This window comes from Marmoricola sp. URHB0036, from assembly GCF_000426045.1.
In the GTDB taxonomy this organism is placed as follows: Bacteria; Actinomycetota; Actinomycetes; order Propionibacteriales; family Nocardioidaceae; genus Marmoricola.
Genome location: NZ_AUEP01000009.1, coordinates 55,437 through 111,965, shown reverse-complemented (window position 1 = coordinate 111,965; position 56,529 = coordinate 55,437). Strand labels below are relative to the sequence as shown.

At 70.5% G+C, this 56,529-nt stretch carries 52 protein-coding genes (2 of these 52 running past the window's edge); 18 read left to right on the top strand and 34 right to left on the bottom strand.

Translation table 11 applies throughout. The features are described from left to right. Positions 1–16, bottom strand: the start of a protein-coding gene (locus tag H976_RS0111390) for a DUF4446 family protein (RefSeq protein WP_027861654.1). The gene continues 386 nt to the left of window position 1, outside the view; the window shows 16 of its 402 coding nt (coding positions 1–16); the start codon lies at positions 14–16; the stop codon falls past the left edge of the window. Between the two features lie 80 nt (positions 17–96). Between H976_RS0111390 and H976_RS0111385 the strand changes: the two genes are divergently transcribed. From H976_RS0111385 to H976_RS0111355, 7 genes are all read left to right on the top strand, one after another. After that, positions 97–945: a prephenate dehydratase gene (locus H976_RS0111385; protein ID WP_027861653.1), complete on the top strand. Its 849-nt coding sequence runs from the start codon at positions 97–99 to the stop codon at positions 943–945. 116 nt (positions 946–1,061) lie between these two features. Then, positions 1,062–1,517, top strand: a complete 456-nt coding sequence (locus H976_RS0111380) for a hypothetical protein (RefSeq protein ID WP_027861652.1) — start codon at positions 1,062–1,064, stop codon at positions 1,515–1,517. After that, positions 1,514–3,001 (top strand): multicopper oxidase family protein, encoded by a 1,488-nt coding sequence (locus H976_RS0111375; protein WP_027861651.1) that lies wholly within the window; start codon positions 1,514–1,516, stop codon positions 2,999–3,001. The genes H976_RS0111380 and H976_RS0111375 overlap by 4 nt, the downstream gene beginning before the upstream one ends. Positions 3,002–3,022: 21 nt before the next feature. After that, positions 3,023–3,721, top strand: coding sequence for a nickel pincer cofactor biosynthesis protein LarB (larB, locus tag H976_RS0111370; RefSeq protein ID WP_027861650.1), 699 nt, complete (start codon positions 3,023–3,025; stop codon positions 3,719–3,721). Continuing rightward, positions 3,714–4,907, top strand: coding sequence for a nickel pincer cofactor biosynthesis protein LarC (larC, locus tag H976_RS0111365; protein ID WP_027861649.1), 1,194 nt, complete (start codon positions 3,714–3,716; stop codon positions 4,905–4,907). The genes larB and larC overlap by 8 nt, the downstream gene beginning before the upstream one ends. After that, positions 4,907–5,509 carry a TMEM165/GDT1 family protein gene (locus H976_RS0111360; RefSeq protein WP_027861648.1) on the top strand — a complete coding sequence of 201 codons (603 nt, stop codon included), beginning with the start codon at positions 4,907–4,909 and terminating at the stop codon, positions 5,507–5,509. Before larC ends, H976_RS0111360 begins: the two co-directional genes overlap by 1 nt. Positions 5,510–5,642: 133 nt before the next feature. Then, on the top strand, positions 5,643–6,851 hold the full coding sequence (locus H976_RS0111355; RefSeq protein WP_027861647.1) for an arginine deiminase: 1,209 nt from the start codon (positions 5,643–5,645) through the stop codon (positions 6,849–6,851). A 146-nt stretch (positions 6,852–6,997) separates the two neighbouring features. On the opposite strand, the gene H976_RS0111350 is transcribed toward H976_RS0111355, so the two are convergent. The 5 genes from H976_RS0111350 to H976_RS0111330 form a co-directional block, all read right to left on the bottom strand. After that, entirely contained in the window at positions 6,998–7,945 is a 948-nt protein-coding gene (locus tag H976_RS0111350) for a DUF5926 family protein (protein WP_027861646.1), read from the bottom strand. Between the two features lie 34 nt (positions 7,946–7,979). Further along, positions 7,980–8,399, bottom strand: coding sequence for an ATP-binding protein (locus H976_RS25825; RefSeq protein ID WP_036226033.1), 420 nt, complete (start codon positions 8,397–8,399; stop codon positions 7,980–7,982). An 82-nt stretch (positions 8,400–8,481) separates the two neighbouring features. Further along, on the bottom strand, positions 8,482–9,279 hold the full coding sequence (locus H976_RS0111340) for a glycerophosphodiester phosphodiesterase family protein (RefSeq protein WP_027861645.1): 798 nt from the start codon (positions 9,277–9,279) through the stop codon (positions 8,482–8,484). 52 nt (positions 9,280–9,331) lie between these two features. Next, positions 9,332–10,462, bottom strand: coding sequence for a winged helix DNA-binding domain-containing protein (locus tag H976_RS0111335; RefSeq protein ID WP_027861644.1), 1,131 nt, complete (start codon positions 10,460–10,462; stop codon positions 9,332–9,334). A gap of 38 nt (positions 10,463–10,500) precedes the next feature. Beyond that, a complete protein-coding gene (locus H976_RS0111330) occupies positions 10,501–11,025 on the bottom strand; it encodes a hypothetical protein (protein ID WP_027861643.1) in 525 nt (174 codons plus the stop codon). Positions 11,026–11,255: 230 nt separating this feature from the next. Between H976_RS0111330 and H976_RS0111325 the strand changes: the two genes are divergently transcribed. Beyond that, on the top strand, positions 11,256–12,119 hold the full coding sequence (locus H976_RS0111325; protein WP_155918172.1) for a hypothetical protein: 864 nt from the start codon (positions 11,256–11,258) through the stop codon (positions 12,117–12,119). A gap of 20 nt (positions 12,120–12,139) precedes the next feature. On the opposite strand, the gene H976_RS0111320 is transcribed toward H976_RS0111325, so the two are convergent. From H976_RS0111320 to H976_RS25815, 3 genes are all read right to left on the bottom strand, one after another. Next, positions 12,140–13,342 (bottom strand): ATP-binding protein, encoded by a 1,203-nt coding sequence (locus H976_RS0111320; protein ID WP_027861641.1) that lies wholly within the window; start codon positions 13,340–13,342, stop codon positions 12,140–12,142. A 180-nt stretch (positions 13,343–13,522) separates the two neighbouring features. Then, on the bottom strand, positions 13,523–13,753 hold the full coding sequence (locus H976_RS25820; protein WP_051276707.1) for a hypothetical protein: 231 nt from the start codon (positions 13,751–13,753) through the stop codon (positions 13,523–13,525). Positions 13,754–13,791: 38 nt separating this feature from the next. Next, positions 13,792–15,333, bottom strand: a complete 1,542-nt coding sequence (locus H976_RS25815; RefSeq protein WP_081682835.1) for an alpha/beta hydrolase — start codon at positions 15,331–15,333, stop codon at positions 13,792–13,794. 51 nt (positions 15,334–15,384) lie between these two features. Between H976_RS25815 and H976_RS0111305 the strand changes: the two genes are divergently transcribed. Next, positions 15,385–16,251 (top strand): Fpg/Nei family DNA glycosylase, encoded by an 867-nt coding sequence (locus tag H976_RS0111305; protein WP_027861640.1) that lies wholly within the window; start codon positions 15,385–15,387, stop codon positions 16,249–16,251. A 9-nt stretch (positions 16,252–16,260) separates the two neighbouring features. After that, positions 16,261–16,599, top strand: coding sequence for a rhodanese-like domain-containing protein (locus H976_RS0111300; RefSeq protein ID WP_027861639.1), 339 nt, complete (start codon positions 16,261–16,263; stop codon positions 16,597–16,599). Positions 16,600–16,603: 4 nt separating this feature from the next. Here H976_RS0111300 and aat read toward each other — a convergent pair whose 3' ends face one another. Further along, positions 16,604–17,284 (bottom strand): leucyl/phenylalanyl-tRNA--protein transferase, encoded by a 681-nt coding sequence (aat, locus tag H976_RS0111295; protein ID WP_027861638.1) that lies wholly within the window; start codon positions 17,282–17,284, stop codon positions 16,604–16,606. A 40-nt stretch (positions 17,285–17,324) separates the two neighbouring features. On the opposite strand from aat, the gene H976_RS0111290 reads away from it, so the two are divergent. After that, positions 17,325–18,005: an EcsC family protein gene (locus tag H976_RS0111290; RefSeq protein WP_027861637.1), complete on the top strand. Its 681-nt coding sequence runs from the start codon at positions 17,325–17,327 to the stop codon at positions 18,003–18,005. On the opposite strand, the gene H976_RS0111285 is transcribed toward H976_RS0111290, so the two are convergent. From H976_RS0111285 to H976_RS0111255, 7 genes are all read right to left on the bottom strand, one after another. Further along, positions 17,966–19,168 (bottom strand): hypothetical protein, encoded by a 1,203-nt coding sequence (locus tag H976_RS0111285; protein WP_027861636.1) that lies wholly within the window; start codon positions 19,166–19,168, stop codon positions 17,966–17,968. The genes H976_RS0111290 and H976_RS0111285 overlap by 40 nt on opposite strands. Then, positions 19,165–20,313 carry a hypothetical protein gene (locus tag H976_RS0111280; RefSeq protein WP_027861635.1) on the bottom strand — a complete coding sequence of 383 codons (1,149 nt, stop codon included), beginning with the start codon at positions 20,311–20,313 and terminating at the stop codon, positions 19,165–19,167. The genes H976_RS0111285 and H976_RS0111280 overlap by 4 nt, the downstream gene beginning before the upstream one ends. Continuing rightward, on the bottom strand, positions 20,313–21,404 hold the full coding sequence (locus H976_RS25810; RefSeq protein WP_051276705.1) for a hypothetical protein: 1,092 nt from the start codon (positions 21,402–21,404) through the stop codon (positions 20,313–20,315). Before H976_RS25810 ends, H976_RS0111280 begins: the two co-directional genes overlap by 1 nt. A gap of 128 nt (positions 21,405–21,532) precedes the next feature. After that, entirely contained in the window at positions 21,533–22,435 is a 903-nt protein-coding gene (locus tag H976_RS0111270) for a hydroxymethylglutaryl-CoA lyase (RefSeq protein WP_027861634.1), read from the bottom strand. After that, positions 22,428–24,299: a biotin carboxylase N-terminal domain-containing protein gene (locus H976_RS0111265; RefSeq protein WP_051276704.1), complete on the bottom strand. Its 1,872-nt coding sequence runs from the start codon at positions 24,297–24,299 to the stop codon at positions 22,428–22,430. Before H976_RS0111265 ends, H976_RS0111270 begins: the two co-directional genes overlap by 8 nt. Continuing rightward, positions 24,299–25,867: a carboxyl transferase domain-containing protein gene (locus H976_RS0111260; RefSeq protein ID WP_027861632.1), complete on the bottom strand. Its 1,569-nt coding sequence runs from the start codon at positions 25,865–25,867 to the stop codon at positions 24,299–24,301. The genes H976_RS0111265 and H976_RS0111260 overlap by 1 nt, the downstream gene beginning before the upstream one ends. Positions 25,868–25,992: 125 nt before the next feature. Then, positions 25,993–27,270 carry an MFS transporter gene (locus tag H976_RS0111255; protein ID WP_027861631.1) on the bottom strand — a complete coding sequence of 426 codons (1,278 nt, stop codon included), beginning with the start codon at positions 27,268–27,270 and terminating at the stop codon, positions 25,993–25,995. Positions 27,271–27,393: 123 nt separating this feature from the next. Between H976_RS0111255 and H976_RS0111250 the strand changes: the two genes are divergently transcribed. Next, a complete protein-coding gene (locus H976_RS0111250; protein ID WP_027861630.1) occupies positions 27,394–27,942 on the top strand; it encodes a TetR/AcrR family transcriptional regulator in 549 nt (182 codons plus the stop codon). On the opposite strand, the gene H976_RS0111245 is transcribed toward H976_RS0111250, so the two are convergent. Beyond that, entirely contained in the window at positions 27,929–28,363 is a 435-nt protein-coding gene (locus tag H976_RS0111245) for an EVE domain-containing protein (RefSeq protein ID WP_027861629.1), read from the bottom strand. The genes H976_RS0111250 and H976_RS0111245 overlap by 14 nt on opposite strands. A gap of 37 nt (positions 28,364–28,400) precedes the next feature. Beyond that, positions 28,401–29,420 (bottom strand): NAD(P)-dependent alcohol dehydrogenase, encoded by a 1,020-nt coding sequence (locus tag H976_RS0111240; RefSeq protein ID WP_196804040.1) that lies wholly within the window; start codon positions 29,418–29,420, stop codon positions 28,401–28,403. 94 nt (positions 29,421–29,514) lie between these two features. Here H976_RS0111240 and H976_RS0111235 point away from each other — a divergent pair, with 94 nt between their 5' ends. Then, a complete protein-coding gene (locus tag H976_RS0111235) occupies positions 29,515–30,189 on the top strand; it encodes a TetR/AcrR family transcriptional regulator (protein ID WP_027861627.1) in 675 nt (224 codons plus the stop codon). On the opposite strand, the gene H976_RS25805 is transcribed toward H976_RS0111235, so the two are convergent. Genes H976_RS25805 through H976_RS0111220 form a run of 3 tightly spaced genes read right to left on the bottom strand, consistent with a single transcriptional unit; the run spans position 30,173 to position 34,656 of the window. After that, positions 30,173–30,886, bottom strand: coding sequence for a hypothetical protein (locus H976_RS25805; RefSeq protein ID WP_051276703.1), 714 nt, complete (start codon positions 30,884–30,886; stop codon positions 30,173–30,175). The genes H976_RS0111235 and H976_RS25805 overlap by 17 nt on opposite strands. Continuing rightward, the gene (locus H976_RS25800) at positions 30,879–32,012 is read right to left on the bottom strand and encodes an FAD-dependent oxidoreductase (RefSeq protein WP_051276737.1); all 1,134 of its coding nucleotides are present in this window, start codon (positions 32,010–32,012) and stop codon (positions 30,879–30,881) included. The genes H976_RS25805 and H976_RS25800 overlap by 8 nt, the downstream gene beginning before the upstream one ends. Next, on the bottom strand, positions 32,002–34,656 hold the full coding sequence (locus H976_RS0111220; protein WP_027861626.1) for a DEAD/DEAH box helicase: 2,655 nt from the start codon (positions 34,654–34,656) through the stop codon (positions 32,002–32,004). Before H976_RS0111220 ends, H976_RS25800 begins: the two co-directional genes overlap by 11 nt. A 57-nt stretch (positions 34,657–34,713) precedes the next feature. Between H976_RS0111220 and H976_RS25795 the strand changes: the two genes are divergently transcribed. Then, complete coding sequence (locus H976_RS25795; RefSeq protein WP_036225943.1) at positions 34,714–35,682, top strand: alpha/beta fold hydrolase; 969 nt, start codon at positions 34,714–34,716, stop codon at positions 35,680–35,682. Here the strand turns inward: H976_RS25795 and H976_RS0111210 are convergent, their stop codons facing one another. Continuing rightward, on the bottom strand, positions 35,683–37,083 hold the full coding sequence (locus H976_RS0111210) for an NAD-dependent malic enzyme (RefSeq protein ID WP_027861625.1): 1,401 nt from the start codon (positions 37,081–37,083) through the stop codon (positions 35,683–35,685). Positions 37,084–37,199: 116 nt separating this feature from the next. Beyond that, positions 37,200–39,302 carry a DEAD/DEAH box helicase gene (locus tag H976_RS0111205; RefSeq protein ID WP_027861624.1) on the bottom strand — a complete coding sequence of 701 codons (2,103 nt, stop codon included), beginning with the start codon at positions 39,300–39,302 and terminating at the stop codon, positions 37,200–37,202. 109 nt (positions 39,303–39,411) lie between these two features. Between H976_RS0111205 and phoA the strand changes: the two genes are divergently transcribed. Next, positions 39,412–40,842 carry an alkaline phosphatase gene (gene phoA / locus H976_RS0111200; protein ID WP_027861623.1) on the top strand — a complete coding sequence of 477 codons (1,431 nt, stop codon included), beginning with the start codon at positions 39,412–39,414 and terminating at the stop codon, positions 40,840–40,842. 25 nt (positions 40,843–40,867) lie between these two features. Here the strand turns inward: phoA and H976_RS0111195 are convergent, their stop codons facing one another. Then, the gene (locus H976_RS0111195) at positions 40,868–42,196 is read right to left on the bottom strand and encodes a PQQ-binding-like beta-propeller repeat protein (protein WP_155918170.1); all 1,329 of its coding nucleotides are present in this window, start codon (positions 42,194–42,196) and stop codon (positions 40,868–40,870) included. Between the two features lie 149 nt (positions 42,197–42,345). Between H976_RS0111195 and H976_RS0111190 the strand changes: the two genes are divergently transcribed. Then, positions 42,346–42,897: a hypothetical protein gene (locus H976_RS0111190; protein WP_027861621.1), complete on the top strand. Its 552-nt coding sequence runs from the start codon at positions 42,346–42,348 to the stop codon at positions 42,895–42,897. Here the strand turns inward: H976_RS0111190 and H976_RS0111185 are convergent. The 9 genes from H976_RS0111185 to H976_RS0111145 form a co-directional block, all read right to left on the bottom strand. Further along, on the bottom strand, positions 42,878–43,855 hold the full coding sequence (locus tag H976_RS0111185) for an electron transfer flavoprotein subunit alpha/FixB family protein (RefSeq protein WP_027861620.1): 978 nt from the start codon (positions 43,853–43,855) through the stop codon (positions 42,878–42,880). The two genes, H976_RS0111190 and H976_RS0111185, sit on opposite strands and share 20 nt — an antisense overlap. Continuing rightward, positions 43,852–44,607 carry an electron transfer flavoprotein subunit alpha gene (locus H976_RS0111180; protein WP_027861619.1) on the bottom strand — a complete coding sequence of 252 codons (756 nt, stop codon included), beginning with the start codon at positions 44,605–44,607 and terminating at the stop codon, positions 43,852–43,854. The genes H976_RS0111185 and H976_RS0111180 overlap by 4 nt, the downstream gene beginning before the upstream one ends. A 4-nt stretch (positions 44,608–44,611) precedes the next feature. Next, positions 44,612–47,143, bottom strand: a complete 2,532-nt coding sequence (locus H976_RS0111175; protein ID WP_027861618.1) for an FAD-dependent oxidoreductase — start codon at positions 47,141–47,143, stop codon at positions 44,612–44,614. A 220-nt stretch (positions 47,144–47,363) separates the two neighbouring features. After that, positions 47,364–48,329: an ABC transporter substrate-binding protein gene (locus H976_RS0111170; RefSeq protein ID WP_027861617.1), complete on the bottom strand. Its 966-nt coding sequence runs from the start codon at positions 48,327–48,329 to the stop codon at positions 47,364–47,366. Between the two features lie 49 nt (positions 48,330–48,378). Then, a complete protein-coding gene (locus H976_RS25790; RefSeq protein ID WP_051276702.1) occupies positions 48,379–50,520 on the bottom strand; it encodes a proline/glycine betaine ABC transporter permease in 2,142 nt (713 codons plus the stop codon). After that, a complete protein-coding gene (locus H976_RS0111160) occupies positions 50,520–51,587 on the bottom strand; it encodes a glycine betaine/L-proline ABC transporter ATP-binding protein (protein WP_027861616.1) in 1,068 nt (355 codons plus the stop codon). The genes H976_RS25790 and H976_RS0111160 overlap by 1 nt, the downstream gene beginning before the upstream one ends. Then, entirely contained in the window at positions 51,584–53,314 is a 1,731-nt protein-coding gene (gene betA, locus H976_RS25785) for a choline dehydrogenase (RefSeq protein ID WP_036225940.1), read from the bottom strand. The genes H976_RS0111160 and betA overlap by 4 nt, the downstream gene beginning before the upstream one ends. Then, complete coding sequence (locus H976_RS0111150) at positions 53,311–54,789, bottom strand: aldehyde dehydrogenase family protein (protein WP_027861615.1); 1,479 nt, start codon at positions 54,787–54,789, stop codon at positions 53,311–53,313. Before H976_RS0111150 ends, betA begins: the two co-directional genes overlap by 4 nt. A 147-nt stretch (positions 54,790–54,936) precedes the next feature. Further along, a complete protein-coding gene (locus tag H976_RS0111145; protein WP_027861614.1) occupies positions 54,937–55,713 on the bottom strand; it encodes an IclR family transcriptional regulator in 777 nt (258 codons plus the stop codon). Between the two features lie 118 nt (positions 55,714–55,831). Between H976_RS0111145 and H976_RS0111140 the strand changes: the two genes are divergently transcribed. Both H976_RS0111140 and H976_RS0111135 read left to right on the top strand, forming a co-directional pair. Then, complete coding sequence (locus H976_RS0111140) at positions 55,832–56,257, top strand: ribonuclease H (protein WP_027861613.1); 426 nt, start codon at positions 55,832–55,834, stop codon at positions 56,255–56,257. A 125-nt stretch (positions 56,258–56,382) separates the two neighbouring features. Further along, positions 56,383–56,529: the 5' portion of an alpha/beta hydrolase gene (locus H976_RS0111135; RefSeq protein ID WP_027861612.1), read on the top strand. It continues 1,470 nt past the right edge of the window; only the first 147 of its 1,617 coding nucleotides appear in the window; its start codon is at positions 56,383–56,385; its stop codon lies off the right edge, out of view.

Genomic DNA, 56,529 nt, shown 5'->3' with positions numbered 1-56,529 from the left:
CGAGGAAGGTGTCCACGTCAGTGAGGGTAGAGCCAGGACCGTTCGCCTCGTGGAGACTCGCGGGAGGCGCAGGTACCTCGTGGGAAACTCGGTCCCGTGACCTCGACCGAGCGACGCCGGATCGCCTACCAGGGCGAGCCGGGAGCCAACTCCCACATCGTCTGCAAGCAGCACTACCCCGACTGGGAGCCGGTGCCGTGCGCGTCGTTCGAGGACGTCTTCGCCGCCGTCGAGGGCGGTGATGCCGAGCTGGCGATGATCCCGATCGACAACTCGGTCGCCGGCCGCGTCGCGGACATCCACCACTTCCTGCCCGACTCCGACCTGCACATCATCGGGGAGCACTTCCTGCGCGTGCAGTTCGCGCTGATGGCTCTTCCGGGCGCCTCGCTCGACACCATCAAGACCGTGCACAGCCACGTGCACGCGCTCGGCCAGTGCCGCAAGGTGATCCGCGAGCACGGCCTGCGTCCGGTCATCTCCGGCGACACCGCCGGTGCGGCCCGCGAGGTCGCGGAGGCCGGTGACCTCACCATGGCCGCGATCTCCCCGCCCCTGGCCGCGGAGACATACGGACTGGAGATCCTGGCGGCCGACGTCGAGGACGAGGACCACAACACCACCCGGTTCGTGGTGCTCTCCCGGGAGTACGTCGAGGCCCCCCGCGGCAACGGTCCGGTCGTGACCAGCTTCATCTTCAACGTGCGCAACCTCCCCGCCGCGCTCTACAAGGCACTCGGCGGGTTCGCCACCAACGGCGTCAACATGACCAAGCTGGAGAGCTACATGGTCGGCGGCCACTTCACCGCGACCCAGTTCCTCGCGGAGGTCGACGGCCACCCCCAGGACCTGCCGCTGAAGCGAGCCCTGGAGGAGCTGACCTTCTTCACCACGGACGTGAAGATCCTCGGCGTCTACCCGGCAGACGCGTTCCGATCTGAGTGAATCTGCGGGAGTTCGTCCGGGATTCCGGACTAGTCCGACGCCCTGAAATCCCCTCATCCCGCCCGTCGTCCGTGCAGGATGTTCGGCGTCGAGCCGTACTCGTGGGAGGTCTTCAGATGCGGGCTACCTTCAAGGCCCTGTGCCACACCATCGCCGGCCTGGTCGTCGTCCAGGCCGCCGCCATCGCGTTCGCCATGTTCGGAGTGCTGCACTTCGTCGACGGCGGCGACTCGCTGAACAAGTCGCTCGCCGAGGACCGCAGCGGCTTCGACGGCGCCGCCGGGTGGGTCGTGCACAGCTTCGGCGCGATCCTGATCAGCGTGATCGCGATCGTCCTGCTGATCCTGTCGCTGTTCGCCAAGATCCCCGGTGGCACCAAGTGGGCCGGCATCCTCTTCGGGGTGGTGCTGCTGCAGTGGGTCCTCGCGATCGTGGCCTTCGGTGCGCCCGTCGTCGGTGCGCTGCACGCCATCAACGCCTTCGCGATCGCGGGAGTCGCTGAGCGAGCGGCCAAACAGGCGGGCGCTGTCGCTCCGGGAGCGCCGACAGCAGAGGCCGCCGCGGTCACGTGACCCGTCGCGACCGGGTTCGGGTCCTGGTCGCGGTCGTCGTCACGCTCGCGATCGTCGTACCGCTGGGCTGGATGTGGTGGAACAGCCGGCTGCCCTCGTCGTACTCCGTGATGGACATGGGCTACCCGGACTACGGCGGTGGCGCCAGACCAGCCGGCGCCCATGAGCAGATGGCGGGCATGGAGCACGCCCCCGGAGGGACCAGCGTCACCGCCCTGGACACCCCGAAGGGCCGACGGCCCGACGTCGCGGTCGACCTGACCGCCCGGCAGGGAAAGGTGCACCTGGCCGACGGCCGCACGATCGACGGCTACACCGTCAACGGCACCTCACCGGGACCGACCATCACCGCGACCGAGGGCCAGCTCGTCGAGGTGCACGTGCGCAACGCCGACGTCACCGGCGGCATCGCGATCCACTGGCACGGCGTGGACGTCCCCAACGCCGAGGACGGCGTCGCCGGGGTGACCCAGAACGCGATCAAGCCCGGCCACGAGCACACCTACCGCTGGGTGGCACCGCACGCCGGCACCTTCTGGTACCACTCCCACCAGATGTCCCACGAGCAGGTCGCGGGCGGCCTGCTCGGCCCGATCGTGATCGAGCCGAAGACCCCCGAGCAGGGCGTGCAGGAGGCCCTCGCGGTGCTGCACCTGTACGACGGCAAGGAGACCGTCAACGGACGCACCGGGTTCGAGCCGGTGGAGGCGGCGCCGGGCCAGCGGGTGCGGGTGCGTGCCGTCAACACCGACAACGGCCCCCAGGCGATGTGGACGAGTACGCCGTACCGGCTGGCCGCCAGCGACGGGTACGACGTGCACCAGCCCACCGAGGTCGACGGGAAGTCGGTCGTCGTGCCCGCAGGTGGCCGGGTCGACCTCGAGGTGACGGTGCCCGAGGACGGCTCGGGAGTCCGGGTCTCCCTGGGCAACACCGGGCTCGTGCTCGGCCCGTCGGGAGCCAAGGCACCTGCTTCCCCGCAGCCCACCAAGCACCTCGACCTCCTTCACTACGGCAGCCCGACGGAGGTGCCCTTCGACACCGAGCAGGCCGACCGCCGGTTCACGTACTCGATCGGCCGCAAGCCCGGCTTCATCGACGGGAAGCCGGGCTACTGGTGGAGCATCAACGGACACCTCTACCCGGACATGCCGATGATGACGGTCCGCGAGGGCGACGTCGTGCACATGACGATCTCCAACCACAGCGGCCAGGTGCATCCGATGCACCTGCACGGCCACCATGCCGTCGTACTCACCCGTGACGGCAAGCCGGTCACCGGCAGTCCGTGGTGGTTCGACTCGCTGGACGTGCAGAACGGGGAGTCCTTCGAGGTCGCCTTCGTCGCGAACAACCCCGGCATCTGGATGGACCACTGCCACAACCTCAAGCACGCTGCGCAGGGAATGGTCACCCATCTCATGTACGAAGGCGTGACCACGCCGTACGAGCTGGGCTCGGACTCCGGCAACGAGCCCGAGTGATCGCGGCGATACCTTGAGGGCGTGACCGAGAGCCCTGATCCGCGGACTGCCGACCTCGGCTACGCCCGGGTCGACCTGGACCGGGCGGCCCGGACCGGCGACCCCGAGGTCGTCTACGGCGAGGGCAAGACCCCGGAGCAGGTCGTCGGGATCTTGCGCACGCTGCACGAGCGCCATCCCGACCGCGCGGTGCTGGCCACCCGGCTGTCGGCAGAGACGCTCGACGTCGTCGGCGCCGAGCTGCCCGACGCGTACCTCGACGAGGTCGCGCGTGCCGCGACGCTCGGCCCCGTCCCCACGGCCCGCGGGCTGGTCGCCGTGGTCAGCGCCGGCACCTCCGACGCGCCGGTCGCCGCCGAGGCAGCATTCACCGCGTCGGTGCACGGCGCGGGCGTCGTACGCATCGAGGACGTCGGGGTGGCCGGCCTGCACCGGCTGCTGGAGGCACGTGAGCAGTTCGCGGGAGCCGACTGCCTCGTCGTCGTGGCGGGCATGGAGGGTGCGCTGCCCAGCGTGGTGGGCGGCCTGGTCGGCGTACCGCTGGTGGCGGTGCCGACGAGCGTCGGGTACGGCGCCTCCTTCGGCGGCGTGGCCGCCCTGCTCGCGATGCTGAACTCGTGCGCGCCCGGGGTCAGCGTGGTCAACATCGACAACGGCTACGGCGCCGGCGTCTTCGCCGCACGAGTGGCTCGCAACGCCCACCGGGACGACCGTGGCTGAGCGCCACCGTGATCGTCTCGCGTGGGTCGACGCCTCCTCGGGTGCCAGCGGCGACATGCTGCTCGGCGCGTTGGTCGGCGCCGGCGTACCCATCGGGGTGCTGGTCGAGGCGGTCGACAAGGTCGCCCCCGGACAGGTGGGCCTCGAGGTCACCGAGGTACGCCGCGGCGGGTTCGCCGCCACCCAGTGCCGGGTCGAGCTCGCCGACACCACCGAGCGCCGTACCTGGCGCGATGTCGAGGCGCTGATCAACGGGGCGGGTCTCCACGAGGACGTCCGTTCGCTCGCGCACGACGTGTTCTCGCGACTGGCGGAGGCGGAGGGCCGGGTGCACGGCCAGCCCGCCGAGCAGGTGCACTTCCACGAGGTCGGAGCCCTGGACGCGATCGCCGACGTGGTCGGCACCTGCGCAGGGTTCGTGCACCTCGGCGTCGACCGGGTCGTGGTCTCCGAAGTGTCGGTGGGGGGTGGCACGGTTGCCTCCGAGCACGGCCGCCTGCCGGTTCCGCCGCCGGCGGTGGTCGAGCTTCTCCGTGGCGTGCCGAGCGCCGGGGGTCCCGTCGACGTCGAGCTGTGCACGCCGACCGGGGCCGCCCTGCTCACCACGCTGGCCGACGGCTGGGGGCCGCAGCCGGCCATGGCGGTCGACGCCGTGGGCATCGGCGCGGGGGGTCGTGATCCCGAGGGGCACGCCAACGTGCTGCGGCTCCTGCTGGGTGAGGCGCCCGTGCAGGAGCGAGGTCGCGAGACGACCGCGGTGCTGCTCGAGGCCAACGTCGACGACCTCGACCCACGGCTGTGGCCGGGGGTGCTGGGGGCGCTGCTCGACGCGGGGGCCAGCGATGCCTGGCTGACCCCGATCCTGATGAAGAAGGGTCGCCCGGCGCACACGCTCAGCGTGCTGGTGGCGGCCGACCGTGCTGACGGCGTACGCCGCGAGGTCTACCGCCAGACCTCGACCATCGGCCTGCGCGAGCAGCGCATCGCCAAGCACGAGCTCGACCGGTCAATGGCTGGCGTCGAGCTCGAGGGACACACGATCGGGGTCAAGCTGGCCCGACTCGACGGAGAGGTGGTCAACGTGCAACCGGAGTTCGAGGACGTCGCCGCCGTGGCACGCGCACTGGGGCGACCGGTGAAGACGGTGATGGCCGAGGCGGTTGCCGCGGCCCGCGGGCTGGTCTGATGGACCTCGCCGTCGTCGCGATCGTCTTCGGTGCGATCTTCCTGGTCGAGCTGCCCGACAAGACCTTCATCGCCGCCCTGGTGCTCTCGACCCGCTACAAGCCGTTCGCGGTGTGGGTGGGTGTCGGTCTCGCGTTCTTCGTGCAGACGCTGATCGCGGTGATCGCCGGACACCTCGCCACCCTGCTGCCCGACAACCTGATCAAGTCGGTGGCGCTCGCCATCTTCCTGATCGGGGGCATCATCTTGATCCGGTCGGCGCCGGGCGCTGATGCGGAGGAGAAGCAGACCGAGGAGGAGTACGCCGCCAAGGCCGTCGACAGCCGCACCGGCCTGAAGGCGGTCGGTGCCTCGTTCCTGGTGCTGTTCGCTGCGGAGTGGGGCGACCTCTCCCAGCTGCTGACGATCAGCATGATCGCGAAGTACGGCCACCCGCTCAGCGTGTTCGTCGGCGCCTGGGCGGCCTTGCTCACCGTGTCCGGGCTGGCCGTGCTCTCCGGCCGGGTGCTGCTGCGCTACGTGAAGCTCTCGGTCGTGCACTACATCGGCGGTGCCGTCTGCCTGCTGCTCGCGGTGATCACGGCGGTGGAGCTGTTGGCGTGAGGGGGACGGTTTCCCCGGGCGCCCGGGGAAACTGCACCCGGACAGCCGATACTTCCCCCGTCCGCCTCCAGTACTGCCCGCCCACCCCGCCCGATTCGTCCGAGCGAGCGGGTACGGCGATAGCCTGCCTCGCATGACCGACGCAGATCAGCGCCAGCCTGGTGTCTCCTCCGAAGTGGGTCGGCTGCGCACGGTGCTGCTGCACCGGCCCGGTCCCGAGCTGCAGCGGCTGACCCCGCGCAACAACGACAAGCTGCTCTTCGACGGCATCCCGTGGGTGACCCGGGCGCAGGAGGAGCACGACGCCTTCGCCGAGGCGCTGCGTGCTCGCGGCGTCGAGGTGCTCTACCTGACCGAGCTGCTCGTCGAGACCCTGGCGAGCGCGGCGGCGCGCGACCACGCCATCCAGGGGGTGACCGCCTCGCTCCGGCTCGGTGACACGATGCGCGACTACCTGCGCCAGGCGCTCACCGAGATGTCGCCAGCCGAGCTGAAGGACGTGCTCACCGCCGGGCTCCGCAACGACGAGGTGCGCGGTGGCTTCGGACTGGTCACCAGCCTGCTGCACAACGACGACTTCCTGATCGACCCGTTGCCCAACCTGTTGTTCACCCGCGACTCGAGCGTGTGGATCCGCGACAAGGCGGCCGTCACCTCGCTCGCGATGCCGGCGCGCGAGCGCGAGAGCCAGCTGACCGAGCTCATCTACACCCGTCACCCGCGCTTCGCGGCGTCACCGAAGATCCACGGCTGGCACCGCGAGCACGTCGAGGGGGGCGACGTACTCCTGCTGGCGCCGGACGTGATCGCCGTCGGCGTCGGGGAGCGTACGACGCCCGCAGGTGTCGAGCGCCTGGCCCGCCAGGTGTTCGCGGCCGGGGATGCCCACACCGTGCTCGCCGTACCGATCGCCCAGGAGCGCGCCACGATGCACCTCGACACCGTCTGCACGATGGTCGACGTCGACAAGATCGTGATGTACCCCAACGTCGCCGACCACCTGACTGCCCACGCCGTCACCGATGCCGGCGACGGCACCCTGCTCGTCGCGGAGGCCGAGCCGTTCCTGGTCGCGGCCGCGAAGGCGATGGAGATCGACACGCTGCACCAGATCGACACCGGCCTCGACCCGGTCACCGCCGAGCGCGAGCAGTGGGACGACGGCAACAACACCCTCGCCGTCGCACCCCGCGTGGCCGTCGCCTACGAGCGCAACATCGAGACCAACAGCCGGCTCGAGGAGGCCGGTATCGAGGTCATCGCCATCGCCGGCTCGGAGCTCGGTTCAGGTCGCGGCGGGCCGCGGTGCATGTCCTGCCCGATCACCCGCGACGAGATCTGAACGGTCCCTCGGTTGCGGACTCACCGGTCCGGAAAAGCAAGATGCCCGACCGGTGTTGACGGGGGGGACAACATCGGTCGGGCAATACGAATGTACGGCATGGTCTCACCGGCCCACAACTACTGGGTATACCAGGGTTAGCCGTGTCATCGGATGGTGAGCTGACGGCTCGCCAGACCGGCCCGCGCAGAGCGTTCCCCCGCGGTCAGCGGCGCTGTGGAGTCCATGGCCTCCCGGAGTGCCTCGTGCACCCGCGCGGCCGGCTCCTCGAGCGCCTCGGCACCCGTCCCCAGCGGCAGGTCCCACACCGGCGCGACGAGCCCGTGTGCGCGGAACATGCCGATCAGGCGATCTCCCTCGACCAGCTGTTCGCCGCCGGCGGCGTGCAGGCGTGCGAAGCCGTCGAGCACCCGGTCCTCGTCGTCGGGGAGCACCCACCGGAGGTACTCGCGGGTGCCGATCGAGGTCCAGTACGCCGAGGGCACCGAGGTCAGCCGGTCGGTCGGCGCCGCTGCCTCGTTGGCCTGTTCCAGGGCACCGGCCATGGTGCCGTCCTCGTCGTCGATTTCGGCCACCCAGAAGTCGAAGCCGTGGTGCACGGTGACGGTGAACGGCTCGTCGCGGACGAGGTCCTGCAGTCGTGGCCCGTCGCCCGGGGCCTCGGTCAGGCCGACCATGCTGCCGGGTTCGGCATCGAGTGCGCGGGTGAGCACGGCGGTCAGGTCGCGGCTCGGATCGCCGTACCCGTGCTGCACCTGGAGCCCGAGCCAGATGGTGCCGTCCTCTCGGACCAGGGCCGGCGCCGCCCCCGGCAGCAGCGAGCACAGCAGCACCGTGCGGTCGCTGTCGGTGAGGGCCAGCGGTGCGCTGGCCGAGGGGACGAACTCGCGCATCGCCACGATGTCGGTCTCCCCCGGCAGGCCCTCGAAGGGGCGAGCGACGAACGCGGGCGGCGCACCTGCGGCACTGCCGTGGCAGGCCTTGTAGCGACGGCCGGACCCGCACGGACAGGGTTGCCGCGGGCCGACGGCTCCCTCGGGCGTCTCGGACGGGGCGGCGTCGGTGCGGGTGCGCTGGCGAGACTTCTTTCCCATGCCGCGAAGACTAGGCCGCCGCCGTTCGACCCGGTCAGGCGAGGGCGAGCAGGGCGTGCACGGTGGTGCGGGAGCGGGTGCTCTCCACCCACCAGCGGGCGGCGAGCGTCTCGACGATCGAGAGGCCGCGTCCGGCGAGGTCGGAGACACCGGCCTCGACCCGCTCGGGCGTGGTCAGGGCGCCACCGTCGGTGACGGCGATGTCGACGCTGCAGTCGCGGGACTTCCAGGCGATGTGCATGGTGCCGTCGGCGAGCGGCCGGGCATGGCGTACGGCATTGCCCACCAGCTCGCTGACCACGAGCCGGGCGTCGTCGCTGGCCTCGTCGGCGGCGCCGAGGACGCGCATCCACTCGACGAGACGGTGCCTGGCCACGCCAGCGCTCTCGGGGCTGAACGGCAGGTCGAAGGCCATCGGGTCGACCGTGGAGATCTCCCTGCTGGTTCCCGCCATGTGATCCTCCGAGGGGTGAGGTCCCGCACTCACGCTCGTGTTACTGGTGAGTCGATGTTGCCCATGTGGGGCAGCCCCAAACTCATCCCTGCAACTTTGTCAGGTACGTCACGGCCGACGCGGGTCGATCCGTGATCAGCGCCTCGATGCCGAGGGCGAGGCAGGCGTCGATGTCCTCCTCGGAGTTGACCACCCAGCAGTGCACCCGGCGTCCTGACTCGCGGATCTTGGCGATCACGTCCGGGTGGTGCCGGACCATCTCCATCCCCGGACCGGCGATCCAGTCGTTGTCGATGAACGGCTTGGCCCGGAACCACTGGGTGCGGGTCTCCGCGAGCATCACCAGCTCGATGTCGGGGGCCATCCGGCGGATCCGGCGCAGGGCCACCCACGAGAACGACATCACCCGCACCGGGGCGTCACGGCCGGCCCAGCCGAACTCGTCGAGCAGCTGCACCAGTCGACGCTCGACCAGCCCCGCATAGCGGGTCGGGTGCTTGGTCTCGATCGCCAGCTCGACGCGGCGGGGGTACTCCGCGGCCGTCTCCAGCAGTCGGCGCATGGTCAGCACCTTGCCGAGCTCGGGGTCGGTGTCGGGGGCCTCGTCGTCGAGCTCGGCCCAGGGGTTCTTCCACGAGGAGAAGTCGAGGTCCTCGAGGTCGGCGAGCTCCATGGCGGAGACCACGCGGTTCTGCTGCGCCGTACGACGCAGGTTGCGGTCGTGCACGCAGACGAGGTGTCCGTCGGCGGTCAGGCGGACGTCGCACTCCAGGGCGTCGGCTCCCTCGTCGAGGGCCGTCACGTAGGCACCGAGGGTGTGCTCGGCGCGTTCGGCGCTGGCTCCCCGGTGGGCAACCACCTGGGGCCACTCCTCGACCATGCCGCCATTCTGCCCGCCCGGCCGTCCAGTGCGTGGGACCCCGGGCGCACGGTCAGCCGCGGGTCACGGAGAGCTCCGTCACGGTCACGCCGTACGCCGTCTCGAGCGCGGTCACCGGGTCGGCCAGCTCGGCCTTCGTGGGCCGACGCGTCCCGGAGAAGCAGATGACCTCGCAGCGGCGTCGGGTGCCACTGCCCGGGAGTCGCCACTGTCCGGTGATCCGGCCGTCGACGAGGAGCAGGGCCGGGATCATCCCGTTGCTCGAGATCCAGAGGCGGTCGTGGTGCTCGGGCGTGACGAACCGGGCGCGCGCCCGGGGCTGGTAGCCGCAGAACAAGGCGTCGAACTCGGGGAGCAGCCGCACCCCCTCTGGCACGCGGACCGGCGGTGCGGCGGGGAGATCGTGGTACGTCCGACCGTCAGGGCCGGTCTCGGAGTCGAGGTCGTCTGCGAGCCGATCGAGCGCGGCGTCGACGACACGGAGACCGACGCCGGCCCACCAGGCCAGGTCCTGCCGGCTCGAGGGACCGTGGCAGGAGAGGTGTCGGCGGACCAACGCGTCGATGGATCCCTCAGGATCGGCGAGCGCCGCGCTGCGGTCGCCGATCACCGCCGATGCTGCGCGGTAGCCCGGCGCCCCCTGGGACTGCCAGCCGCCCGAGAGCGGCCGTCGGACCAGTCCGCCGTGGCCGAAGCCGAAGTAGCGTCCGGCCTGGTTGTCGAGGGTCGCGCCGGCACGCGGGTCGTGCTGCTCGAGCCAGGTGCTCAGGTGGGTGCTCAGCTCGGCCGGAGTCCGCCACTGCTCACGGGCGAAGTCCTCGATGCCCGACCAGACGTCCTCCAGGGAGGTTCGGTCGAGCTTGAGGCTGCGTTGCCAGAGGGCTCGCTGGCCGACTCGGGTGGCCACCTCGAGGAGCGCGTTGTCCTCAGGCGTCGAGGTGTGCACGGTGCCGCGGATGTTGCTGCCGCGGACGATCCGGTGTTCGTCGTACGCCGCGGAGACGGTCTCGAGGGTGACGCCGGGCATCCGGGCTGCGAGGGCGAGGAACGGTGCCCGGGCCGTCTGCGCCTGGATGGGGCCGATCAGGTGCAACGCCTGCGCGACGGAACTGACGTCGCGCCCTGCCACGTCGGGGAACTGACGTGCCAGGGCGCGACCCGCCAGGTCGTCCCAGGTGTGCATGGCGGGACTCTAGGGCGGAGGTGTGACGAGACGTGCGTTCAGCCGCGACGCAGGCGGGCGCCGAGTGCGTGTGCTGCGACGACCAGGCCGGCGGCCGCCAGGACGAGGTCCTTGAAGACGTACTGGCCGGTGAGGGTCGGGCCGTTGCCGCTCCACATCTGGTCAGGGAACAGCACCAGCGGGGACAGGATCCCGACCAGTGCCATCGCCATCACGGCCAGGCCGACCTTGACGAATCGACCGGTCAGCAAGGTGATGCCGATGACGGTCTCGGTGAGAGCGGTGAGCAGCAACGCCGAGTGTCCGTTGACCATCCCGAGGGTCAGCTTGTCGACGGTGGCGACGGCGAGATCCTCTGCCGGGCTGGCCCCGGAGACGAACTTGAAGGAGGCGAAGACCAGGAAGACGATCCCGAGACTGATCCGGAGCACGGCGATGCTGTGCGCGGTCAGGACCTCGGAGATGCGGTCGATGGTGGCATCGATGATCTTGCGGGGCGAGGCCTTGGTGGCCGGCGTGGAGACGTTCCGGGTCACCGGTGGGCGGGCGGCGATGGTGGACATGAGCGGGTTCCTCTCGGGGGCAATCGGTGTGCTGGTTGATGAGCACTACGTTCGCCGCCAGATACCTCGTCGCGAATCCGCCGTAGGACCGAACTAGCGGTACGCCGGATGGATGGGACGGCCTACGCCGCAAGGCGGAGAGGGTGGAGGCGCGTGCCTGCCCTCTGGTTTGTCGGGCCGCGTTGGTGGGCATCACGTGGGTCCATGACGTGAGGCGACGGGGGACGGACATGCGAGCGATGCGGCACGGATGTCGAAGAGCCGGTGCTGTGGTGCTGGCCGGGATCTTGGCCGGTGCACTGGCTGGCTGCGGGGCTGGTGGGGACTCATCGACCGGTGACAGCACGTCGTCCGCGAAGCCGGACTACCGGGCGGCCAGCCAGGCGATCACGAAGCTGAGCGACGCCTACGGTCAGGTGGCCCAGGCCGATGTGGCGGCCCAGCAGGCAGCGGTCACCTTCCTCCGGGCGCACCCCGACGGTTCGCTGGACGACGACGCCATCACCAGCTCGCAGGACCAGCTGACCAAGGCGTTCGCCAAGCGCGATGAGCAGCGCGACGCGTTGGCGGACCTGTCGGCGCTCGAGGATCCGGAGGTGAAGAAGGCCTACGACGCGTTCATCGCCCAGGCGGTGGAGCAGGACACCTTCAACGACGGCTACTACACCGCGTTCCCCGCCTACCGCGCCTCGCTCGAGCGCTGCCTCGACGTGTTCCAGGTCGTGTCCGACTCGCCGCCCACCACGAGCTCGGCGACGGCCTACGCCAAGCAGCTGATGCGACGCCACGACGCGGCGGCGAAGGACTGCGTCGAGGTGCTGACCGAGCTCTCCGGATCGAAGAACACCATGATGGCGGCGTACGCGAAGGGCAGCCTCACCGCGGTCGAGCAGCGCCGCTCGGTGCTCGCGGCCATGGCAGCCGGTGACCTGGGAGTCGGCGCCGCCACCGATCGCTTCGTGGCGACCACCAAGGCCTTCAACACGAACCTGGACCGCAACACGCAGTTCACCGAGGAGCTCAACCGGCTCAGCGCCCGGGAGGAGTTCGCCGCACTCCAGAAGGTCGTCGCGTCCAAGCAGCAGGCCGGCTGACCGCTGTCCGGGCGCCGTGGTCAGCGCTGGTTGCGCAGGAACTTGCCGAAGTGGGGGACCGTGAACGCGACGGTGCCGCGCTCGCCCGAGAACACCAGCCCCTTCTTGATGAGGCCGTCGCGCGCGGGGGAGAGGGACTGCGGCTTGCGGCCCAGCAGCCTGGCCACGTCGGCCGTGCTGACGGCCAGGTCGTCGGTGCCCTCGCCGAGATCGGCCATCGCCGTCATGTACTCGCGCTCGGCCGGAGTGGCCCGGTCGTAGCGGGCACCGAAGAAGCCGACGGCGAGCTCGGCCTCCGCCTCGGGGGCAGCCTGCATCACGTCGGCCCAGGTGATCGGCGACTCGACGGCGACGTCCCAGGTGACCTTGCCGTAGGCCTGCACGAAGTACGGGTAACCGTCCGTCAGGCGGTAGAGCTCCTCGAGCGCCTTCGGTTCGAAGGTGGTGTCCTCACTCGCGGCCGGCAGGGTCCAGGCCCGTTCGGCCATCTCGCGGGGGAGTCGGTCGACGACGACGTAGCGGAACAGCCGTTCGGCGTACGACTTCGAGGAGGCGAGTGCGACCGGGAGGTGCGGCAGTCCGGCGCCGACCACGATCAGGGGAGCGCCCTGCTGGCTCATCTCGTGGCAGGCGCCACAGACGGCGGACAGCTCGGCCAGGGGGATGTCCTGCATCTCGTCGACGAACAGCGCGATGCCGACGCCGAGGTCGCCGGCCAGCGAGGCGACGTCGGTGAACAGCTCGATGAGGTCGAGCTCGAGGTCGCCGGAGTCGGCGCGGCCCTTGGCGGCGAGCACGTCGATCGGGGGCTGCCACCTGCTCTGCCCGCTGCTGGCCTTGCGGTCCTTGAGCTCGGTGCGCAGCGCGAAGGCCTTGAGCACGCCGGCGACCTGGTCGACCTTGTCGGGATCGCGGTGCCGGTGGGCGACCTCGCGGACCGCGGCGTGCACCGCCTGCGCCAGCGGCAGCCGCAGGGACTGGTCAGGGCGGGCCTCGATCTTGCCGGTGCCCCACGCCCGCTTCACCGCCAGGCTGCGCAACGCGTTGAGCAGCACCGTCTTGCCGACCCCGCGGAGGCCGGAGAGCACCATGCTGCGGTCGGGTCGTCCGGCCGCCACCCGCTCGAGGGTCACCTCGAACTGCTTGAGCTCACGGTCGCGGCCGGCCAGCTCGGGCGGCCGCTGCCCGGCGCCCGGAGCGTAGGGGTTCCTGATCGGGTCCACGATCGGACGATATCGGGATGTCTAGGGGATTCCGTAGATTTCGCTAGCGAGTCGTAGCGATGGGGTCGGCGGTTTCCCCGGGCGCCCGGGGAAACCGCCACCGGAAGGGGGATACTTCGGCCGCCCGGCTACAGAATTGCCCGCCCGCCCTGTCCGTTTCGTGTCCTCGGGCGACGGAGGTCAGGAGCGCGTTTCCTCGTACGCCGTGTCCAGGCCCGCGCGCAAGGACTCGATCAGGATCGGCACCTCGTCGATGGTCAGGCGGAAGGTGCCGGTGCACTCGCGGCCTCGCCAGAGCGAGAGCACCACCAGTCCCTCCTCGCGGTGCCAGCGGACTCGCAGGGAGCGCGCGCCGCCGCGGGCATCGAGGAAGAACTCGGCTCCCAGAGGGGCTGGCGCCACGGCGGTCATGCCCGATTCTCCCTCGCGCCGGCGAATCAGACCAGAGGTCAGGCGCCGCAGCCGCCCACGTGCGCGATGTCGCCGTTGCTCAGCACCTTCGAACCGGAGTGGAAGCCGTAGGCCGAGCAGTAGTAGAAGCTCAGCAGCGAGGCGCGGTGCAGGGTCACCGGCGCCCACACGCCGTTGCCGGCCGGTTCGAGGTAGCGGAAGGTGTCCCCGGTCAGGGCGGCGTCGTTGCTGCGGTGCTTGAGGTAGCGGTCGAGCCAAGCCTGCACGTAGTGGCTGGACAGGTCCTGGCCGTAGCGGCTGGCCGGGAGCACGAGCGGGATGTCGGTGTAGTCGAGATGGGTCGACGCCCGGGGTACGACGACCATGCTGTCGACCCCGGCCTTGCGCCAGGCGTCGTACCCGGTCGCCCGCTCGCGCTTCGGGTCGGGACCGTTGGGCGAGGGCTCGGGGGTGAGCGAGGAGCTCCCGCTGGTGAGGTACGGCGAGACGGTGAAGCCGTACTCCGACTGCATCCCGAGCCCGGGGACCACCGGCTTGTTGCCGCTGCCGTCGAGGGGGCCCGAGGAGCCGGGACCGGTGAGCTTGTCGAGCGCCACGACTGCCTCGACCCGCTTGTCGGTGCCCTGCACCTTGGAGACGGCCGCCGCGCCCATCGAGTGGCCGATGATCGCGATCCTCGTGGTCCGCCCGGGGGTCACGGTGCGGGTGTCGACGGAGCGGTCGAACTGCTGCCAGTAGGGGTTGAACGCGCTCACCTGTGCGCCCTCCGACCGCGGGTTGGCGTAGTGCTGGGAGGGGGTCGAGGTGAAGAACGACAGCGCGTCCTCGGTGCCGACGACGAAGTTGGACAGCTGCTGGGCCGGCGTACCCGGGCAGCCGAACTGCTCACCGTCCTGCGGCGTCGCGAACGGGTTGCAGAACGGCAGCGCGTTGCTCTCGCCCCCGGGCACCGGCGCGTGAGGGAGCGTCTCGCCGCCCCCCTGGCCCTGCACGTCGTAGGTGAGTACGACGTAGCCGCGCTCGGCGAGGTCCTGGGCGAGCCAGCGGTACATCCCCTCGCTGCCCTGCACCGAGCCCTCGGTGATCACCACACCCGGGAAGGGACCCCGCAGCACCTCGCCGGTGTAGGGGTCGCGGGCGCCGGGCTTCGGCCGGTAGACGGTGCCGTTGAGCAGGGCGCCGTAGCGGTTGGTGAAGGAGATGCGCTCGCTCTGCCCACGAGTGCCGTTCCAGCCGGCGCGCAGCGGGTTGCCGACGTTCCAGCCGGGCACCACGCGTCCAGGCGTCACGGCGATCCGCGTCGGGGAGGCGGCCTGCTCCAGCAGCTGGGAGGTCTGGTCGGCGGTCCCGGCAGCCGCGAGCGAGGCGAGGTACGCCGGGTTCTGCAGCTGGCCGCCCGGGCCGGTGATCCGACCGTAGGCGTCCTGCATGTTCTGCAGGTCGCGGGCGACGTACGCGGGACTGCCGGGCGCGGGAGCCGACGGCGACGCTTCCTGGGCGCCGTACGACGTCGAGGGGAGCAGCACGGCCGTCATCGCGGTTGCCAGCGCCAGCATCGATCGGGTCCGGAGAGCACGCATGTGGGGTCAAACGAGGGTCGAGGGTGTGGGTTACCGCAGTAACGTGTCTGCGTGCCCGAGCTGCCCGAGGTCGAAGCGCTGGTCGACGACCTGTCCCGCCGACTCGACGGCCGCGCCGTCGTACGCGTCGACATCGCTGCGTTCAGCTGCCTGAAGACCTACGACCCGCCGATCACGGCGCTGGCCGGCGGCATGGTCGACGGGGTCACCCGGCACGGCAAGTTCCTCGACATCGACGTCTCCGGCACCCACCTGGTGCTGCACCTCGCGCGTGCCGGCTGGGTGCGCTGGAAGGACGAGGTGCCCCAGCTCCCGGCGCGCCCCAACAGCAAGTCGCCGCTCGCCGCCCGGATCGTGCTCGACAACGGTGCCGGTCTCGACATCACCGAGGCGGGCACCCGCAAGAGCCTGGCGCTGTACGTCGTGCGCGACCCCTCCGAGATCGAGGGCATCGCCCGGCTCGGTCCAGATCCGCTGGCCGACGACTTCACCATCGACGTCCTCCGCTCCATCCTCGACAAGGCGGGGCGGGCGCAGATCAAGGGCGTGCTGCGCCACCAGAGCAACATCGCCGGCATCGGCAACGCCTACTCCGACGAGCTGCTGCACGCCGCAAAGATGTCGCCCTTCAAGCCCTCCAACAGCCTCGACGACGAGGAGATGCAGACCCTGTACGACGCCATCCGCAACGTGCTCGGCGACGCGGTGAAGCGCTCCGAGGGACTGGCCGCCAGTGAGCTCAAGGGGGAGAAGAAGAGCAACATGGCGGTGCACGGCCGCACCGGTCAGAAGTGCCCGGTGTGCGGAGACGTGGTGCGTGAGGTGAGCTTCGCCGACTCCAGCCTGCAGTACTGCCCGACCTGCCAGACCGGCGGCAAGCCGTTGGCCGACCGACGCATGTCCAAGCTGCTGAAGTAGCCTGCGGCCATGATCGAAGTCCCCACGATCGAGGTCGCCCAGGTCCCCGATCCGATCCCTGAGGGGGTCACCGTCCTCGACGTGCGCGAGCCCGTCGAGTGGCAGTACGGCCGCATCGAGGGTGCGGTCCACATTCCGCTCACCGAGATCCCGGCCCGCGCCGAGGAGCTCCCCGTCGACCAGCAGCTGCTGGTCGTGTGCAAGGTCGGTGGTCGTTCGGCCCAGGCCACCGCGTTCCTGCGCGAGAAGGGCTTCGAGGCGATCAACCTCGCTGGCGGGATGATCGACTGGGCCGAGGCCGGTCGCCCGATGGTCGGCGACTCCGGCGGCGACCCGCTCGTCGTCTAGCTGGTCAGGCGAATGGTGCGGGCGGTGGGAGCGGCAGGGCCCGCTCGAGACGGGTGAGGTAGTCCCGTCGCGGGATCTCGACGACACCGAGGGTGGCGAGGTGCGGGGTCTGCCACTGCGTGTCGAGCAGGCGTACGGCGGCGTACTCGTCGCCGAGGAGGTCGACCAGCCCCATCAGCGCGACCTTCGAGGCGTCGCGCACGCGCGTGAACATGGACTCGCCGGCGAACAGACCGCCGATGGCGACGCCGTACAGACCACCCGCGAGCTCGCCGTCTCGCCAGGCCTCGACCGAGTGGGCCCAGCCGAGGCGGTGCAGCTCGGTGTACGCCGTGGCGATCTCCTCGTCGATCCAGCCGCCGGTCCGTCGCGGGTCGGCACAGCCGGCGACCACCTCGGCGAAAGCCGTGTCGACACGCACCTCGAAGTGGCGGGCCGACTGGCGCATCGAACGGCTCACCCGCAGCCCGGCGAGGGGGAGCACTCCTCGCGGATCGGGTGACCACCAGGCCATCTCCGAGGAGCCGCGCCTGCCCGGGAAGTCGACGGCCATCGGGAACAGCCCACAGCGGTAGGCAGCCAGCACCGTCCCGGGGGCGAGGTCGGCGCCGACGGCCACGAGATCGGCCTCACCCGAGTCGGCCGGCGGGAACGTCCACGGGCTGGCAGGAGGTTCGACGGGCACGCGTCCATGGTGGCAGCCGGGTGGTTTGTACCCTGAAGGCATGAGCATGGCCAAGCGCGTCGGGAAGTCGCTCGCGCCGAAGGTGACCCTGGTGGCCCCGCAGATCACTGCCGGGTTCGTCCACCAGGCGCTGGAGCGCGCCATCCGGGGCGTCGGCCCGCTGGACGGCGCAGCGGTGCTGGCCGAGAAGGAGCGCGCGGAGCACCAGGGCGATGACGCCGCTGCGATCAAGGACATCATCGAGACCCACGTGCGCCTCGCGGGTGCGCAGGGGTTCCTGACCAACATCGGCGGGCTGGTGACGGTGCCGGTCGCCGTGCCGGCCAACATCGCCGGGCTGGCGCTGATCCAGTGCCGGATGGTGGCCGCGATCGCGCACCTGCGCGGCTACGACCTCGCGGACAAGCGGGTCCGCAACGGCATCCTGGCCAGCCTGCTGGGCGAGGAGCGGATGCTCTCCCTGATCAAGAAGAAGAAGCTCCCCGGGACGCCGATGGCGGTGGCGACCGCTCCCGTCTACGACGAGCACCTGAGCACGGTGATGGCCAACGAGGTCGCCGGCGAGATCATCACCCGGATGGCCGGCAAGCGGATCGCCTTCACGGTGGGACGTCGGGTGCCGGTGGTCGGCGGGATCATCGGCGCCGGCACCGACGGGTTCGCGACCTGGCAGGTCGGCCGCTACGTGGACCGCGAGTTCCTGCCGCGCAACCGTCGGTAGGTCGCGAGCCCGGCTCGCGCGAACGGGTTGGTCGACGACATCGCGACCAGCCGCTCCTTGGCCTTGTAGCTGCGGGTGGAGTGGAACCGGTCGAGCTGGCCCATCAGGTCGTCGATCACCCCGTGCAGCTCGATCTCCACGTCGCGGAGCCGTGCGGTCTCCCGCGTCATGATCGCGAGCGCGTCCAGGGCGGCATCGCCCACCTGCTCCTCGTCGCCGTGGTCGGGATCGACGAAGGGCAGTGGATCGCCGGGCACCAGGTCGTCGAGGGTGCCGACGACGTCGTACCCCCGCAACGCGAGCTCGCTGACCCAGGAGCGGGCGAGGTCGCTCGCCCAGCGGTAGGTGTCCTCGGGCAGCGACAGTCGCGGCGATCCGGGCCGGCCGGAGAGGTTGCGGTGCACCAGCAGCTCACGCACGAAGGTGCGGTAGTGGTGGTTGGGCAGGGTGTCGTTGAGCCGCATGTTCAGGCGCCGGACCATCGTCGACTCGGGTACGCCGAGCGAGGCGTTGGCCTTGCCCTCGGGAGTGAACTCGATCGGGTCGATGCCGAACACGCCGGCGAAGCGCTCCCACAGCAGCGTCGGGCTCGCACCGGGCCGCGGGACCGTGACGAGGTGGACCTGGTCGCGCGGCAGCGACTCGCCCCACCGGTCCAGCACGTCCGGGATCTCCTGCACGCCCCAGAACCACTGGGCCACCTCGGCGCTGCGCTCGGGGTCCTGCAGGTTCTCCAGGAATCGGCCGTAGGTCTTGGTACGCCGGTGCTTGACGTTCTCCTGCCACTCCGCGGGGATCTGGCGCACCAGGTCACGGGCCGAGAAGACGACGTGGATCTCGCTGTCGTCGCCGAGTGACTCCAGGGCACGCGCCACCTGCACGCGCGACGCCGTACCGAAGATCTCGTGGCTGATGATCGCGGTCCCGGGCCACGCGCGGACCTCGGCCGCCAGCCGGTCCCAGGCGCCGACCGCCTCTCGTTCCAGACCGCCCCAGGGAAGCTCCATCAGGTCGAGGGCGGCGAGGAAGTGGGCGTCGTGCCGGTCGGCGGCGTACAGGATGCCGCGCTCCCGCAGGGCCGCCCGGTTGGTGAAGAGGATGTCCTGGACGAAGGAGGTGCCGGTCTTGGGGGCGCCGACGTGCAGGAGTACGCGTCGGGTCACGGTGTTCCTCCCTGCAGGCGCCAGGTCTGGAGGCAGGCCGCAAGGGCCAGCTCGAGGGTGCGGGTCCGGTCGACGGTCCCGGGCTGCCCGTGGTCCGACGGAGCCAGATCACCGGGATTGCCGTGCACAGCGTAGCCATCTCCCTCGAGGTGCCTGGCCGTGCTGTCCGCCTGTTCGCGGGCCCACCCGAGTGCGGCGCGCGGGACCGACGGGGGTTGTGGGCGGTCCGCGAGCGGGACCTGGTCGAGTGCTGCTGCGAGCCGGGCGGCCAGCTCGCGCACCCGGTCCGGGCCGGTCGTGAGCGCCGTCAACCGGTTCACCCGGCGCAGCAGGTCGGTGTGGGCGAGGCCGCCGGTGCCGGCCACCGCGAACGGCCGGGCCCGGAGCACGCGAGCGGTCGCCTCCGCTGCTTCCTGCGCATCGCGGGAGACCACCACGTGCACGGGCTCGCGGCGTCGCCCGGTCAGCTGACGGGTGAGGGCAGGGATGTCGATCGAGGGTGGGAGGCGACCGGCCGCCACCCGGCGACGCCACATCGTCGTCCACTTGAGGCTGCCACCGGCCAGGGTGCGGGCCGCCCACAGCTCGGCCATCATCACCTCGACCGGCCGCGCGAGCACGACGTGGGTGGGTCGCCAGTCGGTCTCCACCAGGCCTTGCCGCAGGAGACCGTGGCGGACGGCGTCGGCCGTGCCGGGCGCCCCGTGCAGCAGGAAGCGGCGCCGCCACGGCGCCGGCCAACGGGAGGCCGCTTCTTCGCCACGAGACGTCGGTACGCCGGGCAGCAGATGGGCGAGCACGCCCACCGCCAGCCGGATCAGCTCCTCCTCGGGAAGCAGCTCGGGATCGGTGGCGGGACTGCCGTAGCCACGGTTCCCCTCCGGCCAGGTCAGGGGCACGTCGACGAGCCCACGTCCCGGCGAGGCGGTGGCCAGCACGCGATCAGCCAGCCCCTCGACCGGACCTCCGGCCGCCTCGTTGAGCCGGCGGACCAGCTCGAGGTGGACGGCGTCGGGGAGTGGTCGGGGTGGGGCGACCGTGTCGGGGGCCGGGTCGCGACCGAGCCAGGCCGACCAGGTCGTCGTACCTCCGGAGCGGAGGTGGGCAGCCCAGCCGGCTACCGCCTCGTCGTACGACGTGAGCATCAGCCGCGCAGCATCCGGGTCAGGCGAGCCACGGCTCCGGAGTCGTCGTCGGCGACCGGAGTGCGGCCGACGCGGGCGAGCACGTGCGCCAGTGCCTCGATCGCGGCGTCGGCGACGACGGCAGGATCGGCGCGGTCGGGGTCGGACCAGTGGCCCTCGTCGTCGGGCCAGACGGACTCGAGGTCGGCCAGGTCGCCGACGACATCGACGCCCGAGTCGCGGATGTCGGCGAGCCAGGAGGCGGTGATCTCGTCGACCGAGGCTCGGCGTCGTGGCGGGACCGTGGCCAGCACCTTGTCCGGCCGTTGGGCCAGCACCTCCTTGACGATGCTCTCGCGCACCCAGTTGACGTAGATGGCGCGGGGCACGCCCTCGTCCTTGAGGGCTCCGTTGAGCCGGCGCAGCATGGTGACCTCGGCGGCGCCGAGCGAGGCGTTGGTCGTCTCGCTCTCGGCGTACGTCGCCCGCGGGCTGAGCCCGAGGACGCTCGCGAACCGCTGCCAGAGAGCCTCCCGCGGACCGTCGGGCGGCGGGACGGTGACGAGGTGGATCCGTTCGGGGGGCAGCGAGGCACCCCAGGTCTCGATGATGCGGGGGAGGTGCTGCACCCGCCAGAACCAGACGGTCCAGTCGGTGCGGGTGTAGTTGCGCTGCAGGGCCTTGAGGAAGGCGGCGTAGTCGCGCCCGCCGCGGTGCTTGACCCGCTCCTGCCACTCGGCCGGGATCTGGCGGCCGAGGTCGCGGGCGGTGAGCACGAGATGGACCTCGTGCCCGGGGAAGGAGGCCATCGCGCGGGCGACACTCTCCGGACCGGCGGCGGCAAGGATCTCGTGGCTGATCAGCACGTGTCGCCGCGACCGTCGGGCCTCGGTCACCAGGGCGTCCCACTGGCCGCGGACGTTCTTCTCCTCGCCGGCCCACTTCTCGCCGATCAGGTCGAGCGCGGCCTCGAAGTGGTCGCCCTTGCGGGTGCGCACGTAGTCGAGGCCCTGGCGTTCGAGCTCGTCCCGGTTGAGCGCCAGCTTGTCCTGCAGGTAGCTCGTGCCGCTCTTGGGCGTCCCGACGTGCAGGTAGACCCGGTGCTGGCTCATGGGGTCATTGTGCAGGGCAGGTGATCCGACTCGTCGCCAGCGTCGCAAAACGCCGGTCCGTCACTCCGAGGTGGTCGAGCAGCGAGCGCCAGCGAGCAATCAGTCGAGACCACGGCGTGGTGGGGTCGCTAGCCGCCGGCCAACGCCTGTACGACACGGGAGGGACTCGGTCGACCGAGGACGTCGGCCATCCAGCGGCTGGTGGCGACGAGTGAGCCGAGGTCGACGCCGGTGTCGATGCCCAGACCGTGCAGCATCCAGACGAGGTCCTCGGTGGCCAGGTTGCCGGTCGCGCTCTCGGCGTACGGACAGCCACCGAGGCCGCCGGCGCTGGCGTCGAAGGTGGTGATGCCGTGCTGGAGGGCGGCGTAGGCGTTGGCCAGCGCCTGGCCGTAGGTGTCGTGGAAGTGCACCGCGAGGGCGTCGTTCGACAGGCCGGCGGCATTGAACGCGGCCAGCAGGTCGCGGACGTGCCCAGCCGTGCCGACGCCGATGGTGTCGCCGAGGGAGAGCTGGCTGGCACCGAGGTCGAAGAGGCGCTTGCCGACCTCGACGACCTGCGGGATCGGCACCACGCCCTCCCAGGGGTCGCCGAAGCACATGCTCACGTAGGCGCGTACGTCGAGGCCGGCGTCGCGCGCCCGGGTGACGGTCGGCTCGAACATCGCGAACTGCTCGTCGAGGCTGCGGTTGAGGTTGCGCTGGGCGAAGGTCTCGGTGGCGCTGCCGAAGATCGCGATGTGGCGACAGCCGAGCTCGAGCGCACGGTCGAGACCGCGCTCGTTGGGCACCAGCACCGGCAGGTCCTTGCCGGTCTCGCCCAGGCGCTCCAGCAACTCCCCGGCGTCGGCGAGCTGCGGCACCCACTTCGGGTGCACGAAGCTGGTCGCCTCGACGACCGGAAGCCCGGCTGCCAGCAGGCGCTGGATGAACTCGGCCTTCGCCTCGACCGGGACGATGCCGTCCTCGTTCTGCAGGCCGTCGCGGGGTCCGACCTCGTAGATGGTGACCCGCTCGGGAAGCTCACTCATCCGGGGTCACCTCGAACAACAGCGCCTTGAGCGCCACCTGCTCGCCCGCCTGGGCACCGACGGTGGTGACCGTCCCGGCGAACGGCGCCTTGAGCGCCAGCTCCATCTTCATCGCCTCCAGTACGCCGAGCCGCTGACCTTCCTCGACAGCATCCCCCTCCGCCACGTCGACCGCGAGCACGGTGCCGGGCATCGGAGCGGTGAGACTGCCCTCGCCCACCGCGATCCCGGCTCCCGCGAACGGATCGGGCCGCTCGAAGACGAACCGCTGGCCCTCGACCACGACCTCGACGGAGTGCGCGGTCGCGTTGACGACGGCCTGGACGCGACGGCCGGCCACCTCGAGGCGGACGACGTGGTTCGCGGCGGAGAACTGCGTGACCGGCACGTCGTCGACCAGCCCGCGGGCCCGGTCGACGAGCACGACGCGATCGAGCTCGACCCGGGTCGGGGCCGGTGCGGCACTGAGCCGGAAGCCGTCGGACCGGAAGGCGCCCTGGTCTCCGTGGTCGGCAGCCAGCATGGCCGGCACCCAGGCAGCGATGGTGCGGGCCAGGTCGTCGCTCGGTGCCGCGACCTCGGCCCGATCGAGCCAGGCGGTGTCGATGGTCGCGTCACGGAACTCGTCGGTCGCGACCAGCACACGCAGGAACCCGACGTTGGTGGTGAACCCCAGCACCGCCGTCTCGTCGAGGGCGGCGAGCAGGCGACGACGCGCCTCCTCGCGGTCGCGGCCGTGGGCGATCACCTTGCCCAGCATCGGGTCGTACGACGTCGACACGACCTGCCCGCTCTCCAGGGCGGCATCGACCCGAGCGTTGGCTGGCCAGCGCACCAGCTCGGCGGTGCCCGCCTGGGGCAGGAACCCGCCGAAGGAGTCCTCGGCGTAGATCCGGGCCTCGATGGCGTGGCCGTCGAGCTGGATGTCGTCCTGGGAGATGGGCAGCGCCTCACCGGAGGCCACCAGCAGCTGCAGCTCGACGAGGTCGACACCGGTGACCAGCTCGGTGACCGGGTGCTCGACCTGGAGACGGGTGTTCATCTCCAGGAAGTAGGTCTTGCCGGTTGCGTTGTCGAGCAGGAACTCGACGGTGCCGGCGTTCTCGTAGCCGACCTGCTTCGTCAGCGCGACCGCGGCCGAGGTCACCTCCTCGCGCTGCTCGGCGGTGATCGTCGGGGCCGGTGCCTCCTCGAGGACCTTCTGGTGCCGGCGCTGCGTGGAGCAGTCGCGCTCGAACAGGTGGACGACGTTGCCGTGGGAGTCGGCGAGCACCTGCACCTCGACATGGCGCCCGGACTCGACGTACTTCTCGATCAGCATGGTGTCGTCACCGAAGGCAGCCGCTGCCTCGCGCTTGGCAGAGGCCAGCGCCTCGGCGTACTCACCCTCGGCCCGCACGATGCGCATGCCCTTGCCGCCGCCGCCGGCAGCGGCCTTGACGAGCACCGGGTAGTCGAAGGTCGAGGCGTCCGCCGCGAGGTCGTACGACGGGACCACGGCGACCCCGGCCTCCTCGGCGATGGCGCGGGCGGCGTCCTTGCGACCCATCTGCTCCATCACCCGGGCGCTCGGCCCGACCAGCGTGAGGCCGGCGTCCTCGACCGCCTGCGCGAAGGCGGCTCGCTCGGAGAGGAATCCGTAGCCGGGGTGGATGGCGTCCGCGCCGGTCGCCTGCGCAGCACCGATGGCGGCGTCGATGTCGAGGTAGGACTCGACCAGCAGCGCCTCGTCGGCGTCGTGCACGTGCGGAGCGGAGCGGTCGATCTCGCTGTGCACGGCGATAGTGTGGATGCCCATCGCGCGGGCGGTGCGGATGATCCGGCGGGCGATCTCGCCGCGGTTGGCGATCAGGAGACGCTGCATCACATTCTCCAGATCCCGTAGGAGGGCTCGGGGATCGGCGCGTTGGCCGCAGCGGCCAGGCCCATGCCGAGGACCCGGCGGGTGTCGAGCGGGTCGATGATGCCGTCGTCCCAGAGACGCGCGGTCGAGTAGTACGGCGAGCCCTGGTGCTCGTACTGGTCGCGGATGGGCGCCTTGAACGCCTCCTCGTCCTCGGCCGACCACGCACCGCCCTTGCCCTCGATGCCGTCGCGGCGGACCGTCGCCAGCACGGAGGCGGCCTGCTCACCGCCCATCACCGAGATGCGCGCATTGGGCCACATCCACAGGAACCGGGGGTCGTAGGCACGACCGCACATGCCGTAGTTGCCGGCGCCGAAGGAGCCGCCGATGACCACGGTGAACTTCGGCACCACCGAGCACGCGACCGCGGTGACCAGCTTGGCGCCGTCGCGGGCGATGCCGCCGTTCTCGTACTCCTTGCCGACCATGAAGCCGGTGATGTTCTGCAGGAACACGATCGGCGTCCTGCGCTGGTTGCACAGCTCGATGAAGTGCGCGCCCTTGCGGGCCGACTCGGAGAACAGGATGCCGTTGTTGGCGACGATGCCGACGTCGTGGCCCCAGATCCGGGCGAAGCCGCAGACCAGCGTCTCGGCGTACAGCTGCTTGAACTCGTGGAACCGGCTGGCATCGACGATCCGCTTGATGACCTCGCGGACGTCGTACGGTGTGCGGGTGTCGGTCGGCACCACGTCGTACAGCTCGTGGGGGTCGGCGACCGGTTCCTCGACCTCGGCGACGACCGATGTGGTGGGGCGCGGGAGCGTGTTCACGATCGATCGGATGATCTGCAGCGCGTGGGCGTCGTCCTCGGCCAGGTGGTCGACGACCCCGGAGGTGCGCGCGTGCACGTCGCCACCGCCCAGCTCCTCGGCCGTGACCACCTCGCCGGTCGCCGCCTTCACCAGGGGCGGGCCGCCGAGGAAGATCGTGCCCTGGTTCCTGACGATCACCGTCTCGTCGGACATGGCCGGCACGTAGGCGCCGCCGGCGGTGCACGAGCCCATCACAGCGGCGAGCTGCGGGATCCCCTCGCGCGACAGGTTGGCCTGGTTGAAGAAGATGCGGCCGAAGTGCTCCTTGTCGGGGAACACCTCGTCCTGCATCGGCAGGAAGGCGCCACCGGAGTCGACGAGGTAGATGCACGGGAGCTTGTTGGCGCGCGCCACCTCCTGCGCGCGCAGGTGCTTCTTGACCGTGATCGGGTAGTAGGTGCCGCCCTTGACGGTGGCGTCGTTGGCGACGATCACACACTCGCGGCCCTCGACGCGCCCGATGCCGGTCACGATGCTGGCACTGGGTACGGCGTAGGCGTCGTCGCGGCCGTCGTCGTACATCCCGTACGCCGCCAGCGGGCTCAGCTCGAGGAACGGGCTCCCGGGGTCGAGCAGGCCATCGATGCGGTCGCGGGCCAGCATCTTGCCGCGGTCGGTGTGCTTGGTGCGGGCGGCCTCCGAACCACCCTGCCGGACCCGTTCGGTGCGGTCACGCAGCTCGTCGACGAGGGTCTGGAATTCTGAGGTCACCGGCCTAGGTTAGCGATCGTTAACATCCAGCGCCAGAGAACGGGCCGGCCGACCTGCGTACGTCATACGAAATGGTCGCCATAGCAGCCACTTCGTATGACGTCCCGCCGCAAGCCCTGGGTGTATCAGCGGGTGGCCGGGGCGTGCTCGGGTTGCCGACCGAACACGACGCCCTTGGCCTCCTTCCCGACGAGCGTCACGGCGGCGACGATGACGAGGACCGGCACGATCGTGACCGCGAGGGCGAACGGGTAGCCGTGCGATGCCGCGAGGTGCTCCTGGATCGGGAGGTTCAGCGCCGCGAAGACGTTGCCGAGCTGGTAGGTGACGCCGGGGTAGAACCCGCGGATCGCGTCCGGCGACATCTCGGTCAGGTGGGCCGGGATCACGCCCCAGGCGCCCTGGACGAGCAGCTGCATCAGGAACGAGCCGAGCACCAGCATCCCGGCGCTGGTCGAGTAGGCGAAGATCGGCACCACCGGCAGGGCGAGCAGGGCGCAGAAGGCGATCGTGTAGCGCCGGCCGAACTTCTCGGAGAGCCCCCCGAAGGTGAGGCCGCCGATGATCGCGCCGATGTTGTAGATGATGGCGATGGTCAGGGCCGTGGACTCGGCGAGGCCGGCGCCGCCCTGGTCGGTCGCCTTGAGGAAGGTCGGGTAGACGTCCTGGGTGCCGTGGCTCATCCAGTTGAACGCAGTCATCAGGATGACCAGGTAGATGAAGCGGCGCAGCACGGCCCCGGTGAAGATGACGTCCTTGACGCTGGTGCTGGTCACCTTCATCTGCTCGCGGCTGGCCTCCCAGGCCTCCGACTCGCCCACGCGCGTCCGGATGAACAGGCTGATCAGCGCCGGCAGGATCGAGAGCGCGAACAGCCAGCGCCAGGACAGTCCGAGCACGTCGCTGATGACCAGGAACGAGACGGCCGCCATCAGGTAGCCCACGGCATACCCCTGCTGGAGTACGCCGGAGAAGAACCCGCGTCGCTCGGTCGGGATCTTCTCCATCGCCAGTGCCGCACCGAGCCCCCACTCACCACCCATGCCGATGCCGTAGAGGAAACGGAGCACGAGCAGCACCGTGAAGTTGGGGGCGAACGCACACAGGAAGCCGACGGTCGAGTAGAAGATGACGTCGACGATCAGGGGGACGCGTCGTCCGACCTTGTCGGCCCAGAGCCCGAAGATGAACGCGCCGATGGGCCGCATCAGGAGGGTGGCCGTCGTCAGGAACGCGACGGTCTCCTTGGACTTCCCGAAGGTCTCGGCGATGTCGGCGTAGACCAGCACGACGATGAAGTAGTCGAAGGCGTCCATGCTCCAGCCGAGCAGGGCCGCGAGGAAGGAGTTCCTCTGGTCGGGGGTGAGTGGCGTCCGTCGTGAGGGCGCGCTGGTCGCGGACATGGTGCCTCCTAGCGGCGCGGGGCCGGCCCGAAATCGGAGTGGCGCACCTCACGTCGTACCCGCCGAGCTCTTCATCAAACCGGCAGCGACTCAGGCCGAGTTAGCGACCGCTAACCTTGTGCCGTGACGCGGCGGCAGCAGATCCTCGACATCGCAGCGGAGCTCTTCGCGCAGAAGGGTTTCCACGGGGTCTCCATCTCCGAGCTCGGCGCCGCCTGCGGCTTCTCCGGCCCGGCCCTCTACCGACACTTCCGGTCCAAGGACGCCGTCCTGGCCGAGATGCTGGTCAGCATCAGCGACGAGCTGCTCACGGTGGGGCGAGAACGCGTGCGGGCGGCGGAGTCACCGACCGAGGCGCTGCAGGCGCTCATCGACTGGCACGTCACGTTCGCGCTCGACCACAAGGCGCTGATCGTGGTGCAGGACCGCGACTGGGGGGCGCTGCCGCTGGAGGCACGCGAGAAGGTGCGCGAGACCCAGCGCAAGTACGTCGACGTGTGGGTCAAGCAGCTGCGCCTGCTCGACCCCGAGCGGTCGCTGAAGGAGGCGCGGGCCAGCGTGCACGCCACCTTCGGCCTGCTGAACTCCACCCCGCACAGCGCCTTCCTCGAGCCTGACGAGATGCGTGGCCTGCTCAGCGGGATGGCCGCCAAGGCCCTCATCCCTGCGTGACGGCCACACCCGTCAGCGCCTCGCGGATCACGGCCATGTCGTCGGCGGAGATCTCGAACAGCCCGCGGCGGAACGGGTAGCCCCAGCGCTGCTGGTCGGTGATGAACGAGAGGCGCGGCAGCAACGGCTTGATCGGCGCCGGCGCCACGGTGTGGAAGTCGACAGCGAGGCGCCACGGATGGAACTCAGGCGTCATCTCCACCTGGAACACCTCGTCACCGGTGACCGTGGCCAGCGCGGTGAACTCCTGGAGCGGCTCCCCGCCGCGCATCTGGGTCCGCGGCGAGTAGAAGGCGAGCGTGTCGCCGGGCTCGAGCCGACGCAGCCGCGTGTTCTTGCCGTGGTCGGCCTGGGTGTAGCCGCCCTCGACGCCCCACAGGACGTGCTCGCGGCTCACCGTGTTGATCCAGCAACGGGACATGGTGGTGACGCTAGGCGTGGGCACCGACAGGTCTGGCTCAGGCCGCGGCCACGGTGATCGCCACCTTGCCGCGGACCTCGCCCGCCTCGAGCCGGCGCATCGCCGTGGCCGCTTCCGTGAGGGGATAGCTCCGGTCGAGGGCGGGCACGACCGTGCCGGCATCGATCAGCCGAGCCACCTGCGCGAGGTCGCTGCCCCGCTCCTTCGGGATGAACCCGGTGAGGCGCTGGCCGACGAACCGGGAGAGCAGCAGACCACGCAGCTGTCGGCCCATCCCTCCGGTCAGCTGGTCTCCCTCCTCGCCCCCGGTGAGGACGGCCGTGCCCGTGGGCGTGAGTGCGCGACGCAGCCTGGACAGCGACGGGTTGCCGGCGATGTCGATGATCACGTCGAACGGCCCGCGGTCCGACCAGTCCTCCTGGGTGTAGTCGACGACGTGGGCGGCACCCAGGGAGCGCACCAGGTCGAGCTTGGCGGTGCTGGCCACCCCGGTCACCTCGGCGCCGAACGACACGGCGAGCTGGGTGGCATAGCTGCCGACTCCTCCCGAGGCGCCGATGACCAGGACACGCTGTCCGGGCTCGACCCGGCCCGTGTCGTGCACGGCCTGCCAGGCAGCCATCGACGAGACGGGGACGACTGCTGCCTGCTCGAAGGTGAGGCCGGCCGGCTTGTGGGCCAGCTTCGAGGCCTTGGCGGCGGCGTACTCCGCGAACGAGCCCTTGCTGATCCCGAACACCTCGTCGCCCAGGGAGAAGGCCGAGACCCCGGCGCCGACGGCGACCACGGTGCCGGCCACGTCGAGTCCGGGTGTGGGGTTCTTCCTCGGCCCGCGCAGCCCGAAGACGAGTCGGAGGGCGTACGGCTTGCCGGTCATCAGGTGCCAGGTGCCGCGGTCGAGCCCGGCGGCGTGGGTGCGGACCAGGACCTCGTCGTCGGCGATCGTCGGCGGCGCGATCCGGGCCACGTGCCAGGTGTCGGCCGAGCCGTAGCGCTGCTGGGTGATCGCGCGCATGGTCTCCGGTACGACGGGAGTGGTGGGGGTGAGGTGCTGCATGGCAGGTTCCGTCCTGGAGGTGGTGGTGCCCGAGCCGTACTTAGTAAGGGACTGTACCGTACTAAGTACGAAACTGCTAGAGTCCGGGATCACCATGGCAACGACGACCACCGAGACCCCGGCCGAGCGCACCCCCCTGAGCCGTGACCGGGTGCTCCGCGCGGCGGTCGAGATCGCGGACGCCGGGGGCATCGGGTCGCTCACGATCCGTTCGCTGGCACAGGCGCTCGGGGTCAAGCCGATGTCGGTCTACCACCACGTCGCCAACAAGGAGCAGATCCTCGACGGGATCGTCGACATCGTCTTCGCCGAGATCGAGCTGCCCTCACCCGACGGCGAGTGGCGGGTGCAGATCCGTCGGCGCTGCGAGTCGGCACGACGAGTCCTCGGCCGGCACCGCTGGGCGATCGGGCTGCTGGAGTCGCGCACCAACCCCGGGCCGGCCACGATGCGGCACCACGACGCGAACCTGGCGACCTTCCGCGCCGGCGGCCTCTCCATCGAGCTGACCGCCCACGCCTACGCACTGGTGGACAGCTATGTCTACGGCTTCGCGCTCCAGGAGGCCTCGTTGCCCTTCGACAGCAGCAACGTCGCCCAGGTCGCCGAGCCGATGATGGAGATGTTCCGGGCCGGCGAGTTCCCGCACATGGTCGAGCTGGCCACCGAGCACGTGCTCAAGCCGGGATACGACTTCGGCGAGGAGTTCCTGTTCGGGCTCGACCTCATCCTCGACGGGCTCGAGTCGCGTCTCAGAGCAGCCGGCTGACCGCTTCGTCGTACGCCGCCACGGCAGCGTCCGCGAGCCCGTGGCCACTGGGGGCGTCCTCGGCCAGGGCAAGGACCTGTGCCGCCCGGATGCGCACCTCTTCACGCTCCCCCTCGCCGGGTGTGGGGACACCGCTCGCGAGAGCGGCCACCTCGGCCAGCAGGTCTTCGCGGGTGCGGCCGCGGAGCAGCATCAGCACGTAGGGGTCGGCGTCGACCTGCCAGGCCAGCTGGTAGAGCAGCGCCAGGCTGTGCACACAGGGCTGGGCCCACGCCTCGCACTCGCAGGCGCTGTCGATGTCGCCCGGCCCGGGGATGAGCTCGACGCCCGCCTCGTCGGCGTGCTCGACGAGGTCGATCGGCAGCTCGCCGGCCTCCAGCGCTGCGGCGTTGCCGCTCTCACGGGCGGCCTCGCGCGCGAAGGTGGTCCACGCCTCGACGTCGAGACGGTCGACCTTGACCTGGGCCATCAGCGGATTGGCACTGCCGGGGTCGACGACGGCGGACGCCATCGCCTCGAGCACCACGATCGCGCCGAGACGTCCGGATCGGGCGAGTGCGCGGCCGCGACCGAGGTCGTCGGCCTCCATGGTCAGCTCCTCGAAGGAGCGGACCAGGGCCCGTCCCCACCAGGTCGTGCTGCGCGCGGTCGCCCCGCGCACGCGCGCCAGCCGGCGCAGCACGATCGGGTCAGGCATGACGGTCGACCGGAGCCGGGTCGCGGAAGGCGAACCGCGGGTGCGGATCGGCGCCCTCCAGCAGGTCGGCCACCAGCACTCCGACCAACGGTGCGAACTTGGCTCCGTGACCCGAGCACGGCGAGGCGATCACGACCGACCCGCCTCGCGTCGAGGCACGGTCGAGCACGAAGTCCGCGTCGGAGGTCATCGTGAACAGGCAGCTCTTGGCCGAGACCGGCTCGGGCTCGAGGCCGGGCAGGTGTCGTTCGACGAACGAGCGGATCGCGCGCCGCGGCCGGTCGTCGATGACACCGTCGCGGGCGGACGCCGTGGTGGTGCGGTCGCTGTCGTACTGGCCGATCTTGTACGCCGGCCGAGGGCCACCGTCGCTGCCGGAGGCGAGGGCGTAGAGCTCGACCTCGCTGTCGTGCACCAGCGTCGGCCACCGCGCATCGGGATCGCGGTGCCGGTGGTGGAACACCTCGACCTGCCTGACCTCCAGCGGCGGGAGCAGCGGCTCGACGGCCAGCCCGCCGAGGAGCTCGGGCAGCCACCCGCCGGCGGCCACCACCACGGAGCGGACCCGGTCGTGTCCCGAGGCGTGGTGCACGAGCAGTCCGTCGGCCACCGGCTCGATCCGGGTCAGTGGCGTCTGCTCGCGCAGCTCGGCACCGTCGCGGACGGCGAGGTCGAGCAGCGTGGCCACGGTGAGGTCGGCGTCGAGGATGCCGGCGTCGGCGTGGAAGCAGATCTCTCCCTCCAGGGCGATGCCCGGCCAGCGCTCGGCGACCTCGGCGGCGGGGAGCAGGGTGGCCGCCACGCCCCGTGCCCGCATCGCGGCGTACATCTCCTGCTCGCGGCCGGCGCCGGCGTCGAGGCCGCCGGTCCGGGTGCGCAGACCCACTCCCGACTCGTCCTCCAGCCGTGACCACTCGTCGGCGGCTCGACCGGTGAGCTCGACGTAGGTCGGGTCGGCGTAGGCCCGGCGGTAGATGCGCGAGGAGCCGTGGGAGCTGCCGCGCTCGTGCCCGACGGCGTGCTGCTCGAGGAGGAGCACGCTGTGGCCGCGCGCGGAGAGCTCGCGGGCCGCGGCCGTGCCGGTGAGGCCGGCGCCGACCACGGCCACGTCGTAGTCAGGCGCCATCGGTGTCTCCGCGGGTCCGGAGGGCCACGAGGTCACGCAGCTCGTCGTTGCTCAGCTCGGTGAGCGCCACCTCCCCGGACCCGAGCACGGACTCGGCGAGGGTGCGCTTGCGTTGCAGGAGCTGGCCGACCTTCTGCTCGATCGTGCCCTCGGTGACGAGGCGGTGGACCTGCACCGGTCGGGTCTGGCCGATCCGGTAGGCGCGGTCGGTGGCCTGGTCCTCGACCGCGGGGTTCCACCAGCGGTCGAAGTGGATGACGTGGTCGGCGCGGGTCAGGTTGAGGCCCGTGCCGCCGGCCTTGAGCGAGAGCAGGAAGACCGGGGCAGCCCCGCCCTGGAAGTTCTCGACCATCTGCTCGCGCGCCCGGACGGGAGTGCCGCCGTGGAGGAACAGGGTCGGGATCGAGGCAGCCGCCAGATGTCGTTCGAGCAGGCGCGCCATCGCGACGTACTGCGTGAACACGAGCACCGAGCCGTTCTCGGACAGGATCGTGCCGAGCAGCTCGTCGCACACGTCGAGCTTCTCCGAGCGGCCCTTCAGCCGACCGCTGGGCTGGCGGAGGTAGTGGGCCGGGTGGTTGCAGATCTGCTTGAGCCCGGTCAGCAGCGCGAGCACGAGGCCACGACGAGTGTCCTCGTCGGCGCGCTCGATGCGCTCCATCGACTCGCGCACCAGCGACTCGTAGAGCACCACCTGTTCGCGGGTCAGTCCGATCACCTGGTCGGTCTCGGTCTTGGCCGGCAGCTCGGGCGCGATGCCGGGGTCGGACTTGCGGCGACGGAGCAGGAACGGCTCGACCAGCTGGGCGAACCGCCTCGCGACCGACGGGTCGACGCCGCTCTCGATCGGAGCCGCCCACACCTTGCGGAAGGCGGCTCGCGAGCCGAGCAGCCCGGGCGTCGCCCAGTCGAGGATCGCCCACAGCTCGGTCAGGTTGTTCTCCACCGGGGTGCCGGTCAGCGCGACCCGGCAGCGCGACTCGATGGTGCGCAGGTTGCGGGCGGTCGAGGAGGTGGCGTTCTTGATGTGCTGTGCCTCGTCGGCGACGACGAGGTCCCACGGCACCGTCGAGAGCGTTTCGTGGTCGAGTCGCATGGTGCCGTAGGTCGTCAGCACGAACCCGTCGTCGAGACCGCCGAGGTCGCGCCCGGTGCCGTGGAAGCGGCGTACGGCGACCCCGGGCGCGAAGCGGTGGATCTCGTTCTCCCAGTTGCCCATCAGGCTGGCCGGACAGACCACCAGGGTCGGACCGTGAGTCAGCCCGCGCGCTCGTCGGTGGAGGTGCAGCGCGATCAGGGTGATCGTCTTGCCCAGACCCATGTCGTCGGCCAGGCAGGCGCCGAGGCCGGCACCGGTGAGCTCGGCCAGCCAGGTGAGGCCGTGGCGCTGGTAGTCGCGCAGCGGGGCCGCCAGGCCGGTCGGAGTCTCCAGGGGAGCGACGACGGCAGCGTCGACGATGCGGTCGCGCACCCTCTCCAGGGTCGCCCCGGGATGCACCTCGAGAGCGCCGCCGTCGAGGTAGAGCTTGCCGGTCAGCGCTGCCTGGAGGGCGACCACCGGCTTGACCGGCTGGGCCGCCTTGCGTCGGCGCGCGCGGCGGGCGATGACCGGGTCGATCACCATCCAGTTGTCGCGCAGCCTGATCACCGGCGACTTCGCTCCTGCGAGCACGGCCATCTCGTCGTCGGTCAGCGGGTCGTCGCCGAGCGCGAGCCGCCAGTCGAAGGTGAACAGGGCGTCGGGGCCGAACAGGCCCTCCATCAGCTGGCCCTCGCGGGGACCCGACGCCACCTCGACCCGTGCCTGCGGCACCAGCTCGCCCCGGAGGCCGCGCGGCCAGAACACGTCGACCCCGATGCCGTCGAGCGCCTCGAGGCCGTGCTCGAGCAGGTCGGCCAGCTCCTCGGCGTCGAGCACCATCCGGTCGGGCACCTGCATCCGCTGCAACCGGTCGAGTGGCGGCCAGGCCTTGGCCGCGGCGCGCAACGCCCGGCCGAGGCTCAGCCGCGCCCGGCCAGAGAACCCGTGTCCAGCTCCTTGCCACAGCTGGTCGGCGTCGACGAAGTGAGTGTCGTCGTCCACGTCGTGGGCCTGGAGCACGACGACCACGCCGCCGCCCTCGAGCACCTCTCCGGGCGCCTCGACCCGCAGCGCGAGGCGGACCTGGTCAGGCAGGTCGGGGTCCTCGTCGTCGGTCGAGTCGACCCGGGGCCGGCGTACGAACGTGGTGGTGTCGTGCAGCTCGGGCGGGCGGGTCATCGTGTCGGCCACCGCATCGAGCAGCTGGCGGATGACGTCCTCGGCCTCGTCGACGTCGGTGTCGGCATGGGCCCGGGCGGTGGCCAGCGCACGCAGCCGGTCCTCGTCGTCCGGCTGCAGCGGACCGACCCGCCAGGAGTCGCCGCTCTCGGAGAGCCGGACCCGGCCGGCGGCCACCAGCTTCATCGCGAGCAGCGTCGCGCCGCTGAGCAGTCCGACCGAGGGGTGGGCGTCGTCGACCCGGATGGCACGCGTGAGCACCGGGATGGCCCCGCGCATCGGCATCCGGATCGTGCGCGCCGGACCGGAGAACTCCACCTCGCTGTCCCGCGGGGGGTGCTGGGGGACCCAGGTCGCCCGGCCCTGCAGGGGTACGAAGCTCACCGGTCGAACCTAACCGGTGGCCCCGACAACCCGGCCCGGACATGGCAGTCTCGGGTCGTGACGTTCCCGCCCATCGAGCCGTACGTCGTCGGTCACCTCCAGGTCGACGACGGAGCCGAGATCTGGTGGGAGGCGTCGGGCAACCCGCTCGGCCAGGCGGTCGTGTGGCTGCACGGTGGCCCCGGTGGCGACCTCAGGGCCGGCTACCGGCGCCGGCTCGACCCGGAGCGGTGGAACATCATCGGCCTGGACCAGCGGGCGTGCGGCCGCAGCCGACCGCTCGCCAGCGAACCCGGCTGCGATCTCGGCTCGCTCACCACGCAGCGGATGATCGCCGATCTCGAGGCCCTGCGTGAGCACCTCGGTCTGGACAGCTGGGTGGTCAGCGGTGGCTCCTGGGGCAGCACGCTGGCCCTGGCCTACGCCGAGGCGCATCCCGACCGGGTCACCGGCCTGGCGCTGATCGCGGTGACGACCAGCTCGCACCGCGAGCTGGCCTGGATCAGCGAGGGGGTGGGCCGGATCTTCCCCGAGGCGTGGGCCGAGCTCGAGGCCGCGTCGGGGCGGAAGCCGGGCCAGCCGCTGCTCGAGGCCTACCTCGAGCGGCTCACCGATCCGGACCCCGCCGTCCGCGACGCCGCTGCGCTGGCGTGGTGCACCTGGGAGGACGCACACGTCGCGATCGGTCAGCTCGGTGAGGCCCTCCCGCCCGGCCAGGGCATGGCCGACCGGTCTCCCGCCAAGCGCCTCCTGATCGCGACCCACGTGGTGAACAACTGGGCCCACGACGCCTGGCTCGGGGAGTCGGGCGTGCTCGACAGCCTCGAGGCCATCGCGCACATTCCCGGTGTGCTCATCCACGGACGGCTCGACGTGAGCGGTCCGGTGGAGACCGCCTGGGAGCTGCATCGTCGCTGGCCCGCCAGCCGACTCGTCGTCATCGAGACCGAGGGCCACGGCGGGCCGCTGATGGGCGAGGCGTTGGAGAGCGCCTACGCGACGCTTCTCGAACGACCGAGCGGCTGACTACTCCTCGACGCCGCGGATCGCGGCGGCCACGGCCTTCGGGACCTTCTCGTCGAACACGCTCGGGATGATGTAGCTGGCGTTGAGCTCGTCGTCGGTGACGACGTGCGCGATCGCCTCGGCGGCCCGGAGCAGCATCTCGATGGTGACGTCACTGGCGCGGGCGTCGAGCAGCCCCCGGAAGACACCCGGGAAGGCCAGCACGTTGTTGATCTGGTTGGGGTAGTCGCTGCGCCCGCTCGCCACGACGGCGGCGTACTGCCCGGCGTCGGCCGGATCGATCTCCGGGTCCGGGTTGGCCAGGGCGAAGACGATCGACTTCTCGGCCATGTCCTGGATCCACTCGGCCTCGAGCACGCCAGGACCGCTGACCCCGATGAACACGTCGGCGCCGCCGAGACCGGCGCGCAGGTCACCGGTCACGCGACGCGGGTTGGTGCGTCCGGCGAGCTCGGCCATCGCGGGCGGGAGCGAGTCGTCGTCGGCGGACAGACAGCCCACCCGGTCCCAGACCACGACGTCCTCGGCCCCGGCGGCGAGCAGGAGGGTCACGATCGCCGTACCGGCAGCACCGGCACCGGCCACCACGATCCGGGCGGCGTCGAGGTCCTTGCCGACACAGCGCAGGGCGTTCGTCAGCGCAGCGAGTACGACGATCGCGGTGCCGTGCTGGTCGTCGTGGAAGACCGGGATGTCGAGACGCTCGCGCAGGCGCCGCTCGATCTCGAAGCACCGCGGCGCGGCGATGTCCTCGAGGTTGATGCCGCCGAAGCCGGGGGCGATCGCCTCGACCACGTCGACGATGCGGTCGGTGTCCTGTGTGTCGAGGCAGATCGGCCAGGCGTCGATGCCGGCGAAGCGCTTGAACAGGGCAGCCTTGCCCTCCATCACCGGCAGGGCAGCCCCGGGGCCGATGTTGCCGAGCCCGAGCACCGCCGAGCCGTCGGTGACCACGGCCACGCTGTTGCCCTTGATCGTCAGCCGGGGCACGTCCTCGGGATGCTCGGCCAGCGCCAGGCTGACCCTGCCGACTCCGGGCGTGTAGGCCATCGACAGGTCGTCGCGAGTGCGCAGCGGGACCTTGGAGTGGACCTCGATCTTGCCGCCGATGTGCAGCAGGAACGTGCGGTCGGAGACCTTGTGCACCGTCACGCCCTCGAGCCCCTGGACGACCTCGACGATCTCGTCGGCGTGCTCGCTGTCGGTGGCCGAGCAGGTCACGTCCACCACCAGGCGGTCGTGGCGCGACTCGGCGACGTCGAGCGCAGTCACGATGCCGCCCGCGGAGGCGATGCCCGTGGCGACCCGTCCGACGACCGCCGGGTCGACGTTCGTGTGCAGCCGCATCGTGATGGAGTACGACGCACTTGTCGCCGCCCGGCGCTTCTTCTCACTTGCCATGCCCCGCATCCTGCCCGGCCACCGGGGTTACCGGCGAGTCGGCCGGTGCGGCGGCGGATATCGGTGACCTGTCTGTCACCCGTGACGCCTACCGGCGCCAAGGGGCTGACCTGGCCTCAACCACCCATCGCGAGGGCGAGGGGCAGGACCGGGCCGGAGCCGGCGTTGCGCAGCGCCCGGGCGGCGAGGGTGAGGGTCCAGCCAGTGGCGACCAGGTCGTCGACGAGCAGGACCGGGCCGCCGTCGAGTGGCTGGTCGAGGTCGAGGTCGAAACGACGGGCGACTGCCCTGACCCGCTGGGCCGAGTTGGCGGCGCCCTGTGAGGGTGGGACGTCGGGGTCGATGATGTGCCAGCGTCCGACGATCGGCAGCTTGAGGTAGCGGGCGATCCCCTCGGCGAGGTCGCGGGTCAGCTGCGACCGGCGCAGGGACTCGACGTAGGCCACTCCCGTCGGACGATCGGGCCAGTGCGGGTGCCAGTCGCCGAGCACCTCGAGGACGGCGTCGACGAGCGGGCGCGGGACCGGACCGTCCGGGGTCTCGGGGCGAAACAGCTCGCGCAGCGCCTGCCCGTGTCCGAGGTCCGTGAGCCGGCCGACGGCGCGGCCCTCCTCGGCCGCCTCGGTGATCTTGCCCTTGAGGTCGATGCCGAGGGTGGCCAGCGCGGTGGGCCACATCTTGCGCGGCGCCAGGGTGACGCCGGGCCGGCGCAGCCGCTCCCCGGCTTCGGCCACCGCGGTGTCGGAGACCTCGCCGGGCAGCGTCAGCCCACCGCAGTTGTCACAACGGCCGCAGTCGGTGGCCCCGGGGTCGTCGAGCTGTTCGCGCAGGAACCGCATGCGACAGCCGTCGCTCGCGACGTACGCCAGCATCGCCGCCTGCTCGTCGCGTCGCGCGGCCGCGACCCGGTCGTAGCGCTCCTGGTCGTAGACCCACTCCTGCCCGGTGGCGGTCCAGCCCCCGCGGACCCGGTCGACCGCCCCGTCGACGTCGAGGACCTTGAGCATGGTCTCGAGCCGCGTGCGGCTCAGGTCGACGTGGGTCTCGAGCGCCGCGGTCGACATCGGGGCGCCGTTCTCCGCCAGGGCTCGCAGCGTCGTGCGGACGTGCTGCTCGGGCGGAAAGGCGAGGGAGGCGAAGTAGCGCCAGATGTCGCGGTCCTCCTGGGCCGGCATCAGGATCACCTTGGCGGGCCCGGTGCCACGGCCGGCCCGGCCGACCTGCTGGTAGTAGGCGACCGGTGACGACGGTGCCCCGAGGTTGACCACGAACCCGAGCCGGGCGTCGAAGCCCATGCCCAGCGCGCTGGTCGCCACGAGTGCCTTGAGCCGACCCGACAGGAGGTCCTGCTCGAGGGCGAGGCGTTCGGTGGCCTCGGTCTGCCCGGAGTACGCCGCGACGGCGTGGCCGCGCGCCCGCAGGTGCTCGGCCACCTCCTGGGTGGCGGCGACGGTGAGCGTGTAGATGATGCCGCAGCCGTCGAGCTCCCCGAGGTGCTCGCCGAGCCAGGCCAGCCGGTGCTCCGGCCGCGCGAGCTGCAGCACCCCGAGGTGGAGCGACTCACGGTCGAGCGAGCCTCGCAGCACGAGCACGTCGGCGCCCAGCTGTTCGGCGACGTCGTCGGTGACCCGGGCGTTGGCGGTGGCGGTGGTGGCCAGCACCGGGATGCCGGGCGGGAGGGTGGCGATCATCTGGCGTATGCGGCGGTAGTCGGGCCGGAAGTCGTGGCCCCAGTCGGAGATGCAGTGGGCCTCGTCGACCACGAGCAGGCCTGCGGTCTCGGTGAGCTGGGGCAGCACCTCGTCGCGGAAGGTCGGGTTGTTCAGCCGCTCCGGGCTGACCAGGAGCACGTCGATCTCGCCGGCGTCGACCCGCGTGCGGATCGCCGACCAGTCCTCGATGTTGGTGGAGTTGATGGTGGCGGCGCGGATGCCGGCCCGCTCGGCCGCCTCGATCTGGTTGCGCATCAGCGCCAGGAGCGGGGAGATGATCACGGTCGGGCCGGCGCCCAGGCCGCGCATCAGCGCCGTCGCCACGAAGTAGACCGCGGACTTCCCCCAGCCGGTCTTCTGCACGACGAGCACGCGGCTCTGCTCGACCACGAGCGCCTCGATCGCAGCCCACTGGTCGTCGTGGAGCCGGACGTCGTCGCGACCGACCAGCGCTCGCAGGTGCCTCTCGGCGTCGTCGCGGGTGCCGGCGGACTGGGTGGCGGTCATGGGGTCTGTCTACCAAGCCGGAACGACATGTTCACCGCGGCATCCACAGCCGTACACCTGCCTCGACCAGCCTCACGACGACAGCACCCGGAGCTTTGAAAGGTTCACGATGTCCACCAAGCGCACAGCGGTCGTCCTCGGCGCCGCCGTACTGGCCCTCAGCGGGGCCGCCACCTCAGCGGTCGTCGCCGACGGCCGCCTCCCCCTTCTCGACCGGCACGCCAAGGGCGACGTCGATGAGTACGGCGGAGCGACCCGCCTCCAGGGCGACCAGAGCCAGCTGATCAAGGACTCGATCAAGAGCAGCGGCGCCCGCAACGTCATCCTGTTCATCGGTGACGGGATGGGGGACTCCGAGATCACCGTCGCCCGCAACTACCTCGAGGGGGCGGGCGGGTTCTTCAAAGGCATCGACGCCCTCCCGCTGACCGGCCAGATGACGCACTACAGCGTCAACAAGGACACCGGGAAGCCCGACTACGTGCCCGACTCCGCCGCCACCGGCACCGCGTGGTCGACGGGTGTGAAGACCTACGACAACGCGGTCTCGGTCGACCGGCACGGCAAGGCCTTCCCGACCCTGCTCGAGCTGGCCAAGAGGAACGGGCTCGCGACCGGCGACATCACCACCTCGGAGATCCAGGACGCCACTCCTGCGGTCGAGGTCAGCCACATCAGCGCCCGGTCCTGCTACGGACCGGTGGTCACCTCGACCACCTGCCCCGAGGCGGCCAAGGAGAACGGCGGCCGCGGCTCGATCAGCGAACAGCTCCTCGACACGCGCCCCGACGTCACCTTGGGCGGTGGCTCGGCGACCTTCGCCGAGGTCGCCAAGGCCGGGAAGTGGAGCGGCCAGACGCTCGAGCAGCAGGCCAAGGCTCGCGGCTACACCTACATCACCGCCACGGACGCCCTCGCGGGTGTGTCGTCCGCCGACCAGAGCAAGCCGCTCCTCGGCCTCTTCTCCCCGGGCAACATGCCGGTGAAGTTCGCGCCGTACCTCGCCACTGCCAACGGCGCCAACGGTCCGGCCGGCACCTGCACGCCGGAGCCGACCTTCAGCCAGGTGCCGGACCTGAGGTCGATGACGACGAAGTCCATCGACCTGCTCTCCAAGAACAAGTCCGGCAAGAAGAACGGCTTCTTCCTCCAGGTGGAGAGCGCCTCGATCGACAAGAAGGACCACGCGGCCGACGCCTGTGGCCAGATCGGCGAGACCGAGCAGCTCGACCAGGCTGTCCAGGAGGCCCTGAAATTCGCGAAGAAGGACGGGCACACGCTCGTGATCGTCACCGCCGACCACGCGCACACCAGCCAGATCGTGGACGGCAACACTCCCGGTCTCACGGCCAAGCTGACCACCAAGGACGGCGCCGAGATGATCGTCTCCTACGGCACGGCGGCAGCGGGTGCCAGCCAGCAGCACACCGGCACCCAGCTGCGGGTGGCGGCCTACGGCCCCGGCGCGGCCAACGTGGTCGGCCTGATCGACCAGACCGACCTGCACTTCCTGATGAAGAACGCGATCACCCGGCACTGAGCTCGTCCGGTGGTGGTACGACGGCTCACTCCCGTCGTACCACCACCGCGCCCGTGTTGGTGGCGATCGCGATCAGCCCGTCGGTGACGGCGAGCTGGTAGGGCCAGTAGGTGGTGTTGATCCCGTCGGTCGGCAACGCCGCGTCGGTCATCTCGCCCGTGCCGAGGTCGAGGGTGTGCAGGGCCGTCGTACCCCCGATCAGGGCGTGGTCGGCGTCGAGCAGCGGGACGCTGTCGAGCTCGAAGCCGTAGGGCAGGAACTGCGGCCGGGCCGGCACGCTGCGTCTCCACAACCGGTGCCCGTCGCCCAGGTCGTACGCCGACCACTGCTCCTCGGCCCGCACCAGCACCCGACCGGCCCGCAGGGCGGCGTCGAACGGCTTGCCCGGCGACGGGACCACCGACCACACGTCGTTGCCCTCGCGGTCGATCGCCGTGAGCCGCGCCGTCCTGCTGCTGCCGTCCCACTGCTGCACCACGGCGATGCCCGCGTCGGGATCGGTCCCGACCACGTGCACGTCCGAACCCGCCGGCTCACTCCGCTTCCACACCGTCGAGCCGTCCTTCGACCGCAGCAGCACCAGGGACACGCCTTCCTTGCGCTCGCCCATCGAGGCGGGGTCGAAGAGCTCGAACTGCGCCCGCCCACCGGCGAGCAGCGTCCCGTCGCCGAGGTCCCCGAGGAAGTCGCCGGAGTCCGCGTCCAGGCTCCGCGCCCACGTCTGCGAACCGTCCTCGCCCGAGAGCCGGACCACCCGCTCCCTGCTCCCCGACCCCGGCCCGAGCACGGCGACGCCCTGGTCCTCGAGGAACTGGGTCGCGAACTGGTCGGCCGCGTGCACGACGCCACCGCCGAGGTGCGTGCACCAGCGGCGATGCCCGCTGTCCGCGTCGAGCGCGACCAGGTCGGGCGCCGTCCCGGCCGGCATCGTGGCGACGAGATAGCGCTCGTCACTGGCGTCGTAGGCCGACCGCTTCGTGTCCACCTGCACGCTCCACCGCGGCTCGAGCGTCGTGTCGTCCAGCATCGTGAAGTCGGGATTGTCACGTGTGCGCACGCCGATCCCCTGGGCATAGGACGACACCTGGGCCCACTGCTCGTAGTGGTACCCGACCGCCCCCACCACCGCCCCGATCGGGGCCGGGTCCCCCGCCAGCGTCTCCACCAGCGTGTCCCGGTTCTCGTCCGGCTGCCGCGCCCGCTCCTGGGCGTCGAGGAAGGGCGAGCTCGACTTCGCCGCCGACAGGCTGGTCACGGCCTCCCCGCAGGAGTCGCGGGAGCGCGCGTAGGCGACCGCACCAGCGGCCACGAGCAGGACGCACATCCCACCCACCAGCCATGCCCGCCTGTTCACGCAGGTCAGCGTAGGGCCGGGGCGGACGGACGGAGGGCTCGCGTCCGGCGGGGGAGCGGTTGTGTGAGTGCTCTGTAGACCTTCCAGGTGGCAGGTCTACAGAGCACTCGAGGACGTGGTCTGTCAGCGCACCGCTCTAGCCTCCCAGCATGTTCATCGGTGCCCGAACCGCACGCGAGCTCCTCACCCGCCCCGGGGTGAGTGCGTGGTCAGCCGACCGCGTGCTGGCGTCCGGCCTGGCCGGTGAGCCGGTTCGAACAGGTCACGCCGTTCTGTACGAGGAAGAGCGGGTGATCGCGCTCGCGGAGCGGCCGTCAGCCGGGTGGACCGAGGTGGACCAGTGTTGCCCAGCAGGCATCTTCGTGTCCCGACGCGACTTCGCGGCCACCGGATCACACGACGACCAGCTGGCCGGGCTGAGCGAAGGCTGGTCGGACGTCTGCCCCTGGACCTGGATCAGGATGGCGATCCGTATCCAAGACCACGGCCCTCTCGCCTTCGTGGCAACCATCGGTGGCCTGGTCGTGCTCGGCGCGGACATCGTGGAGGCACGCGGCCTGTCCGAGCTGGTCCTGGCGCCGCCCGGTTCCTGGTTCGACGCACTGGACCGGCGCTGGTTTCCGACCGGCCGAGGGCGGCCGTGGGTGCTCCGCCTCGGGCCGGTGAGCGGCACCGGCGAAGTCAGCCCCGACGCCGCCTGATCTCCTCGTTGATCGCCGGCACGACCTCGTGCATGTCCCCGACCACGGCGTACGTCGCCTTGGTCATCATCGGCGCCTCGGCGTCGGTGTTGATGGCGAGGATCACCTTCGAGCTCGCGCAGCCGGCCCAGTGCTGGATGGCGCCGCTGATGCCGCAGGGGATGTAGACCTCCGGGGAGATCCGGCTGCCGGTCTGGCCGACCTGTTCGTGGTGGGGCCGCCAGCCGAGGGAGGTGACCACGCGCGAGACGCCGAGCGTGCCGCCGAGGAGCTCGGCCAGCTCGATCACGTCGCCGAAACCGTCGGGGCCGCCGGCGCCGCGACCGGCACCGACCACCACGCGGGCGGACTTCAGGCTGTCGGCGTCGTCGGTGTCGGCGCCCTCGACCGAGGTGACGCGCCCGAGCAGGTCCTCGGGGGCGAGGTCGACGGCGAGCGGCACGATCGAGCCGGCCCCCGGCGTCTCTGCGGGGACGGGCTCCACCGCGTGACCGGCCACCGAGAACACCGCTGGGCGCTTGCCGAGACGCATCTCCTCCAGGGCGGCCCCGCCGACGACCTGGCGGGTCACGACGAAGGGGGAGAGGCCGTGGAAGGAGACCACGTTGGCGGCCATCGGTACGTCGAGCCGGGTGGCGACGCGAGCGACCACCTCGTTGCCGCGATTGGTGCCACCGGCCATCACGACCACCGAGCCGGCCACCTGGCGGGCGGCGATCACCGCACTGGCGGTGGCCGCGCCGGAGAACAGGTCGAAGTCGTCACCAGACGCGTGGTGCACGTTGCGGACGCCGTACGACGCCAGCTCGGTCGAGAGGTCGTTGGGGGCGGGACCCACCACGACCGCGTCGATCGGCACGCCGTTGCCGGCCTCGGACAGGGTGCGGGCGAAGGTGACCGTCTCGAGCGAGACCTCCTGGATCCCCTCGGCGGAGGTCTCCACATAAACCAGGATCATCGCGTCACTCCGAGCTTCTGCAGCAGATCGACCACGACCTTGGCGGTCTCCGGACCCTCGCCCAGCACCTCGGCGTTGGTCGGGGTCGGGGGCGGCAGGGTGAGCTTCACTCGGCCGCTGCCGACGGGTTCACGGGAGAGCGAGCGGTTCTCGACCTCCACCTTCTTGGCCTTCATCCGGCCGGTGATCGTGGGGTAGCGCGGCTCCACGCCGCCCTCCATCACCGTCACGACGGCGGGCAGTGGCACCGAGTACTTCTCTCGTCCGTCGGGGCCGTCCGCCCGGGCCGAGACCGTGTCGCCATCGACGGACAGCGTCTGCACCCCGGTCACCACCGGACGGGACAGCTCGTGCCCGAGACGGATGCCGACCTGGAAGTCGCCGGAGTCGGCGGCGTCGTTGCCCAGCAGCACCAGTCCGTAGTCACGCTCGCTGACCACCTGGGCGATCTCGTGGGCGACGTCGGCCGGACCCAGGGCCACCGGGTCGGCCTCGACCAGCACGGCGGCCGTGGCGCCGACACCGAGGGCCGAGCGCAGCTGCTCGACGGAGTCGGCGGTGCCGATCGACAGCACCGTGACCTGCCCGTCTGTCGCTGCCGCGACCTGCACGCCGAGCTCGACGGCGCACTGGTCGTGGTTGCTCATCGTGTAGCCCACGAACCGGGCGTCCGCGGACTGAGCATCCTCGGTGAGCAGCACCTCGCCGGAGAAGTCCGGCACCCGCTTCACGCAGACGAGTACGTCAGTCATGGAGTCACCGCATCCGCTCGTTGCTCGGGTCGAACAGGGACGTGGCGTCCACCGAGCCGACCGTCACCGGGTAGAGCTCCTCCATGTAGGAGACCGCGAGCTCGTTGCCGATGCGCGCCTCCTCCGGCGGCAGGTAGGCCAGCAGGATGTGCTTGCCGAGCGACGGTGCCGAACCGGCCGAGGTGACGTAGGGGTGGTGCCCGTGGCCGTCGGTCAGGGTGCCGCCGTCGCGGGTCAGGATCGGCTCGCCGCCGAGCATGTATCGCTTGATGCCGCTGGCCGAGGTGTGGTCGTCGACCGTCATCGTGCACAGCACGGTGGCCGGCTCACTGGTCTCCAGGCTGGCGCGCTGCGCGAGGTAGGCCTCCCGGCCGACGAAGTCAGCCGCCTTCACCTTGGGCCGTTGCATGCCGGCCTCGATGATGGTGCGCTCGGCGTCGAGCTCGGCCCCGAAGGCGCGGTAGCCCTTCTCGATGCGGCCGGTCGTGCCGTAGACGCCGATGCCGACGGGTACGGCGCCGTGGTCCCTCCCCGCGGAGAGGACGGCGTCCCACAGCTGGGCGGCCTGGGCGAACGGCACGTAGAGCTCCCAGCCCAGCTCGCCGACGTAGGAGATCCGCGAGGCCAGGACGGGGGAGTCGACGCCCTTGACCGCGATCTCGCGGCAGGACAGCATCCCGAAGCCCTCCCCGGAAACGTCGTCGCCGGTGAGCGAGCCGAGGATGTCGCGTGCCTTCGGTCCCCACAGGCCGACGGTCGAGAGCTCCTCGGTGCGGTCGACGAGGGTGGCGTCGACGAGGTGGTCGGTGAACCACTTGCGGTCGGCCATGCCGTGGGCACCGCCCGTGACCACGCGGAAGTGGTCCTCACCGAGGCGCATCACCGTGAGGTCGGAGAGGAACCCGCCCTTCGCGTCGAGCACCGGCGTGTAGATCACCTTGCCGACCGCGACGTCGCACTGCGCGACACAGGTCTGCTGCACCGACGCGAGGGCCCCGGGGCCGGTGATGTCGAAGATGCAGAAGGCGGTCAGGTCGATCACGCCGGCGTTCTCGCGCATGGCGAGGTGCTCGGCGTTGATGATCGGGCTCCACCAGCGCGCGTCCCACTCGTGCTCACGCGGCATCACCGCATCGCCGTACTTCTCGACCAGGCCGGCGTTGGACTCGTACCACCAGGGGCGCTCCCAGCCGACGGTCTCGTAGAACACCGCGCCGAGCTCCTGCTGGGACTCGACCATCGGCGACCAGCGGACGCCACGGTCGGACTCGTACTGCTCGCTCGGGTGGACGATGCCGTAGGTCTTGATGAAGGCCTCACCGGTGCGCGCCTTGACGTGCGGCCGGGTGGTCTCGTGGTCGTGGAAGCGCGACATGTCGCTGTGGTGGATGTCGATCTCGGAGTGACCGTGGGTCATCCACTCGGCGACCGCGCGCCCGACGCCCGGACCCTCCTTGATCCACACCGCGGCCGCGACCCAGAGGCCGGTGACCTCGCTCTCGCCGAGGATCGGGGCGCCGTCGGCGGTCAGCGAGAGCAGGCCGTTGATGGCGTAGCGGATCTCCGCACCCTCCGCCCCGAGCAGCTCGGGCATCAGCTCGAGCGCCTGCTCGAGCTGGGGGTCGAAGTCGTCCTCGGTGAACGGCATCTCGGTCGGGGACAGCTTGGCCTGGGTGAGCGAGGGGATCTCCTCGGGGTCGTGCAGGATCGCACGGTGCGCGTAGGAGCCGACCTCCATGTCGGCGCCGTGCTGGCGCTCGTAGCAGAGGGTGTCCATGTCGCGCACGATCGGGAAGGAGATCTCGCCCTCGCGCTCGGCCAGCTGCGGGCACGGGCCGACCGAGACCATCTGGTGCACGGCGGGCGTGAGCGCGATGCGAACGCCGGCCATGTCGCCGATCTTCGGGCTCCAGACACCGCACGCGATCACGACGTACTCCGCCTCGATGGTGCCCTGGTCGGTGTGCACCCGGCGGATGCGGCGGCCGTGCTCGGTGTCCTCGACGTCGAGGCCGGTCACCTCGACGTTCGGGGCCACGGTCAGCACGCCCTTGGCCAGCGCGCTCTCGCGCATGATCGTGCCGGCGCGCAGCGAGTCGACGACACCGACCGACGGCGTCCAGAAGGCGCCGATGATCTGGTCGGGGTCGAGGAACGGCACCTTCTCGACCACGAACGCAGGATCCACCAGCTCGGCCTCGATGCCCCAGGCCTTGGCACTGGACATCCGGCGCCGCAGCTCCTCCATCCGCTCTTCGGTCCGCGCGACCTCGAAGCCGCCGGACTCGGTGAAGACGCCCATCTCCTTGTACTGCTTCACCGAGTCGAGCGTGAGGTCGGTGATCTCGCGGGAGTGGTCGACCGGGAAGATGAAGTTCGAGGCGTGACCGGTCGAGCCGCCGGGGTTGGGCAGCGGCCCCTGGTCGAGCTGGACGATGTCGGTCCAGCCGAGCTCGGCCAGGTGGTGGACCAGGCTGTTGCCGACGATGCCGGCTCCGATGACGACGACCTTGGCGGTGGCGGGGACGGTGGCCATGCTGACTCCCAAAACAGTGTTCGATCAAACCGACTCACGTTGCGTATGGCGCAACGCGATGCGTATTGTGAAACTCGGATCAAGCATCACCCCGGCACGTCCGGGGTGTCAAGCAGACGTGCCCGGGACCGGTAGACCGGTCCCGGGCACGGGCTGTAGGTGGTCGAGCAGCGAGCGCAGCGAGCGATCAGTCGAGACCACTCGCGGCGCGCGCTTCAGGTCAGCCCAGCCAGGCCTTGACCTTGTCGGGGTTGGCGTCCACCCACTTCTTGGCGGCGTCGTCGGGTGACATGCCGTCCTTGGCGATGTACGTCGAGACGATGTTCTGGTCGTCGTTGGTCCAGCTGAACTTCTTGATCAGGTCGACGGCCGGCGAACCGGAGTCGGCGAACTTCTTGGCGATCAGCTTGTTCAGGTTGTACTCCGGGTAGTCGCAGTTGACCTTGGCCGGATCGGCGTCACACCCGTCGGTGTACTTCGGCAGGTTGACGTGGACCAGCTTCATCTCGGAGAAGAACCACTGCGGCTCGTAGAAGTAGGCCAGCAGAGGCGTCTTGTTCTTCTCGGCCGACTTGAAGCTCTGGATCAGCGAGGCCTCGCTGCCACCGACGACGACCTTGTAGTTCAGCTTCAGGTTCTTGACCAGGGCCTCGTCGTTGGTGACGTAGGACGGGTCACCGTCGAGGAGCTGGCCCTTGTCGCCGGACTCGGAGGTCTTGAACAGGCTGGCGTACTTGTTCAGGCTCTTCCAGTCGGTGATGTCGGGGTACTTCTCGGCCATCCACGGCGGGACGTACCAGCCGATGATTCCCTTGCCACCGGTCGGCCCGGCGTCCTCGACCGACTTCTGCTCGTCGATGTACTTCTTGACGAGGTCGGGGTGCCCCCAGTTCTCCACGATGGTGTCGATGGAGCCACTGGCCATGCCGGCCCAGCCGACCTCTTCCTTCACGTCGGGGTAGGTGACGTTGCAGCCCAGCTTGGTCTTGGCGACGTAGCCGATGACGTGGGCGTTGGACACGTAGCCCGTCCACGGGTTCACCGCGATCCGCAGGTCGCCGCAGTCCTTGCCACCGCTCGCCCCGGAGGGGTTGTCCTTGATGCCGCCGCTGCCACACGCAGTGAGCCCGAGGGCAACTGCGACAGCGACACAGGCCAGCTGAAGCCGGCTTGTTCCTCGTGCCATGCGCGTTCCTTTCCGTTGACTCCGCAGTGGTTGCGGAGAGTGCTGGGGGTTACCTGCCGTAGCGTTCAGCGGCGTAGCGGGCAATCCGGTCGAGCATCACGCCGAGCGCCGTGATCGCGATGCCTGCGGCCAGGCCCTTGCCGAACAGCTGGTCCTGCGAGAAGCCGGAGACCACGATGTAGCCGAGGCTGCCGCCGCCGACGAGACCGCCGATGACCACCATCGACAGCACGTACAGCAGGCCCTGGTTGGTCGCCAGCACGAGCGCGTTGCGCGACATCGGCAGCTGGACCTTGGTGATCATCTGCCACTTCGTGCTGCCGTTGGCCCGGGCCGCCTCCACGGTCGTGGGGGAGACACCGCGGATCCCGTCCGCGACCAGCTTGGTCGCGATCGGTACGGCGTACGCGACGGCCGCGATGATGGCGGTGAAGCGACTGGCGCCGAACAGGGCGAGCGCGGGGATCAGGTAGACGAACGGCGGGATCGTCTGGAAGGCGTCCAGGATCGGTCTGATCGCGGTGTCGGCACGCCGGTTGCGTCCCATCGCGACCCCCAGGACGACCGCGGTCAGCATCACCAGCACGGTCGCGAAGATCGTCATGGTCAGCGTGATCATGGTGTCGTTCCACAGACCGGTGCCGAAGATGATCGCCTCGCACACGAGGGTGGTCACGACCGGCCGCCAGCCGCCGAGGACGTAGGCGAAGGCGAGGAGCACCAGGGCCATGGTCCACCACGGCGACTCGGCCAGCAGGTTCTGCAGCGGGTTGATCAGCCAGTTGGTCAGGTCGTTCTTCAGCGCCAGGGTGAAGGTGTCGACCTTGTCGATGAACCAGTTCGAGAAGTCGTTGACCAGCTTGGTCACCGTCTTGCCGTCGATGTACTTCAGGAACGGCCAGTCGTCGCGGGTGGGGAACTGCGCGAGGATCAACTGCTGGCGGGAGAAGTAGACGAGGACCAGGGTCGGGATCAGCCACAGGCCGCGGACCAGCCACCGACCGGCCGAGGTCAGTCGCGGCTGGCGGACACCCTTGCCGGCCTCCTCGGTGGCCCAGCGCGGCAGCCGCTCGAGGACGACCCCGGCGAGCATCACGCCCGGACCGCTCACCGACGCGACGCCGGACCGGCCCATGCTCTCGGAGCGTTCGCTGGCCGCGGTCGTAGTGCGGTCGAGCATGATCGCCGTCAGCACGATCAGGATGCCGGCCACCGATGCGGCGCCGATGTTCTGGATCTGCAAGGCCGCGTTGACGTCCTTGCCGAGGCCCGGGCCGTTGACGAGGGCAGCGATGGTGGCCATCGACAGCGCCGCCATCATGCTCTGGTTGATGCCGACCACGATGGTGCGTCGAGCCATCGGCAGCTGCACCTGGCGCAGCATCTGACCGCGCGTCAGGCCGAGGGATCTCGCCGCCTCGATGGTGGTGTCCGGTACGCCGCGGATGCCGTGCTCGGTGATCCGGATCATCGGGGGCAGGGCGTAGATGCAGGTCAGCACGATGGCGGTGGTCGGGCCGATCCCGAAGCCGAGCGCCACCGGGGCCAGGTAGGCGAACGGCGGCATGGTCTGCATGATGTCGAGCACCGGGGTGACGACGGCGGAGGTGGCACGACTTCGCGCCATCAGGATGCCCGTCGGCAGTCCGACCACGAAGCAGAACACCACGGCGATGATGGTGACGAGCAGCAGGTCGATGCTGTCCTGCCAGAGCCCGAAGACCCCGAACAGCAGCATGGTGACGACCACCAGGATGGTCGACCGCAGGCCGGCGACGGCCCAGCCGACCCAGGTGGCGAGCGCCACGACGCCGAGCCAGCCGATCTCGGGCACCGGGCGCGGGAAGGCCGGGATGCTGACCAGCTTCTGGAGGAACTCGAAGACGGCGTTGAAGAAGTCGCCGATGAAGCCGAGCACGCCGCCGAAGAACCAGTTGTCCGGGCCGTGCAGCTGCACCCAGTCGCGGATGCCGTTGAGCCACTCGTGGAAGGGGGTGGTGTCCTGCAGGCCCAAAGCCCGGGTCATCTGGTTGTGGAAGACCAGCCACATCACGAGCCAGAAGATCCCGATGCCGGCGAGCTTGGCTCCGGTGTGGCGCTTCTTGCCCAGCTCGACGTACGGCTGCTCCTCCTTGGAGGCGGAGGCCGTCCGGTCCGGAGGCGCCGGTGGTGGCGCGGTCGCGGTGGACATCAGCCCTCGTCCTCGGCGACCACGACGCGCAGGATGTCCATGTCGTCGACCACCCCGACGAGCTTGTCGCCGTCGGCCACGCGACAGGGCCCGTCGTGGTCGAGGACGATGCGCGCAGCGTCGCGGACGATCTGGTTGGACTGGAGCACCGGTCCGTCGCCGGGATCGCCGTCCGGAGCGCGCATCACCCACTTCAGGGTGAGCACGTGCGACTTGGGCACGTCGCTGGTGAAGTCACGGACGTACTCGTCGGCCGGGGCTCCGACCACCTCGTCGGGAGTGCCGATCTGGACGATCTCGCCGTCGCGCATGATCAGGATCCGGTCGCCGAGCTTGAGCGCCTCGGCGAGGTCGTGGGTGATGAAGACCATCGTCTTGCCGACCTCTTCGTGGAGTCGGATGACCTCGTTCTGCATGTCGCGCCGGATGAGCGGGTCGAGCGCGGAGAACGGCTCGTCGAACATCATCACGTCGGGGTTGGCCGCCAGGGCCCGGGCCAGGCCGACGCGCTGCTGCATGCCGCCGGAGAGCTGGTCGGGATAGTTGTTCTCGTAGCCGGAGAGACCGACGAGGTCGACCATCTCCTGGGCCCGGTTGCGGCGCTCGCCCTTCTTCTCGCCGCGGACCTCGAGCCCGAAGGCGACGTTGTCGACCACCTTGCGGTGGGGCAGCAGGCCGAAGTGCTGGAAGACCATCGAGACCTTCTTGCGCCTGGTGTCCAGGAGCGCGGAGTCGGACATCGCCGTGATGTCCTCGCCGTAGAGCTCGACCGTGCCGGCCGTCGGCTCGATCAGCCGGGTGAGCAGGCGCACGAGCGTCGACTTGCCCGAGCCGGACAGTCCCATCACCACGAAGACCTCGCCCGGAGCGACGTCGAAGCCCACGTCGCGGATGCCGACGACGTGTCCGGTCTTCGCCTGCAGATCCTTGCGCGAGAGCTGGGCGTCGGGGGTGTTGATGATCTTGTCGCCCTTCGGGCCGAAGATCTTCCACAGTCCCTCGACGTGCAGCGCCGGCGTCCCTTCGCTCGTGGTCTTCTCAACGGCTCCGGACTGGGTTGCGGTCATGACCGCACCTCCCCTGGTTGGTGGTTCCGGCTGTCGCCGGGTGGATAGAGCTGTGAGTCGTCGCGGTGCCGGTAGTAGGGCACCTCCTCGGCGGGGAGCGGGGTGTTGCCGAGGATCAGGTCGGCAGCCTTCTCGGCCACCATCATCACGGGCGCGTAGATGTTGCCGTTGGTGACGTACGGGAAGACGCTGGCGTCGACGACCCGCAGGGACTCCAGCCCGTGCACCTTCATCGACAACGGGTCGGTCACCGACATCTCGTCGGTGCCCATCTTCGCCGTGCAGGAGGGATGCAGTGCGGTCTCGGCGTCCTCGCGGACCCACTCGAGGATCTCCTCGTCGGTCTCGACGCTCGGACCGGGGGACAGCTCGCCGTCGTTGAACGGCGCGAACGCCGGCTGGTTGAGGATGTCGCGGGCCACCCGGACGGCCTCGACCCACTCGCGGCGGTCGTTGGGGGTGGTCAGGTAGTTGAAGAGCATCTTCGGGTGCTGCTTCGGGTCGGTGCTGGCGATGCGGACCCAGCCCCGGGTGTCGGCGTACATCGGGCCGATGTGCACCTGGTAGCCGTGGCCCTCGGTGGGTGCCGTCCCGTCGTACCGCACGGCGATCGGCAGGAAGTGGAACATCAGGTTCGGCCAGTCGACGTCGTCGTTGCTGCGCGCGAAACCGCCGCCCTCGAAGTGGTTGGTGGCGCCGAGGCCGCGGCGGTGGAACAGCCACTGGTAGCCGATGCCGGGACGGCGGTGCCAGGCCAGTCCGGGCGCGATGGAGACCGGCAGCTTGGAGGCGTACTGGATGTAGACCTCGAGGTGGTCCTGGAGGTTCTCGCCCACGCCGGGGAGCGCGTGCACCATGCGTACGCCGAGCGGCTCCAGGTGCTCGGGGTTCCCGATGCCGGAGAGCTGCATCAGCTGGGGAGTGTTGATGGCGCCGCCGCACAGGATGACCTCGCCGGCCTTCACCGAGCGGTGGGCCCGGCCGCCGCGCAGGTAGTCCACGCCCGTGGCCCGCTTGCCGTCGAAGTGGATCTTGGTGGCCATCGCCAGGGTCTCGACGCGCAGGTTGGGACGGCCCATGACCGGGTGCAGGTAGGCCCGGGCGGCCGAGAGCCGACGCCCGTCGTGCACGTTGCGGTCGAACCGGGCGAAGCCCTCCTGGCGGTAGCCGTTGACGTCGTCGGTCAGGGGGTAGCCCGCCTGCTGAGCGGCCTCGAAGAACGCGCCGAACAGGGGGTTGGTCGCCGGACCCCGCTCCAGGACCAGCGGGCCGCTGCCGCCGCGCCAGGTGTCGGCGCGCCGCTGGCCGTCGACCAGCAGGGTCTCCATCCGCTTGAAGTAGGGCAGGCAGTGCAGGTAGTCCCAGGTCTCCAGCCCGGTGTCCTTGGCCCACCGCTCGTAGTCCATCGGGTTGCCGCGCTGGAAGATCATCCCGTTGATCGAGCTCGACCCGCCGAGGACCTTGCCGCGAGCGTGGTAGATCCGCCGGCCCTTCATCTCCGGCTCGGGCTCGGTCTCGTACTTCCAGTCGTAGAACCGGCTGCCGATCGGGAACGGCAGGGCCGCCGGCATGTGGATGAACGGGTCGATGCGGAAGTCGGAGCGACCCGCCTCGAGCACCAGCACGCTCGTCGATGGGTCGGCGCTGATCCGGTTGGCGATCGCACACCCGGCGGACCCGCCGCCGACGATGACGTAGTCCCAGTGGTCGCGCTTGCGACTGCTCATGCGCTGCCTCCGCCGAACCAGCCGGACGGGGCCGGTGCGATGTTGTGCCAGACGTGCTTGGTCTCGAGGTACTCCTCGAGCCCGGCCTGCCCGAGCTCGCGCCCGATGCCGGACTGCTTGTAGCCGCCCCACTCGGCCTGGGCGACGTAGGGGTGATAGTCGTTGATCCAGACCGTGCCCATCCGCATCCGGGCCGCGACGCGCTGTCCCTTGCCGGCGTCCTGGGTCCAGACGGCGCCGGCGAGACCGTAGATGGAGTCGTTGGCGATGCGTACGGCGTCGTCCTCGTCGGTGAAGGTCTCGACGGTCAGCACCGGCCCGAAGGACTCGTCGCGCACCACACTCATCCCGCTGCGTACGCCGCCGAGGATGGTCGGCTCGAAGAAGTAGCCGTTGGCCAGCTCGCCCTCGGTGGCGCGCTTGCCACCGACCAGGACCTTCGCGCCCTCGGCCACGCCGGCCTCGACGTAGGCGGTGACCTTGTCGAGGTGACCCTGCGAGATCAACGCACCCGTCTCGGCCTTCTCGTCGAACGGACCTCCGAGCCGGATCTCGCGAGCCCGCTCGACCAGCGCGCCCACGAACTCCTCGGCGATCGACTCCTCCACGACGAGCCGCGCACCGGCCGAGCAGACCTGGCCGGAGTGGAGGAACACGGCCGTCATGGCCATGTCGAGCGCGGTGGCGCGGTCGGCGTCGGCGAAGACGATGTTGGGGTTCTTGCCGCCCAGCTCGAGGGCGACCTTCTTCACGGTGCCGGAGGCAGCCGCCATGATCCGCTTGCCGGTGCCGAGGCCTCCGGTGAACGAGACCAGGTCGACGCGTGGGTCCTCGCTGAGGGGCGCTCCGGCGTTGGGGCCGTCGCCGAGGACGAGGTTGCCGACCCCGGCAGGGAGACCGGCTTCGTCGAGCAGCTTCATCAGGTGGATCGCGGTGGTGGGCGAGAGTTCGCTGGGCTTGAGCACGAACGTGCAGCCGGCGGCCAGGGCCGGCGCGACCTTCCAGGACACCTGCAGCAGCGGGTAGTTCCACGGCGTGATCAGCCCGCACACGCCGACCGGCTCGCGCACCACGCGGCTCACCACGCTCGGCATGCCGGTGTCGACGACCCGTCCGCCCTCGCTGTCGGCGACCCGGCCGAAGTGACGGAACACGCTGGTCACGTCGTCGATGTCGATCTCGCTCTCGACCAGCCGCTTGCCGGTGTCGAGGGACTCCATCCGGGCCATCTCGGCCTTGTCGCGTTGGAGCAGGTCGGCGACCCGCAGCAACAGGTCACCGCGCTCGCGCGCACTCGTCGTGGACCACGGGCCGTGGTCGAACGCCTCGCGGGCCGCGGCGATGGCGGCCTCGGTGTCGACGCTGGTGGACTCGTCGATCTCGGCGACCAACGAACCGTCGGCGGGGCAGCGGATCTCCCGGCGACCGCCCAGCTCTGCGGCCACCCAGCTCCCGCCGATGAAGTTCTCGGGCATCTAGATCCGTCCTGGTCCCATCGTTGCGCTATCCGCAACGACTAGGCGTTATACGAAACACAATGCTGACCCGCGGGGCCGGCGTCAAGACTCGCGATCGGATCGAGACCTGCGGTATGAACCGCTCGGCCGAGCCGATCACCGCCATCAGCGCATGCCCCACCCGAGTCGGTGCGAGAGCTCGTCGGCCGCCTCGATCAGGAGCGGGAGCACCTCGTCGACCCGGTCGGGAGGGAGCCGGAAGGTCGGCCCGGAGACGCTCATCGAGCAGATCACGTCGCCGTGTGCGTTGCGGACCGGCGTGGCGATGGCGGTCAGGCCGACCTCGAGCTCGTCGACCGCGACGGCGTACCCCTGCTCGCGGACGACCTCGAGCTGCTTGCGCAGCGCGGCCTTGCTGGTGATCGTCAGCCCGGTGTACGACGGGAGCCGGCCGAGCAGGTCCTTGAGCTCGGCCTCCTCCAGCCACGCCATCAGCACCTTGCCGTTGCTGGTGGCGTGCAGGGGGATGTGCTGACCGACCCAGTTGTGCGGCTGGAGCGCGGAGGGACCGGCGACCTGGTCGAGGTAGAGCGCGCTGTGCCCGCTGAGCGTGGCCAGGTTGACCGTCTCGCCGGTGGCGGCCGCCAGCTGCTTGCACAGCGGACGGGCTTCCTGCACGACGTCGAGCCGGGCGCTGGTGGCACCAGCGAGGCGGAGGAGACCGACGCCGAGGCGGTACTTGCCGCGTCCCTCGACCTGCTCGACGAGACCGTGCTGCTCCAGGGTGGCCACGAGCCGGAAGGCCGTGCTCTTGTGGACCTCCAGCGACGCGGCGATCTCGGTGACGCCGGACTCGCCGGAGCGAGCCAGGATCTCGAGGATCCGCAGGGCCCGGTCGACCGACTGGACCCCGTTGGCCGTCTCCGTGGCCGCGTTGCTCATTGCGCAACCGTAGACTGCACAGCGCAACCCGGCTAGGCCCTGGTCTAGCCGTAGAGCTGTCCCAGAGCTGGCCCAGAGCTGGCCCAGAGCCGTTTCCGACCTCGAGGAGACCCCCACGATGCAGGTGCCCATCGAGGCCTTCACCGACGGTGCCTGCCGGGGCAATCCCGGTCCGGGTGGCTGGGCCTGGGCGGTGCTCGACGGGCCCCGGGGCTCGGGCCACGACCCGGCGACGACCAACCAGCGGATGGAGGTCCGGGCCGCCTACGAGGCGGTGGTCGCGATCCCGGGTCCGCTGGTGGTGGTCAGCGACTCGACGTACGTCGTGAACTGCTTCAAGAACTTCTGGTGGACCGGCTGGCGTGCCCGCGGCTGGCTGAACAGTGCCAAGAAACCGGTGGCCAACCGCGACCTGTGGGAGCCGCTCATCGACCTCGTCGAGGCCCGTGGCGACGTCACCTTCCGCTGGGTCAAGGGTCACTCTGGTCACCCGATGAACGACCTCGTCGACCGGCTCGCCGTCGACGCCAGCCACCTGCGCTAGGCGCCGGACGGGGCCGGTCTGTCGGACATTTCGCACCAGTCGTGGCTGAGGTCTGGACAAGCCCGAGGAGCCGGTGAATTGTGGCGGGGTTGTCGCAACCTCCTGATGACTCGGACAGGACCCACATGAAGAAGCTCATCGCGGCCATCTCCGCCGCCGTCGTCGCCATCGCGCTGGCCCCATCGGCCGACGCCGCAACAGCCCCCCAGGCCGGGGCACGTGCCATCGCCTACCAGCCACCACCCATCAACTGGGGCGTCTGCACCAACGCC

Excerpts from the sequence above, each read along its gene's own strand:
- phoA (WP_027861623.1), top strand. The coding sequence starts at position 39,412 with ATGTCCACCAAGCGCACAGCGGTCGTCCTCGGCGCCGCCGTACTGGCC.
- H976_RS25825 (WP_036226033.1), bottom strand. The coding sequence starts at position 8,399 with ATGGCGGGAACCAGCAGGGAGATCTCCACGGTCGACCCGATGGCCTTC.
- H976_RS0111300 (WP_027861639.1), top strand. The coding sequence starts at position 16,261 with ATGATCGAAGTCCCCACGATCGAGGTCGCCCAGGTCCCCGATCCGATC.
- H976_RS0111190 (WP_027861621.1), top strand. The coding sequence starts at position 42,346 with ATGTTCATCGGTGCCCGAACCGCACGCGAGCTCCTCACCCGCCCCGGG.
- H976_RS0111205 (WP_027861624.1), bottom strand. The coding sequence starts at position 39,302 with ATGACCGCCACCCAGTCCGCCGGCACCCGCGACGACGCCGAGAGGCAC.
- H976_RS0111355 (WP_027861647.1), top strand. The coding sequence starts at position 5,643 with ATGACCGACGCAGATCAGCGCCAGCCTGGTGTCTCCTCCGAAGTGGGT.
- H976_RS0111240 (WP_196804040.1), bottom strand. The coding sequence starts at position 29,420 with ATGCAGCACCTCACCCCCACCACTCCCGTCGTACCGGAGACCATGCGC.
- H976_RS0111290 (WP_027861637.1), top strand. The coding sequence starts at position 17,325 with ATGAGCATGGCCAAGCGCGTCGGGAAGTCGCTCGCGCCGAAGGTGACC.
- H976_RS0111210 (WP_027861625.1), bottom strand. The coding sequence starts at position 37,083 with ATGGCAAGTGAGAAGAAGCGCCGGGCGGCGACAAGTGCGTCGTACTCC.
- H976_RS0111265 (WP_051276704.1), bottom strand. The coding sequence starts at position 24,299 with ATGCAGCGTCTCCTGATCGCCAACCGCGGCGAGATCGCCCGCCGGATC.
- H976_RS0111255 (WP_027861631.1), bottom strand. The coding sequence starts at position 27,270 with ATGTCCGCGACCAGCGCGCCCTCACGACGGACGCCACTCACCCCCGAC.
- H976_RS0111145 (WP_027861614.1), bottom strand. The coding sequence starts at position 55,713 with ATGAGCAACGCGGCCACGGAGACGGCCAACGGGGTCCAGTCGGTCGAC.
- H976_RS25800 (WP_051276737.1), bottom strand. The coding sequence starts at position 32,012 with ATGGCGCCTGACTACGACGTGGCCGTGGTCGGCGCCGGCCTCACCGGC.
- betA (WP_036225940.1), bottom strand. The coding sequence starts at position 53,314 with ATGAGCAGTCGCAAGCGCGACCACTGGGACTACGTCATCGTCGGCGGC.
- H976_RS25810 (WP_051276705.1), bottom strand. The coding sequence starts at position 21,404 with ATGAGCCAGCACCGGGTCTACCTGCACGTCGGGACGCCCAAGAGCGGC.
- H976_RS0111180 (WP_027861619.1), bottom strand. The coding sequence starts at position 44,607 with ATGACTGACGTACTCGTCTGCGTGAAGCGGGTGCCGGACTTCTCCGGC.
- H976_RS0111335 (WP_027861644.1), bottom strand. The coding sequence starts at position 10,462 with ATGCACACCTGGGACGACCTGGCGGGTCGCGCCCTGGCACGTCAGTTC.
- H976_RS0111170 (WP_027861617.1), bottom strand. The coding sequence starts at position 48,329 with ATGGCACGAGGAACAAGCCGGCTTCAGCTGGCCTGTGTCGCTGTCGCA.
- H976_RS0111360 (WP_027861648.1), top strand. The coding sequence starts at position 4,907 with ATGGACCTCGCCGTCGTCGCGATCGTCTTCGGTGCGATCTTCCTGGTC.
- H976_RS25815 (WP_081682835.1), bottom strand. The coding sequence starts at position 15,333 with ATGCGTGCTCTCCGGACCCGATCGATGCTGGCGCTGGCAACCGCGATG.
- H976_RS25820 (WP_051276707.1), bottom strand. The coding sequence starts at position 13,753 with ATGACCGCCGTGGCGCCAGCCCCTCTGGGAGCCGAGTTCTTCCTCGAT.
- H976_RS0111270 (WP_027861634.1), bottom strand. The coding sequence starts at position 22,435 with ATGAGTGAGCTTCCCGAGCGGGTCACCATCTACGAGGTCGGACCCCGC.
- H976_RS0111330 (WP_027861643.1), bottom strand. The coding sequence starts at position 11,025 with ATGTCCACCATCGCCGCCCGCCCACCGGTGACCCGGAACGTCTCCACG.
- H976_RS0111140 (WP_027861613.1), top strand. The coding sequence starts at position 55,832 with ATGCAGGTGCCCATCGAGGCCTTCACCGACGGTGCCTGCCGGGGCAAT.
- H976_RS0111280 (WP_027861635.1), bottom strand. The coding sequence starts at position 20,313 with ATGCTCACGTCGTACGACGAGGCGGTAGCCGGCTGGGCTGCCCACCTC.
- H976_RS25790 (WP_051276702.1), bottom strand. The coding sequence starts at position 50,520 with ATGTCCACCGCGACCGCGCCACCACCGGCGCCTCCGGACCGGACGGCC.
- H976_RS0111160 (WP_027861616.1), bottom strand. The coding sequence starts at position 51,587 with ATGACCGCAACCCAGTCCGGAGCCGTTGAGAAGACCACGAGCGAAGGG.
- H976_RS0111350 (WP_027861646.1), bottom strand. The coding sequence starts at position 7,945 with ATGGGAAAGAAGTCTCGCCAGCGCACCCGCACCGACGCCGCCCCGTCC.
- H976_RS0111380 (WP_027861652.1), top strand. The coding sequence starts at position 1,062 with ATGCGGGCTACCTTCAAGGCCCTGTGCCACACCATCGCCGGCCTGGTC.
- H976_RS0111150 (WP_027861615.1), bottom strand. The coding sequence starts at position 54,789 with ATGCCCGAGAACTTCATCGGCGGGAGCTGGGTGGCCGCAGAGCTGGGC.
- H976_RS0111325 (WP_155918172.1), top strand. The coding sequence starts at position 11,256 with ATGCGAGCGATGCGGCACGGATGTCGAAGAGCCGGTGCTGTGGTGCTG.
- H976_RS0111175 (WP_027861618.1), bottom strand. The coding sequence starts at position 47,143 with ATGGCCACCGTCCCCGCCACCGCCAAGGTCGTCGTCATCGGAGCCGGC.
- H976_RS25805 (WP_051276703.1), bottom strand. The coding sequence starts at position 30,886 with ATGCCTGACCCGATCGTGCTGCGCCGGCTGGCGCGCGTGCGCGGGGCG.
- H976_RS0111340 (WP_027861645.1), bottom strand. The coding sequence starts at position 9,279 with ATGGTCGAGGAGTGGCCCCAGGTGGTTGCCCACCGGGGAGCCAGCGCC.
- H976_RS0111235 (WP_027861627.1), top strand. The coding sequence starts at position 29,515 with ATGGCAACGACGACCACCGAGACCCCGGCCGAGCGCACCCCCCTGAGC.
- H976_RS0111245 (WP_027861629.1), bottom strand. The coding sequence starts at position 28,363 with ATGTCCCGTTGCTGGATCAACACGGTGAGCCGCGAGCACGTCCTGTGG.
- H976_RS0111185 (WP_027861620.1), bottom strand. The coding sequence starts at position 43,855 with ATGATCCTGGTTTATGTGGAGACCTCCGCCGAGGGGATCCAGGAGGTC.